Here is a 55,085-nt window from a genome sequence, read left to right on the forward strand (position 1 = left end):
CCGCGGCCTCGTCGTTCCGGTGGTCCAGGACGCGCACCAGCACACCCTGGAGGACCTGTCCGCCGCACTCGCCGACCGCACCGAACAAGCCCGCTCGGGACGGCTCGCCCCGGCCGACCTCACCGGCGGCACGTTCACCGTGAACAACTACGGCGTGTTCGGAGTGGACGGTTCGGCCGCCATCATCAACTACCCGGAGGTCGCGATCCTGGGCGTCGGCCGGATCATCGACCGGCCGTGGATTGTGGACGGTCAGGTCACCGCCAGGAAGATCACCGAGCTGACGCTGGCGTTCGACCACCGAGTCTGCGACGGCGGCACCGCGGGCGGATTCCTGCGCTTCGTCGCCGACTGCGTGGAAAACCCCGTGCGGCTGCTGCGCACTCTGTGACGACGGTCAGGCTGGCAACTCTGCCAGCCTTTCCGTTTTCGCCCACACATTCCGCTTCAAGACGATCCGGAACACGGCTCGCCACGTCGCCAGCACACCCAGCAACAGGAACGCCGGATAACACAGCCCGGCCAGCAACGCGCGGTGCGGCGGTTCGTCGCGCAACCGGACAAAGTAGACGATCGCCCACATGATCCCGGGCAGCAGCAGCGCGGCCAGCCACAACGCCACCGCCTGTGCCAGATTCCCGGTCTCCGCGACCAAACCGCCGAACGAGTTCCCGGTCAGCAATGCCACCGGCACGATCACCAGCAACGCCGCCGCGAGCAACGACAGCGGAACTGTCAGCCAAGGCACCACGAGATAGACCAGGAAGTCGAACAACCCAGTCCCGGCAATGAACCGCGAGGTCGCGAGACTGCGCAAATGCCGTGAGCACTGAAGGTTTCCCTGTGCCCACCGAGTCCGCTGACGCAGCAGCCGACGCGTGTCCTCCAGCCCTTGCTGAGTCACCCAAGCCCGCTGCGTGTACCGGATCCGCACTCCGGCCAGATGCAGCCGCAGGCCCAGTTCAAGATCCTCGACCAGGCAGTCGCTCCACGGCGACGGTCCGAACTTCCGCAGCACCGACAGTCGCGTGAACTGTCCGTTGCCGCCCATCCCGACACTGCCGAGAACATCCCGCAACGACTGCGAAGCATCCGCGATAGCGCCGAACTCCACATCCTGCAGCAACGCCAGCAGCCGGTGTCTATTGTGGATTCGCACCCGGCACTGCACCGCGCCGACACCGCGGCTCCGCAACATCGCCGCTACTTCCGTGAGCAGCCCGGCACTGCCGCGCCCGTCACCGTCAATGATGCCCACGACTGTCTGCGAGACGGTGCCTTCCCGCTCGGCAATGGCGTCGATGTACTGGTAACCCGCGTTGAGCGCCTCGCCTTTGCCCCGCCGCGCCTGCGGCAAGTCGCGGCGCAGAACATGCAGCCGTTCGTCGGCAATGCCCGCGACGATTTCCGGCGTGCCGTCGTCGGATCCGTCATCGATGACCAGCACTCGCACCGGCGTTTCGGGAGTGCCCAGCCGCAACGCATTCCGCACCGTGTTGGCGATGACGCGTTCTTCGTTCAGTGCCGGAATGACAATCCAGAACAGCAACGGCCTGGACGAGCGTTCCGAAGCAGGCCGAGGCGCCCGCCAGGAGAAGGCCGCCAGCACCAGGTTGTGCACCGGCCACCAGCACAGCAGCAGCACGAACCACCACGGCTGCGTCATGCCGCGTGCCGACCCCGAGAACCGTTGGTACGCAGCCGAACCGAGCGGACCGTGAACGCCATCGCGATCAAACCGACCGCGGTCAAGACGAACCACAGCACCCCGTGGAACGGCGCGACACCGATCGCGGCAGCGGACACGACCGCGGGAGCGACCCGGGTGACAGACATTTCTTTTCCTTCCAGAAGAAACTCAGGCGGCAACGGCAGCAGGAGACACGAAGCGATAGCCGAGCCCCTCGATGCCCTCGACCACCTTCCGAAGGTCGTCGATGCCGAGAAACGGGTGATAGTAGAAACTGACGACGCTGTCGGTCACCACGCGATGGGTTTTCGCGTCGGCCAGGATGTCGTCGGCAGTGCGCGCGGCGTGCTGGTTGAACTTGGCCGGAGCGACGTTGCCGACGTTCTCCGGCACCACGACGGTCCCGTAGACGTCGCGGACCGGATACGGGAAGAACTGGCCGTATACCTCGCGATAGGACACATCCGTCAGTCCGCATTGGCCGCCGTCGCACTGCCCGGCGTAGTAACTGCCCCGGTCGTACCGCATCGGGAAGATCCGGCCCGCCTCCTGATAGTCCACTGCGGACCCGCCGTAATGCGGAAACTCGAACGCGTCCGGCCGCAGCAGTCCGACCCGGTCGAACTCGGCGAGCCCGGTCGCGATGCGACTGCGGAACCACTCCGGCGAGTCTTCCGGAACCGGGCCGCTGAGCCGCACATTGTCCTTGTGGTCAACGGTCGCGCGATAGAACTCGTAGTCGGCAGCGCTGGTTCCCGAGTACGGATTGTCCGTCTCGCCGTACTGATGGCTGTAGCCGTGCATCACCAAGGTCCCGCCCCGTGCGACGGCGTCTCGCAGTGCCGCGACGAGTTCCGGGCTGTCCACCAGCCTCGCGAACGTCGGCTTGCCGCCATTCGCTTCCCCGCGCGGATCCGCGTAGTACGGATACACCGCCAACGAGAACGGCACGCCGCGCCCGCTGAGATAGTCGGTGATCGCCCGGACTTCGGCAGGAGGCGTCCGCGGACCGATGTCCTCGATCCGCACGAGCGCACGCCGACGTTCCGGAGCGTCCGGCGCGAGCACGCCGAGCAGGATGTCCGCGGCCGCCAAATAGCGGTCACCCGCGCCGACGTACGAATACGGCACTTCGGCGAGGTAAGTGAATGATCCACTGTGGACCGCCCACGGCGACGTCACGCCGTCAGCGGACTTCGCCCGCGCCAGCACCTTCGCCTTCGCCTTCGCAGAGGTCACCCGTACTCCCACGACGTCGATACCCGCGTTGGGATCACGCCGCAGCTCAGTATCCCGATAGGACACCGTCGTGACCTTGTCCTCCCGGAACGGAGCCCACGTCCAGCCCCACTTTCCAGCGAGCGTCGGCGAGTGGTCGAACAGCTGCCAAATGTTGCTGCCGATCCACACCACCGGCAACCGAGTCCGGCTCACGTCGTCCAGGAACGCGGGCGGCAGCTGCGCGTCGTAGACCGTCCCGACGTAGACGACCGTCTGGTATTCGTTCAGCTCGCCGCTTCGATAGTCGGCGGCGGGCAGCATTCGCCAAGCGGTGGAACGGGAAACCAGGTTCGCCGTCTGGATCGCGTTGGCCTGTGCCTCCTCGGCGACCTGAGTCGCAGGAGGACTCGGCCGCAACCGTCGCCCGTCATCGAACAGCACCAACGTACGCCGATCATCACGACCGCCAGGACCGGCCAGGCCGATTTTCGGTTGCCGCAGAATCGGTTCAATCGGCGAAGCCGCTTCCGAACCGGAGCCGTCGTCCGAGACCACCACGACGATCCCGCCGACCAAGCTGACCACCGCGACGACAATGATCCCGAGCCGCAACCACGCCGGGAACCGTTGCTTCACTGCACAACCCCGACCAGCTCCGGAACGAACGGCTCCGGCGCTTCAGCGGCCAGACCGAGCAACCAGGCCACGGCTTGCTCGGTGCGCTCAGCCGCTCGGCCGTCACCGAACGGATTGGTGCGCGCGTTCATCGCGGCCCGCTGCACCGGATCGGTCAACAGCTTCGACGCAGTGTCCACAATGAGCTCAGCATCCGTGCCGACGAGCATCGCACAACCAGCGTGGACGGCTTCCATCCGTTCCGTCGTGTCCCGCAGGACCAGCACCGGCACCTTGAACGTCGGCGCTTCCTCTTGAATCCCACCGGAATCGGACAGCACGAGCGAACTCGCCGCGATCGCCGCCGCAGTCTGCTCATACGGCAGCGCCGGGGTAAGCACCACGCGCGGGTTCTCGGCGAGCGCCGAAGCGACCGCCTCCTGCACCGCCGGATTCGGGTGCATCGGCAGCAACACGCGAACGTCCGGATGGCGCGCGAGCAGAGTGTCCACAGCGGACAGAATGCGAGTCAGCGGCTCGCCCCAAGACTCCCGGCGATGCGCAGTCACCAGAACCAATCGGCACTCGCCGCGCGTCGCTGATTCGACCACGTCGGCGACCGCGCTGTCGGCAAAGGACACTCCTCGATCGGTCACCCGGGAAATCGCGTCCACCACAGTGTTTCCGGTGACCAAAACGACGCTGTCGTCGACACTCTCGGCACGCAGGTTCTGCGCGGCCGTCGGCGTCGGAGCCAGGTGCAAGGTCGCGGACTGCGTGACCAGCCGCCGATTCAGCTCTTCGGGGAACGGCGACCGCAAGTCGAACGAGCGCAGCCCGGCTTCCAGGTGCACCACGGGAATCTTGCGCCAGAACGCGACCAGCGCACCGGCCACAGTGGACGTCGTGTCGCCCTGCACGAGCACCGCGGCGGGCGGACGCTGCGCGGCGAGCGCGTCGAGACCGGTGACGAGCTGCGAGAACAACTCCGGCTGACCACCGTCGACCCGGTGCAGGGTGAGCCGCAGGTCCGGGGTCAGCGAGAACGCCGCGAGCACCTGGTCGACCAGTTCCGGATGCTGCCCGGTCGCGACGAGCACCGGCGCAAGCCGTCCGGATCGGCGCATCTCCTGCACGACCGGCGCCATTTTGATCGCCTCCGGCCGGGTTCCGGCAATCAGCCAGACCACCGGTGCGTCACCCCGGGTCATCACGGAACTCCATTTCAGCGAGAGCGGAAGCGACCCGGGAAAAAGTCCCTGGACCGCGCTGACCACGCTAACTACGACATCCGGAATCAACCTCACCCTCGCGGGTCAAACTCACCGTCAGTAGTCGTCGTCACAAGCCGTCAGGAAGACACCAAGCCGATGTCAACCTTGGTTTTAAGCGGCTGCTTACTTACCTGAACCCGGATACACCAGGCACGCCAAGCACACTCAGTAATCGTGCTGGATCGGTTAAGTCACCGGTCGCGGAAAAGAGCACCCGAAACCTCGGATGCCCTTTTCCCTTCCCCGGTCAAACCGACGGTATGGCCGCCCGCGATCCTGCTCACATAGTGGTCCAGACCACCAGGTCAGTGTTTCCCGGGAACGTATTCGCCGGGCACCATCCGCGTCGTGACGGCGAACCGGTTCCACGCGTTGATCACCGTGATCGTCGCGATCAGCTGAGCCAGCTCGGCCTCCTCGAAGTGCTCGGCCGCGCGAGCGAAGACGTCGTCGGGCACGAAGCCGTCAGTGAGCACGGTGACCGCTTCGGTCAGCTCGAACGCGGCGACCTCCTTCGCCGTGTAGAAGTGCTTCGACTCCTGCCACGCCGGGAGCTGGATGATGCGCTCGGTCGATTCGCCGGCGGCCAACGCGTCCTTCGAGTGCATGTCGATGCAGAAGGCGCAGTGGTTGAGCTGCGACGCGCGGAGCAGCACCAGCTGCCGCAGCGTGGGGTCGAGGCCGTGGCGGGTCGCGGCGTCGAGACGGATCATCGCCTTGTATGCCTCGGGTGCGAGTTCCGCCATCTTGAGGCGGGGCGGTTCCACCGGAAGTCGTTCTGCTGTGGTCATGGTTTCGACTCTACGAGCGATTGGCACTCTGTTATGGTCCATTTCCGTGCGCGCGGAGTGGGCCAGTTCGCTGAGTGAAGACCTCCACCTCGACCTGCGCGGGCCTCGCCTGCGCGACGGCCTGATGGAGGCCCTGCGCGACGCCATCCGCACCGGACGCCTCGCTCCAGGCGCGAAACTGCCGTCCAGCCGCACGCTCGGCGCGGATCTCGGCATCGCCCGGAACACCGTGGCGCAAGCGTATGCGGAACTCGTCGCCGAAGGCTGGCTCACCGCGCGCCAAGGCGCCGCAACCCGGGTTGCCCCGCGCGCCGAGACCGCGCCCGCACCGTCCGTGCCGAAGCCCGCGTCGCGACACCGGATCGTGCACGATCTACGCCCCGGCCAGCCGGACCTGTCCGCCTTCCCCCGCGCAGACTGGCTTAAGGCCGCGCGCCGCGCCCTGGCTGTCGCGCCCGACGACGCGTTCGGCTACGGCGGTCCGTACGGCCGCCCGGAGCTGCGCGAAGCCCTGGCCGAGTACCTCGCCCGTACACGCGGCGTACGCGCGCACCCGGACCAAATCATGATCTGCACGGGTACGTCGCACAGTCTCATCGTTCTCGCCGAAGCACTGAAGCAGCGCGAAACGCCAGCGGTCGCCGTAGAGGCGTACGGCCTGCAGGTGCACCGCGCGCATCTCGCCAAGGTCGGCCTGGACACCCCGCAGCTTCCGGTGGACGGCGACGGCGCGATGGTCGAACGCCTCAACGACCTGCCCGACGTCGGCGCGGTACTGCTGACGCCGTCGCACCAGTTCCCCACCGGCGTCGCGCTGCATCCGGACCGCCGCGCCGCGGTCGTGGACTGGGCTCGCCGGACCGGCGGCCTGGTGCTGGAGGACGACTACGACGGCGAGTTCCGCTACGACCGCAGCCCGGTCGGCGCGATGCAGGGACTCGACCCGGAGCACGTGATTTACCTTGGCACCAGCAGCAAAGCGCTCGCCCCTGGCCTGCGGCTGGGCTGGATGGTGCTGCCGCCGCGGATCGCCAGGCTCGCCGCCGAGATCAAGGGCGAGCGCGACCCGCACTCCGGCGTGCTCGACCAGCTCACCATGGCCGAATTCATCACTTCGGGCAGCTACGACCGGCACATCCGCGCGATGCGGCTGCATTACCGCCGCCGGCGCGACCAGCTCGTCGCGGCGCTGGCCGAGCACGCGCCGAACACGCGGGTGACCGGGCTGTCCGCTGGCTTGCAGGTGCTCGTGGACGTCCCCTCCGGCGAGGAAGACGCGGTGGTGCAGGGGTCCGCGTGGCAGGGGCTGGCCATGCACGGAATCGCCGCGTTCCGGCATCCCGACGCGCCCGCGGACCGCGACGCGCTGGTGATCGGCTTCAGCACTCCGTCGGCGAGCGCGTGGTCAGGCGCGCTCGCCGCGTTGTGCCGGGTGTTGCCCTAGCCGCCTCACTCGACGCCGAGCATCACCTCGGTCGACTTCACCAGCGCGGTCACCGGCTTGCCGACCTCGAGTTCGAGCTCCTCGGCGGCGTCCTTGGTGATCGAGGCGACGACGGACTGCCCGCCGTCGAGCTGAACCGTGACCACGGTCATGACCGCACCGGGCTGGACCGCGGAAACGGTGCCGGTGAGCTGGTTGCGAGTGGACAGACGCATGGCTTGGACTCCTTCGAACCGAACAGAACACGGCCACCGTAAAGGGAAATCCCCGCGTTCGCCGCCGGGTGCCGCGGCGGGCGGGAGCACATGCGGACGCAGTCACTCCGCTGTGTCCGCACCTGCTGCCCGCGAACCAAGCGCGGTGCCGATTCCGCGTTTTTCGCAGGTTTGCCGCGCGGGAGAGCGGGTAGCCGAACCGCGAGGGACGAGAAAGGGAGGACCCACAGTGAACGACAAAGCCGAGAACAAGGCCGAAGAACTTAAGGGTCGCGCCAAGGAAGCCGTCGGCAACGCCACGGACAACGAGCAGTGGCAGGCCGAAGGCAAGGCCGAGCAGGGCAAGAGCAACCTCAAGCAGGCCGCCGAGAAGGTAAAGGACGCGTTCAAGAGCACCAAGGACTGACCGGACGCGCGTCGCCGAGAAGCCCGGGGCACCTCGCCCTGGGCTTCTTCTTCGCCATTAAACTTGCGTGACGCGCAAACATTGCGCGGCACGCAAGTACCGCGCTATGGTGGTCTCATGACCGAGCGCCCGAACCTGCGAGACCGCCGCCGCCAAGAGACCCGGGTCGACATCTCCTGGGCGGCAGTCCGGCTCACAGTCGAGCACGGCCTGTCGAACGTGACCATCGAGGAAATCGCCCGCGCGGCGGGAGTTTCCCCGCGCACCGTCAACAATTACTTCTCCAGCAAAGCCGAAGCGATCGTCGCGCGGCACCAGGACCGGGCTCGCGGGATCGCCGATCACCTCCGGGCGCGCCCGGCGGCGGAACCGCTGTGGACCGCCCTGCGGGAAGCCTCGCTGGCACAGCTCGACGACGATCGCGGCACCGCTCCCGGCGGCACCGGAGGTCCACAGTGGACAGCCGGAGTCCGGGTCATGATCGCGGAACCCGCGTTGGCGGGCGAATTCCTCAAAGCCAACGTCGCGGCCGAAGAATCACTGGCCGAGGCGATCGCGGAACGCCTCGGCGCGGACGTCCACGACCTCCGCGTCCAGCTCATCGCCACCACCGCGGGCGGCGTGCTGCGCGCAGTCATCCAGGAGTGGCTGCGCACCGACCCGCCCGCGGAGCTGTCCACCATCGTGCACCAGGCGTTCGACACCCTCGCCGAGGTGCTTCCCTGATCCCGCAAGGAGATCCCCATGTCCGCCGTCGTCATCGCGGGCGCCGGGCCGAACGGCCTGATGCTCGCCGCCGAACTCTGCCTTGCCGGAGTCCGCCCCATCGTCCTGGAGCGGCTCGCCGAACCCGACGGGGTGCGCCGTGCCAACGGTCTCGTCGGCCAGGTCGTGCCGTTGCTGCACCGGCGCGGGCTGTTCGAGAAACTCACTGGCACGCCGGAACCCATTCCGGCTCCGCGGTTCGTCTTCGGCGCTTTCCCGATCGAATTCGCCGACCTGCCGCGAAACCCGATGTATCTCCTGCCGAAGCCGCAGCACGAACTTGAGCAGACCCTGATCGAGCACGTCCGAGGGCTTGGCACCGAACTCCGCCGCGGCCACGAAATCACCGGCTTCGCCCAAGACGAGAACTCGGTCGCCGTGCGGGTGCAAGGACCGGACGGGCCGTACGAAATCGCCGCCGACTACCTCGTCGGCGCGGACGGCGGACGCAGCACCGTGCGCAAGCTCGCCGGGATCGATTTCCCCGGCGTCACCTGGGACGAATCGGTGTCCCGCAGCGCGAATGTCCGGCTCCCGCGGTCATTAGTCGACCCCGCGACCGGCGGGCTGAAGCTGGAGACCGGCGTCCTCCCGCCGTTCCTGCACCACCGGACGGAAACCGGGGTGTTCGTGTTCGCGCCGTTCGACCCGGCCAACCCGGCCGTGTCGACCAGCGAACAAGGCGGCGCGGCGGATTTCGCCGAGGACGATCCGCTGACCATGGAGGAACTGCGCGCGAGCGTGCGGCGGATACTCGGCGTCGACCTGCCGCTCGAACCCCCGTCCGGCCCCGGCCCGTTCCTGCTGCGCAGGCTGACCGGCGGCAACACCAGGATCGCCGAGACCTACCGGCGAGGCCGGGTGCTGCTGGTCGGCGACGCGGCCCACGTGCACTCCTCGATCGGCGGGCCGGGGCTGAACCTCGGCCTGCAGGACGCGGCGAACCTCGGGTGGAAGCTCGCCGCGGAGGTTCAGGGCTGGGCTCCGCCGGGGCTGCTCGACAGCTACGAGGCCGAACGCCGTCCGGTGAGCGAGCGCGTCGTGATGCACACCCAGGCGCAGAGCGCGCTCGTCGCGCCCGGGCCGGAAGTCACCGCGCTGCGCGACTTCTTCACCGAACTGCTGTCCTATCCGGACGCCCGGCAGCACGTCGCCGACCTGATGTCCGGGGCCGACATCCACTACGGCGCCGACCCGAGCACCGGCCGCTGGGCACCCGACCTGCCGCTCACCGACCCAGGTCCGCTCACCGCCGCTTACCAAGCCGCGCGCCCAGTACTGCTCGACCTGACCCTCGACGCCGCACTCGCGGACGTGGCCGCGCCCTGGCACGACCGCGTAACCACCGTGTCCACCACCGCAACAGGCGACGCACCCACCGCGCTGCTCATCCGCCCGGACGGTTACGTCGCCTGGTCCGCCACCGACGCCGAACCAGACGTCGAGGCGCTCCAAGCCGCTCTTACGCAGTGGTTCGGCGCACCGGTCAGGTCAGCCGTGTCGTCGCCACGTTGATGAGCGCCCCGGCCGGCAGCGTGCCGTCCGGGGCCACCAGCGACCGGGACGCCACCTTGAACGCGGTCCGCAACCCCATCAGCTGCGTCTCGTCGAGGGCGTCGACCTGGTAGTAGGTGTCGTGGCAGGTCTGCCAGACCGAGTCCGGCGGGCCGGACAGGTCCACCAGCAGCTGGTGCCATTCGACCGACGCGAACCCGGCCGGGCCGAGCAGCGCGTCGAGGCCTTCGCGGGTGCGGCTGCGCGGGTCGCCGGAGGTCGGGATCTGGCGATCCTCGGCGACCACCGCGAAGAGCGGCCGGGCGACCTTGAGGAACACCTCCAGTGCGTCGGTCCCGCCGCCGCCGACGCCGATCACGAAGGCGCCGCCGGGCCGCAGCACGCGGGCAGTCTCGGCGATCACCTTCTCGACGTCGGACATGAGCATCAACGCCATGTGCGACACGACCGCGTCGTAGCTGTCGTCCTCGAACGGCAGCTCCTGCGCGCGGCCTGGCCGCAGGTCCGCGTCGGCGAGCCCGGCCCGGCCGCGCGCGACGTCCAGCTGCTTGGCGGAAAGGTCGATGCCAGCGAGCTTTCCGGTGCCGCGCCCGGCGAGCACGGCCAGCAGCGCGCCGTCCCCGCAGCCGAGGTCGAGCACGCTGCCCGGCTGGCCCACGTGGTCGGCGAACGCCTCGTACACCGAGCGGCCGCCGACGCGGCCCCGATCGGCCAGTTCGGACGCGGCTGCCGGGTTCCGGTCGTGATAGTCGCGCAGGAACTCTTCGGCGGGCGTCATCATGCCCGTGACGGTAGCGCGAACGGTCACTTCAGCAGCTCGGTTTTGGCCAGGTTGACGCAAAGCCCCGCCGGAAGCCGTCCGTCCGCGGTGCGCAGCGGCTCGGTTTCGGCGAGGAACGCCGAGCGCAGCCGGGACAGCTGAGCGTCGTCGAGGGTGTCGGTCGAGTAATACGATTCACAGCACAACGTCCACACCTCGTCCGGTGCGGCGGTCAGGTCGATCTCGTACGGCTCCCAGGAAACCGGCGCGAATCCGGCCGGAGCGAGCACCTCGTCGATCCCCTCGCGACGCGACGTGCGCCGCTCGGCGGTGTACGTCGCCCGTCGTTCCTCCGGCACCTCCCGGAACAACGGCCGAGCCAATTCCAGGAACACGGGAGTCGCGCCGGTCGACTCGGGACCGCCGACGACCACCGCGAACTTCCCGCGCGGAGCCAGCACCCTCGCGACCTCGGCGGCGACCTCCTCGGGGTTGTCCATGAGCATGAAAGCCATGTGCGACACGACCGCGTCGAAGCTGTCGTCCTCGAACGGCAGCTCCTGCGCCCGCCCGTGCCGCAGCTCCGCCCCGGCCAGCTCGGGCCGCCGCCGGGCAAGCGCGAGCTGACCCGGAGAAAGATCAACGCCAGCAAGACTTTCCGCGCCGCCGCGGGCGAAAACGGCCAGCAGCGCACCGTCGCCGCAGCCGAGGTCGAGCACCCGGCGCGCGGGCGCGACCCGATCGGCCAGCACCTCGTAGCTCGTCCGGCCGTCCCCGGTCACCCGGCCGGACTCGATCAGCACGGACATCGCGTCCGGTTTGCGATCGTGGTACTCACGCAGGTAATTCTCCGCGGCGGAGGTCATGCCCCGACGGTAGCGAATTCCTGGTACCCCTGTGGCATGGACGAAGCAGCTCTGCTCGGCATCGACGTCGGCACGACCGCGGTGAAAGTCGCGGCGTTCGCGCCGGACGGCCGGGGACTCGCGGCGCATTCGGTGCCCTACCCGATCGTGCGGCCGCGTCCCGGCTGGGCCGAACAGGACCCGGAAGACTGGTGGCGCGCAACGGAAACCGCGCTGCACACCGTCCTTTCCGGACTTCCCGCCGGTTCGGTGCGCGCGGCCGGAGTCGTCAGCCAGGTCAACACCCATCTTCTCGTCGATCACGACCTGCGGCCGCTCGCCCCGGCAGTGATCTGGCAGGACCAGCGCTGCGCGGAGATCGCCGCGGAACTCGACGCACGCTTCACCGACGACGACAAAAAACGCATCTGGGGCGGGCCGATCGTGCTAGATGCGTCGTTCGCGGGTGCGCGGGCCGCGTGGTTCGCGCGCGAACAACCGGAGCTGTGGTCCCGCGCGCGATGGATGATGAGCCCCAAGGACTTCATCGGCGCCCGCCTCACCGGCCGGGTCGCGACCGACCTGCTGTCGGGCGTGCGCATCGCGGGCGCGTCCGGCTACCTGCCCGAAGCGGTGGCCCTGGTGGACGGACTCGGCGACCGCCTGCCGGAACTGCTCGCTCCCGAGGAACCCCTTGGGCACGCTGCCGTACTGGGCGACGCACCGGTTGTCGTCGGAACCATGGACGCGTTCGGCGCGGTTTTCGGCACCCGCACCACAGAACCGGGCCGGGCGATGGTGACCTGCGGGACGTCGTTGGTAGTCGCGGCCGCCTCGCATCGGAACGAATCGGTCCGCGGCCTGGTCACCTTCCCGCCACGCGGCGACGTCGTCGTGCACGCCGGACCGACACAAGCCGCGGGCGACGCAGTGCGCTGGTGGAGCCGAGTGTCCGGACTGGCTGTGCCGGACGTGTTCGCGTCCGCCGCGGAAGGCCAGCCCGGCGTGGTTTTCTTGCCGCACCTGCAAGGCGAACGCGCACCGCTGTGGGATCCGGACCTGCGCGGCAGTTTCCTCGGACTGACCTCGTCCACAAGCACCGCGGACCTGTCCCGAGCCGTACTGACCGGGGTCGCGTTCTCCGCGCGGCACGTGCTGGAAACCGTCGAGGAAGCCTGCGGCGAACCCCTCCCGTCGGTGACGTTCTCCGGCGGCGGCGCACGCAGCGACCTGTGGACCCAACTCCACGCCGACGTCCTGTCCCGCCCCATCGAACGCCTCCGCGTGCACGACAGCGCCGCACTCGGAGCCGCCCTGCTCGGCGCAGTCGGCGCGAACCGGTACCCGGACGTCGAAACCGCCGCGGCCGCGACCGTCGCCGTTGAGCGAACCTTCACCCCGGAGACGGACCTGACCGGCCTGTACGAGGCGTATCGCGCGGCGCACGAAGGGCTCGCGAGAGTGCACGAACGGCTAGCGCGATGGTGATCTAATGGCCAGCATGGAAACCCTCCGCTACGGCAGCGAGCCCAGCCAGTTCGTCGAACTCCACGGGACTCCGGGCGGGCGGGGCACCGCCGTCCTGCTGCACGGCGGATGGTGGCGCGCCCGGCACGACCTGCACCAGCTCGACCCGATGGCGGCCGACCTCGTGGCTGCGGGCTGGTACGTGGCGAACGTCGAGTACCGGCGCATCGACGGCGACACCGGCGGCTGGCCGCAAACCCTGGACGACGTGCTCGCCGCGATCGCCGCCGTCGAACGCCCCGCCGCGCTGCCGACTGTCGCGATCGGACACTCCGCGGGCGGACACCTGGCCCTGCTGGCCGGCGGCGCGCTCTCCGGCGTCGTCGCGCTGGCCCCCATCACCGACGTCCCCCGCGCGCGAGCCGAGGAGTTGGGCGAAGGCGCCGCCGGACTGTTCCTGACCGGCAACGACCCCGCGGCCTCGCCTATCCGGCAGGTCCCGATCGGCTGCCCGCAACTGGTCGTCCAAGGCGACGCCGACGTCCGGGTCCCGGTCGCGCACAGCCGCGACTACGTGGCCGCGGCGAAGGTGGCTGGCGACGACGTGGACTACGTCGAACTCCCCGGCGTCGACCACTTCCGCCTGATCGACCCGGCCGACGAGCCGTGGCAGCCCGTCCGCGAATGGCTCGACCGGCGGTTCAGCTGACGTCCGCCTCCACAAACCGGTGCCCGGCCGTGTTCTCGATGACCACTGCCGCCACCTGAGCCGGGTCGACGACCGCCGTGCCGTAGAGATAGGCACCATCCCGCGCCGCCCGCTCCGACACCATCCAGCCGCCCGCGACCTGGCGCTGGCCGTCCTTGCTGAGGACTACGAGCAGGCATTTCTGCCCAGCCGGAATGCCGGTCACCGAGCCGTCCACGCGCACCCACCCGGTCTCCGGGACGATGCTCGCGGTGAGCCGGGTCTGCCCGCTCGCGTCCGCACCGGAAATGACCTTCGTGCCAGGAACCACGCTGGTCGACGAAGGCGGCGGCTGCGTAGTCGGCAGCGCCACCGCAGGCCCAGACCAGTTGCGTCCCACCAGCACCCCGACGCTCACCGCGACCGCGGCCACCACGACCGCCGCGACGACCGCCATCGAGCGCCCCCGCCCAGCCTGCGCGCGCGACTCCGCGCGAACCCGGTCGACGGTCCGCCGCATCACCAGGTCCGCACCCACCGGCGGCCCCTCCAGCAACGCCTCCGGCGGCAATTCGCCGAGGAAACTCTGCACCTCGCGCAGAGACGCGGCCTCGGCCCGGCAGCGCTCGCAGCCGTCGAGATGCGCCTCGACGTCGCGCTGCTCGCCCGAGGCGAGCTGACCGGACAGGTATCCCGCCAGGTCGACGTGTTCGTCGGCAGTGTTCATCCGGCCACTCCTTCCGCTCGCCGGAACTCGTCCCGCAACGCCCGCAACCCGTAATACGAGCGGGACTTCACCGTGCCCGGAGGAATCCCGAGCCGCTCAGCCGCTTCGGCGACGCTCCGCCCCTGCAGATACATCTGCTCGAGCACCTCGCGATGCTCCGGAGACAGCCCGTCCAGCGCGGCGAGCACCACCATCGAGTCGACGACCTGATCCGCGTGATCCCGCTCGACCGGCCCGCTAGCCGGAGACTCGGCCACCTCCTGCGGCCGCGCCTCCTTGGCCCGGAACCGGTCGATCACGAGGTTCCGCACCACAGTCAGCAACCAGCCGCGCACCGACCCGCGCCCGTTGACCAGACTGTCCGGACTGCGCCACGCACGGACGAGCGCCTCCTGCACCACATCCTCCGCCGCCGCGCGATCGCCGAGCAGCCGGGTGGCGTAGGCGAGCATCGCGCGGCCGTGCTCCTCGAAAAGCGCGCGGACCAGCGCCTCGTCCGCAACCGCCCGCCGATGACGAGCCCTGAACCCGGCCATGCCCCGATCATCCTCCCGACCGAGGCCGATTGTCGCGCGCTGGCGCTGTGTTGCTTCCTACCCGGTGGCGGTCCTTTTCTGGTGGTGTTCGCTTCTTTTTGTTTCTTCGGTGCTGGGCGCTGCTTCGCTCGCAGCATGGCTTCGCGGCCGCCTGATCAACACGGCTTCCCATCTCCGCGCCTACCGCTCTGGGCACCGCGTCGCACCGAGCGCCCTCGGTGCCGCTTCCCCGATCAGTGCAGCTCCCCGGCCTGGCCCCGCTCCCGCCCCGACGTCTTCCCGCGCTGAGCGCCGCTTCCCCGATCGATACCCGCCCACCCGCGTGGTTCCGCCGACACGATCGGGGAACGCACCGCCTGCGGGCCCCGGACCTGGGCTAAGTTCGAAATTGATCCAGCCGGAAGGCTTGCTCACCAGGTCGGCGCACGCCGGTGCCGTGCACTGGGATCACCGTCCCGGCCGCCCGACCGCCCTGGAGCCGCCGGGAGCGCTGCGCACACCGCCCTCCCGGCGGCTCCGGGGCACCCTGGGCCGTTTCGCTCCCGGCCATCCGGTGTCGACGGGACGCCGGTGGCGAGTGGCGACGACTCTCACCGACGCCACGCTGTCGCACCTTCGCGGCCGAAGCGGTGCTGCAACGTCCAAGGATGTTCGGCACTCGCAGCCATCACCCTGGTCAACGCCTCGCGGCGGTCGCGGCGGTCGCGGCGGTCGCGGCGGTCAACGCCTCGCGGCGGAGCATACTTCCGCAGAAGCAGGCCTGTCATCGCACAGAATCTCCGGCGGCGGGAGGCCGCGACCAGCCATCACGTCAGCAGACATCCGCCGAACTGGCACCCCGCCTCGCACAATGCGTTGGCCGGGAGCGAACGGACGGTCCCTCCGGCACGACGGCTCGACACGAATCGCGGGCCACCGAGTCCGTTGCTTCCGACCTCGCCGCGCAAGCACCCCACTATCCACAAAGGACTCAAGCGGCAGCCGCACCGAGGTCGGTCAGCACCACCGGGCTCGCCGGAGCTCCCCTGCGGCGGGCGATTCTCACCAGGCCCCTGCGGCGCAGGCGGTCCATCGCCTGCGTTTCCCACAGCGGCACCCGCCCGCCGACCGACCACAGGTAGCATTCCGCGGCCCCGGCGAATCCGTTGTGGACCACCACCAGCCCGCGCCGGACGTCGTCCAGTGCGTGTACGTCCTCCTCGACGAGCACCATGACCGGCTCCCTCCGTCCCCATCATGGTGAATCGTCCGGGACCGTCAGCACATCCGGGAATCCACCTCAGGGGTCCCCTGGGGAAATGGGGTCGCCCTCGCCTCGACGACCTGGCAGGATCTGACCTCGTGCGGCCGCAGACGATCGCGTGCGACGAATCCGGTTCGGAGGGCGTGAATCTGATCGGCGCGAACACCGCGGTATTCGCGCACGCCGCCGTCCGGCTGGAACCCGCGGACGCCGCTGAATGCGTTGCGCGGCTGCGGGAACTCATCGGTTCCCCCGCCCTCGAGTACAAAGCCAACCACCTCCTGCGCGCCAAAAACCGCGCCGCTCTGGAGTGGCTGCTCACCGAACCCCTCGCCGACGTCGCCAGCGTGCTGCTCGTCGACAAGGCGTTGTTCCTCGCGGGCAAAATCGTCGACCTGCTCGTTGACCAGACCCCTTACCCGGAATGCCTGCGACACCGTCCGGACGTCCGCGCCCGTGCCCTGCACCGAGACGGTCCGCGGCTCCACGGCCCTCGCCGCTGGACCGAATTCCTGCGCTCGTTCACCGGACTGTTGCGCACCTCGAACCGCCGCCTCCCCGCGACCAGTCCCGACGAATTCTTCGCCCAGACGGACGTCCTCGGCGATCTGGTCGCGGCCCGCCCGCATGTGACCGCCCTACGCGACGAACTCCTCGCCACCCCGGGCCTCGTCCCGCCGCTCGATCCGTTGATGCCCGCCCTCGCCGACACGATCGCGTTCTGGCGGCCGGAAAACGTCATCCATGACGAGCAGCCGTCCCTCACCCAGGCGCGGCTTGCCCAACTGCTCGATCCGGCGCCGCGATGGCAGTTCGTCGACTCGAAGTCCGAACCGCGGGTCCAGATCGCCGATTTCCTGGCCGGAGTCGCCCGGCGGCTGACCGAGGAAACCCTGCACGGCGACGGGGACGCGGAGCTGGTCAAGCTGCTGCGGCCGTATGTGCTTCCGGCGTCGGTCTGGATCGGGGATCCGGCGGACTAGTCACACGCCGCACTCCCGGCCGCTGATTCAGCGAATCCCGGCTGGCTTACAAAATGCACCCCCGCGAAGGGGTCACAGATCCCGCGGGTTGACGACGTGCACGGCGGCCTCCTCGGCCGATGCCGCGCCGCCGTCGATCCCGATGTCCGAGGCATACAGCTCAGCCTCGGTGTCGGGGCCGAAGCCTGCGTTGGAGGCGACCAGACGGCCCGCGCGGAAGTCGCCGACCTCGTCGTCGACCAGTTCGCCATCGGTGTCGTCAGTATCGCCGAGGCCGTCGCCTTCGGTGGCCCGGATCTCCGGGAGTTCGCGGGCCAGCCGGCCTGCCCAGCTTTCCCCGGTGGCTTCTTCGGCGGCGGTGGTGCCCCAGTCGCGGGTCGCGAGCGGACGTTCCGGAGGCGAATACCCCTCGTCGTACGGGTCGCTGTCCTCCAAGGTGTCTTCGGGATCCAGCACGCCGGTGTCGGCGTTGTCTTCGATGTCGTCGTCCACTGCTCCTCCTTCCGCGTGCCCAGGTTACTGCCGCCCGCTAGCCTGTGCGCTCACGCCGGGTGGAGGAACGATGACTCAGTGGAGCGGTCCCACGCTGATCGCCGTGTTCGCCGGATTCGGGCTGGCGTTCGTTTTGGTGGTGCCGTACGTGGCGGTCAGCTATCGCAAACGCGGCGAGCTCGGGCTGCTGCGCGCGATCGCCGCGCCGGCCTTCCTCGTGTACTGCTTCGCGCTGGTCACCTACACGCTGCTGCCGCTGCCTGACGTCAACGCGGCGTACTGCGCGGCGCACGAATCGCTGCGGCATCCGGTGTGGAATCCGCTTCAGTTCCTCGAAGACATGAAGCAGTTCAACACCGGACTGCTGGATAATCCAGCGCTGCGGCAGGTGTTGTTCAACGTCGCGTTCTTCGTGCCGTGGGGCGTGTTCCTGCGGCGGTTGTTCGGGCGGAGCATCGGGTTCGCGATCGTCAGCGGGTTCTTCGTGTCGCTCGCCATCGAGACGACCCAGCTGACCGGCGTGTGGTTCCTGATGGAGTGCCCCTACCGGCTGTTCGACACCGGCGACCTGCTGTCGAACACCGTCGGCGCGGGGATCGGCGCGCTTCTCGCTCCTGTGCTGCGCCGTTCCGGACGGCTGCGTCCGGCCGACGAACCGCGTCCGGTCCTCGCCCGGCGGCGGCTGCTGGGCATGGTGCTCGATCTGATCTCGGTCACGCTGGTGGGCGTCGTGCTGAGCATGATCGCGCTCGCGGTGCAGTACGTCACGAAGGGGACGCTGCAGAACAACACGCTGATCGACGACGTCCTTGGCCGGTGGGTGCCCACTGGGGTTCTGCTGCTGATCGTGCCGCTGATGGGCAACGGCGCGACGCCTGGTCAGCGCGCGGTCATGCTGACTGTGGTGCGCGCGGACGGACGGCCGCCGTCGGTGCTGCAGTCGATCCTCCGGTTCCTGATCGGTTCGGGCGGTTATTTCATTCTGGTCGGCTTGGACTCCGGGTGGACGTCGCTGTGGCTGCTGGCGCATCTGGTGTTCATGGTCTTCACTCGGGGACATCGGGGCCTGACCGGGCTGGTGTGCCGGTTGTCCGTCGTCGACACGCGAGCCGCGGTCCGGGAGCCGGTTGCCCCGCCAGGGTGATGTCGTTTTTTCGCGAGGTTTCGTGCGTGCGGCGGGGCAGACTGGTCGGCGTGTACGAGGACACTGAACGCTGTATCCGCGCGGTGCAGTCGAAGGACGACCGGTTCGACGGGTGGTTTTTCACCGCGGTGCTGACCACGCGGATCTACTGCCGGCCGAGCTGTCCGGTGGTGCCGCCCAAGGTCGAGAACATGCGCTTCTACCCGAGCGCGGCCGCCGCGCAGGCCGCCGGATTCCGCGCCTGCAAACGCTGCCGGCCCGACGCTTCGCCCGGTTCTCCGCTGTGGAACGAACGCGCCGACGTCGTCGCTCGCGCGATGCGCCTGATCGGCGACGGGGTCGTCGACCGGGAAGGCGTGCAGGGGCTCGCCGCGCGGCTCGGATACAGCGTGCGGCAGATCGAACGCCAGGTGCGGGCCGAACTCGGCGCGGGACCGCTCGCGCTCGCCCGGGCCCAGCGCGCCGAGACCGCCCGGCTGCTGATCGAAACCACCACGATGCCGATGAGCGATATCGCGCACGCCGCGGGGTTCTCCAGCATCCGGACGTTCAACGAAACCGTGCGGGCCGTCTTCGCGCTGACACCGAGCGAACTGCGCTCCCGCGTACGCGGCGGCAAGCGGACCAAGTCGCCGGGCGTGCTGTCGCTGCGGCTCCCGTTCCGCCGTCCGCTGTGCCCGGACAACCTGTTCGGGCACCTGATCGCCACCGCGGTCCCGGGCGTCGAGGAATGGCACGACGGCGCTTACCGCCGCACGCTCCGACTCCCGCACGGCCACGGCGTCGTGTCGCTCCGCCCGGAGCCGGACCACGTCGCGTGCCGCCTGAGCCTCACCGACCTGCGCGACCTGGCCGCCGCGATCAGCCGCTGCCGCTGGCTGCTGGACCTGGACGCCGACCCCGTCGCGGTCGACGAGCAACTCGCCGCAGACCCGACCCTCGCTCCCCTGGTCGCCGCCGCTCCAGGCAGGCGCGTCCCGCGCACGACCGACTCGGCCGAGTTCGCCGTGCGGGCTGTCCTCGGTCAGCAGGTCTCGACCGCAGCCGCCCGTACCCACGCAGCGCGCCTGGTCCTGGCGCACGGCACCCCGATCGAGGACCGGGAAGGCGGCCTGACGCACCTGTTCCCGTCGCCCGAGTCGCTGGCCGACCTGGACCCGGAAACGCTGGCGATGCCGAAGTCGCGCCGCGCGACCCTGCTGGGTCTGGTGTCGGCTCTGGTCTCCGGCGACGTCGACCTGACCGCAGGCGGTGATTGGGTCCACGCCCGCGCACAGTTGGCCGCGCTGCCGGGTTTCGGCCCGTGGACGGTGGAGAGCATCGCCATGCGCGCCCTCGGCGATCCGGACGCCTTCGTCGCGACCGACTTGGGCGTGAAGATCGCCGCCGAAACCCTAGGCCTGCCAACGAGTCCAGGCGCGTTGATCGCACACGCCAGCCGGTGGCAGCCGTGGCGCGCGTACGCGGTCCAGCACCTCTGGGCGACCGGTGACCACCCGATCAACCGGATTCCCGCGGTGTCGGCATGACTGTGGTGCACACCGTCATCGACAGTCCCGAAGGCCCGCTGACCCTCATGGCCCGCGACGGCGGCCTCGCCGGCTTGTACATCGGCGACGAGCAGTACCGCCCGCCACGCGCCGCCTTCGGCGACCGGGACGACCGCCCGTTCGGCGCGGCGACGCGTCAGCTGCACGAGTACTTCGCCGGTGACCGGGTCGAGTTCGAACTTCCGTTAGCTTTCAGTGGCACTCCTTTCCAAGAGACGGTGTGGCGGGCGCTTCTGCGGATCCCGTACGGCGAGACGACGACCTACCGAGAGCTGGCAGAATCGATCGGCCGCCCGACGGCGTCCCGTGCGGTCGGCCTGGCGAACGGCCGGAACCCCATCGGCATCGTGGTGCCGTGCCACCGGGTGCTGGGCAGCGACGGATCGCTGACCGGCTACGCGGCTGGGGTGGAATGCAAGCGGAGGTTGCTGGAATTGGAGCGGGGCGGGCGGTTGGTTGCGGGGTGAGTCGAGGTCGGATCGGGCGGCAGGGTTGCGGGTCGGGCGGCAGGGTTGCGGCGCGGGCTTTGTTTCGGGCTCGGCTGGCTGGCTCAGGTCGGGCCGGGTGGATTGGAGCGACTTGGCTTGGGCTGGACGGATTAGCGCACGCCGGGGCAGGCTCCCTGGGCTGACTCGCCGGGCTGGTTGCGCCGACTCCGGCCGGGCCAGGTGACCTGATTCCGCTCGGAGCTGGGCTGGGTGGATGAGCTGCTCGGCTCCGAACGGGGTTTGGCGAGCAGACCGACTCGGCTCAGCCTGAACTGCGCCAACTCAGACCACGCCGGGCATCGCCCAACTCCGATCGGGGCCAGGCCCGAGCGGCTCGGCTCGGCTCAGCCATCCCGGGACCAGCCGTGACCGGGACTCGGCCCACCCAGCAAGGGTCGAGCCGATGTGGGCCGCCGCAGCAAGACTCGCAACAAGAGTCAGCGCCAAGCGGTTCCGACCAAACCGTGGCCGGGTTCAGTTGAACCAGCCGTTCACCGTTCCGAAGTCCAGTGCACCAGTCACCTCCCCGTAAGTCCCCTGCTTCAGCACCTCGGCCGCTGCGTGGTGGGCAAGCGAGTAAGCCGCCTGGGCGATCGACGTTCCCACGCTCACCCGGCGCACTCCGGCCGCAGCGAGGTCGGACACCGGGGGTGCGCCCGGTCCGGCCATGGCGCTCACGGGAATCGGCGAGGACTTCGCCAGTTCTGCCAAGACTTCGACGTCCACCAGGCCGGGGACGAAGATGCTGTCCGCTCCGGCGTCGGCGTAGACGCGGGCTCGGGTCAGGACATCGTCGAAGCGGCCGGCGGGTTCGCCGATTCCGAACAGGTACACATCCGTCCGCGCGTTGATCCACAGCTCCGAGAGGCCGGCCGTCGCCGCGGCGGCTCGGGCTGCGGTGAAGCGTTCTGCCTGTTCGTCTGGGGTGAAGAGGGTCAGGGTTCCAGCGCGGGAGTCTTCCAGGTTCACGCCTACCGCTCCGGCCTCGACTACACCGGTCACGGTTTCCGCGACGGCGGAGGGGGCTAGGCCATAGCCGCCTTCTACGTCGGCAGTCACCGGGACTTCTACGGCTGCGGCGATTTGCGCGATGACCGACAGCATCTCGGCGCGGGAGAGGTGTTGGCCGTCGCCTCTTGCCAGGGCCCAGGAGACGCCTCCGCTGGTGGTGGCGATCGCTGGGGCGCCGGCGCGTTCGATGGCGACCGCGCTGCCCGCGTCCCAGGCGTTCGGCAGCACGAGGACGTCCGCGGCGTGCAGTTCGCGGAAGAGATTTGCCTTGTCTTGCAACGAGTTCACGAGGTTCCTCCCCAGTAGCGAGCCCCGGCCGGGGCAACTGCGGAGGAACGTATCAGCGGGCACCGACAAAAACGGTGCCGAAGAAATCAGGGAAGGTCGAAGCCCAGTTCGCGGGCGGCATCGGCGGGGGTCGGCTGGGTCCAGCGACGGGCGACGGCTTCGTGAGTGGACAGCGAGCGCAACTCGGCTCGGTCCAGATACAGGATTCCGTGCAGGTGATCGGTCTCGTGTTGGACGATTCGTGCTGGCCAGCCGGACAATTCCTCGTCCAGGGCCGCACCGGTTTCGTCGCTGCCGCGAAGGCGGATCCGCAGGGCTCGGGCGACGACGGCCTGCCAGCCGCGCACGCTGAGGCAGCCTTCGAAGAACGCGGCGGTTTCGTCGCCCACTCGGGTGTACGTGGGGTTCACCAGCACGCGGAACGGCAGCGGGGCGATCCCGCGGGTGGCGAGGGTGGATTCGGCGACACCTGGACGTTCGCGGGCACCGTCTTCGACAACAGCGATCCGCACCGACAGGCCGATCTGCGGCGCAGCGAGGCCGACGCCGGGTGCGGCGTGCATGGTCTCCTTCATGCCCTCGATCAACGCGGAGAATATCCCGTCGCTCAGCTCGCCGTCGTACGGACGGGCCGCTGCGCGCAGCACTGGGTCTCCTGCCTGCACGATCGGCCACGGCAACGGCTGGGCGAGCAGTTTTTCGACCTCTTCGGCGAGCACCGGCGGACCCCTCTCCAAGGGCAACGGGACAGCGGCATGATCGCACCCGCGCGGAGCACGACACTCGCCCGGGGATCAGGCAAGCTGGCAGCCGTGGCCTACGACGTGAACGCGATCCGCAAGCACTTCCCCGCGCTCGAGAGCGGCGCTGCCCACTTCGACGGACCTGGCGGCTCCCAGGTACCGGACGTGGTCGGCGAAGCAGTGTCCTCGACCCTCTGCGCCGCTATCGCGAACCGCGGCACCGTCACAGCGGCGGAGCGCCGTGCGGACGGCGTCGTGCGCGAAGCCCGCCAGGCCGTCGCTGACCTGCTCGGCGCACGGCCGGAAGGCGTCGTGTTCGGGCGCAGCATGACCCAGGTGACCTACGACTTCTCCCGCACGCTCGCGAAGAACTGGGGCCCTGGCGACGAGATCGTGGTCACCCGGCTGGACCACGACGCCAACGTCCGGCCGTGGGTGCAGGCCGCCGAAGCGCGCGGCGCGACTGTTCGCTGGGCCGACTTCGATCCGGAGACCGGCGAGCTGCCGACGTCAGCGATTACCGAGCTGCTCACTGACCGGACGCGACTGGTCGCGGTCACGGCGGCGTCGAACCTGCTCGGCACACGTCCGGACATCTCGGCGATTACCGACGCGGTGCGCGAAGCAGGCGCGCTGAGCTATGTGGACGGCGTGCATCTGACGCCGCACTCGCCGGTCGACATCGCCGCACTGGGCGCTGACTTCTACGCCTGCTCGCCGTACAAGTTCCTCGGCCCGCACCTCGGTCTTCTCGCCGCCGCGCCCGATCTTCTGGAGACACTGCAGCCGGACAAGCTGCTGCCGTCGAGCAACGCTGTTCCGGAGCGTTTCGAGCTGGGTACGTTGCCGTACGAACTCCTCGCAGGCACTACCGCGGCCATCGACTTCCTCGCTGGGCTCGTGCCGAGCGAAGGCAGCCGTCGCGAGCGTTTGCGTACGTCGCTTACAGCGCTCGAAGCCCACGAAGACGCACTGCTGCAGCGGTTGGAAGACGGTCTGGCTGCGCTGCCGCGCGTCGTCCGTTACGGCTCACCGACGCGCCGCCGTACGCCGACAGTGTTGTTCTCAGTCACCGGCCTGCCGCCGCAGGCTGTGTACGAGTGTCTCGGAGCGCGCGGGATCAACGCGCCTGCTTCGACGTTCTACGCCATCGAGTGCGCACGGCATCTCGGTCTCGGCGACGCTGGTGCCGTACGCGCTGGCATCGCGCCGTACACGACTGCAGCGGAAGTCGATCTGCTGCTCGCTGCTGTTGCGGAGCTGTGAATGAGCATCGAGACGACTGTCGACGGACAGGTCACCACCGTCACCATCAATCGGCCGGAGAAGCGGAACGCGCTCACGAAGGCGATGTACGTCGCCCTCGCCGACGCCTTCGACGCTGTCCGCACGCCTATCGCCGTACTGAGCGGAGCTGGCGGTGCGTTCACGGCGGGTAACGACCTCGGCGACTTCCTTGCCCACGAAGCAGGAGACAGCACGAAGACGCCCGCGCGGGTCTTTCAGGAGGCATTGCTCGCGACGCAGGCGGTAGTGGTCGCATCGGTTGACGGTCCGGCTGTCGGCATCGGCGCGACCCTGCTGCTGCACTGCGACCTCGTCTACGCCACCGAACGCAGCTACCTGCAGTTCCCGTTCGTGCCGTTGGGACTGGTGCCGGAGTTCGGCAGCAGTTACGCGCTGCCGCGCCGAGTCGGTCCACAGCGCGCGACGGAGCTACTGCTGTTCGGAGAACGGCTGCCTGCGGTCGAGGCGGCGCAACTCGGGTTGGTCAACGAAGTGCTCCCTGATGTGACAGCGCTCAGCAAGCGCGTCGAGGAACGCGTCGCAACGCTCGCCACCCGATCGGTGCGCGCGGTGACGGCGACACGCGCACTGTTGCATGACCGCACTGACCTGAGCGTCGAGGAGCGAATGGAGTCGGAGTCCAAGCACTTCGCCGAACTGCTGCACGACCCGGCTACTGTCGCCACGTTGCGCGCGAAGCTCGACCGGCGCTAGCGACGGCGGCGCTTGTCCACCGCGGCATCGAGAACTGGACCTAGTTCCTCGACGACGGTGTCGAGCGCCGCCACCGCGTGCTCCACGCGCGCCAACACCAAGGCCCCTTCAAGCGCACTGATCATCAACACTGCCAACGAAGCAGCGCGGGCAGCCGGTACGCCCATCTGCTCCAGCGCGGACACGATGGGCTTCCGCCACTGCACGAAGGCGTCGTTCGCACGCTCGCGCAACGGTTCGCTCGATGCTGCCGTGTCGGTGACTGTGGCGACTAACGGACAGCCGTAGTCGTAGCCGATCTCGACGAACTCCGCGCGCCAGTACTCGACAACCGCGGCGAAGAGCGCCGACGGCGTCGGGTCCGTCAGGGAGTCCATCGCGCGCGTCACGCGACGCGCGGCGTAGCGGCCAGCCCAGTCGATCGCTTCGCCGAACAGCTGTTCCTTACCGCCCGGGAAGTAGTGCTGCAGTGACCCCCGTGGTGCCTCGGCATGCGCTACCACCTCGCGCATACCGGTGCCGCTCAGACCTTGCGTACGCAGCAACTGCGCAGCGCTGAAGACCATCCGGTCGCGCGCCGGCCGTTCCGTCATCGAGCGTCTCCTCCGTGACCGTCAGCTCGTACTCGTTCTCGCCGCCGTACCCCGGGGCGAAGCGGAACCCGCACGCCCGGAGCAGTCCTTCCGCGGCGACGTTGCCCTCCTGCACAGTGGCGTGCAGCGTCCAGTCCCGCCACTGCTCGGCGGCCAGCCTGACCAGGCCGCGGCCGATGCCCCGCCGCTGCCACCCGTCGGCGACGAGAAGGCCCAGCTCGACGCGGCGGCCGTCCTCCGGAACCGCGTTCAGCAGCCCGGCGGGCGCGCCGGAAACCTCGGCGATGAGCGGGGTGCCGGCGAGGAGGAAACGCCGGTACCGGGACAGGACCGTCTCCGGGTCGATCGGGCCGCCGAGGGTGAACCGGCGGCTCAGCGATTCCGGCGAGCAGGCGCGGACGAGATCGGCCGCGGAACCGGCGGTGGCCGGTCGCACGGCGGTCATGACAGTCGTCATAACCCGAGGGTGGCACACGGCTTCGGCTATGACAAGCGTCATGGGAGATGTCACGCTGCCGACACGGCCCGCGCGGTCCGCGGGCCCCGGGACCGCCGGACGGCCACCGGTTTCGGGCAAGACGAATTCACTTATCGTATCCGCTATACCCCATCGGCGGTAATTCCACCGATTAATCGGGCGTTGACCACGATGCGTGTTCGCTGGGCCTCTTTGGGTGAAAACGGTTCCCGATACCTGCCGGACACCCGTTTCTTCCTTATATTTTCCTGGACGCTCCGACATGCGAGCAAAGGAGACACGGCCATGACCCAGTCACTCGAAGTTCCGACGAAGGAATTCTGTCTCGACTGGACGATGGACGGGGCCAATGGCGGCAGGGTGCACTTCACCCTGTCCGGCCAGGTGAGCCTGTTGGACGGCAAGAGGTTCTACAAGGTCGACGGCGTGCTGTACATCGCGGACGGCAGCGCGTACTGCCGGGAGATCGGGAACCCGCGGCTGCACGTGCGGCGCAACGGCGTCGAGGAGACCGGACGGCAATGGGGCTGGGAGACGATCAGTTCCCGCAAGAGCGCGAACCGGCTCTGCACAATGGACGGTTATTTCGTGCGCACGGGCTACTGGGCGCCCGCCGATCGCAGCATCCAACTCGGAATCGTCGCCGAACACGGGATCACCCGGCGGCGTTCACACAGCCCGACCGCCACGATTCGACTGGTCGACTGAATGGTTCCCGGATATCGGGATTGCTCCTCGGTTTGTGACCGGCAATGCCTGATTCCGGGATGAACAGCGGCAAGGTATTTCGCGACGGCTCGGGCGAGCAAGCCTGCCCGAGCCGTCCGCGAGGGAAACCCGAGGTTGCCTCCTCGCGAACATCCGGCACACAGCCGCCCGTCGGCGATGGCACAGGATCGCTTGCCCGTCAACGTGAACCGTGCGAATCGGACGATCCACCGTACGTTGACGGCAAGGAACCGCCTGCGCGGCAACCCATTCGCGGGCGAGCGCGGCGAAAGATCAATCCAGGCAACATGCTCTGGGCCACCCGGCCGCGGCCGGACATTGGCCTGGACCACTCGTCGCCGCCCCACCCTCCGCTCGTCGTCACCCACACGGGTAAACCCCTGCCCTGGAGGTAAGCAGGAACACACCGGATCCCCAGGAAAAACGTGAAAAACGTTGTGCGGGACACAGCGCTCGCGCGCGCGAAAGAGGACCATGGGAGCCATGCGGAACAGGACTCGGGCAGGCAGACCACCACACCCTGGCAAACGATTGCTCCGACGGCTCGGCGCCGTGCGCAACCCGCTCGTGCGACGGTCGGACCGGATCGAAGGCGTGTTCGCCGGGATCGTCACGTTGCTGGCGCTCATCGCGATTCCGTTCGCGATGACGATCGGCAGCGCGGACATCACCGCCGAGACCGCCGCGTCGGACGCGCAGCTGCAGTCGCGGCACCAGGTCACCGCCACGGTGCTCACGACCGCCGCGCAGCCGGCCGCTTCCGTCGGCGACAGCGCGCCGATCGCGAACACCGCGCGCGTGAACGCGGTCTGGAAGCCGCCGAACAGCGTGCAGCGGACCGGGATCATCACGGTGCCCAGTGCTTCCGCGACCGAGGGTTCGACCACCGACATCTGGCTCGACGACACCGGCAAGCAGACGACCGCCCCGCTGACGCACGCGGACGCGGTCACCAATGGCGTGCTCGTGGCGGCCTTCTGCTGGCTGTGCGCGGTCGCGGCGCTGGGCGGAGCGTTCTGGGTGGCGCGGCGAGTGCTGGACCATCGGCGCGCGGCGCGGTGGGCTGCCGAGTGGGCGCAGTTCGCTGGGCCGGAAGCGGTTCGCTGAGGTTTTCGCGGGCTGGGTGGTCGCGGGGCTTGCCGGAGCGTTCCGCGCGGCTTGGCAAGTGCCCCGGCGGATGGATGCGGTTAGCGGTTCGCTGACACGTTCGCGGACTGCGCTTGCCTGAGCAGAACGACCTGGCAAGACCTCCGATGGATGGATGCGGTTCGCGAATCCGCGACCGGCTCGCTCGCGTCTTCGCGGGCAGGGTGGCCGCGGGGCTTGCCGGAGCGCTCCGCGCAACCTGGCAAGACCTCCGGCGGACGGGTGCGGTTCACGAAGCCGGAAGCGGTGCTCGACGGAACGTTCTGGGCAGCTCGACCATCGGCACGCCGGGCCATCGCTCCAGCGTGAATCGCGCGGACCGGAAGCAGCCCTGCGCGGTCGCTGCTGGCTAGCGCGTCGGCAAGTCATCCGCTACCGAACGGACCAAGTTCGCCAGGTCCGCGAGCAGGAAGCGGCCCGGCGATTGCTCGGCCAGCACCGCGCTCGGCAGTCGGGCGGGCCACATTCGCAACCCCGATGGATGCACGGTCGGGCGTAGTTCGCTGGGCCCGGAGGCAGTCCGCTGTCGCGTTCCACTGCCTCCGGGCCCGGCTCGGCGGACCGAGCGGGGCGACACCCCCAGCGTCGCCCCGGGCCGGTACTACGCCTGCCGCTCTTGCCCGGATGTGGCGAGTTAGCCACCAGCTATCTCGTCGAGGCACAGTCTTGTGGAGCCCTCCGGCGATTGTCAACTGTGAGCTAATCTGAGATAGTCGCCTTAGCTGAGAGCAATCAGCTGCAACTGGAGGGGCGTAGCAGCATGTCCGAAGACATTCAGCCGGCGGATGCCCGGCCCACCCTGGCCTCCAGACTCGACGACCTGTTCCGCACGGTGCGCCCGCAGGGAAGGCACTGGACGAACGCCGAGGTGGCAGCCGAACTGAAGCGGGCCTCGCCGGAGCTGAAGGTCGGCGCGGTGTACTTGTCTCAGCTGCGCACCGGCAAACGGACCAACCCTTCTCAGGAGCTGCTGGCCGCACTGGCGAAATTCTTCGGGGTGTCCGTCGCGTACTTCTTCGACGACGAGGTCGCCGGGTCGGTCTTGTCCGAGCTGGCCGCGGTGGAGGCGATGCGCCAGGCGGGCGTCCGGGCGGTCGCGATGCGCGCGGCGGGCATGCGCGAGGAAAACCTCCAGGCGATCACCACGATCATGGACCAGTACCGCAAGATGCAGGGGCTGCCCCCGGTCACGGACGAAGCGGCACGGTGACCGGCACCCCGTCCGAAGCCCCGCAGCGGCGCGAGCAGCTGCGGCGGATGCGCGACGAAGGCGCCCGGCGGATCGCCGAACTCGGCCTTCCGCCGAAATACGACCTGGCCGCTCTCTGCGCGCGCCTCGGCGAGATCCGCGAACGGCCGATCACCCTCGTGCCGCTCCCGATGCCGGCTTCGCACCCGTGCGGCATGTGGGTAGCCGCACGGGGCGAGGACCTGATCTTCTTCGACGCCAACACCACCGGGGCGCACCAGGAGCACATCATCTTGCACGAGCTGGGTCACATCATCTGCTGTCATCGCGGTTCTGGTCTGTTGGACGACGAGAGTGCCCGATCGCTTTTTCCCAATCTTGATCCGGACATTGTTCGGGATATGTTGATGCGCGCTACTTACGATGACGCGCAGGAGCAGGAGGCGGAGATCATCGCGTTTCTGCTTTCCGAGCGGATGGGTGCTCCGGTCAAGCCGGTTGCGGGGGTTCCCGAGGTTGGGGAGAAGCCTCTGGATCGGATTGAGCGGTCGCTTCTTTGAGGGGACGGCTCGTCGCCTGGCGACGACGAGCCGTCCTTGGCTGCGCGGGCACCCCGATCGTTAGGTCCGGTTTAGGGATTGGTTTGCGCGGCTCGCAATTCGGCCAGCTCTGCGCCTGCGACTCCGACCGCGTACCTCAACTGGTCTTCTCGGTGTTCGCTGGTGATGAAGAATCGCAATCTGGTTTGCTCCTCTTCCACTGCTGGATGCAGGATTGGGTCCACTACCACGCCGCGTTCGTACAATGCCGTCGCTAGCCTCAATGTGGCATCCGAACCGCCTACCACGCAGGGCACGATCGGTGTGTCCCCGGCTGATCCGGTCGGCAGTCCGACTGCTGTGGCCAACTCCAGGAACAACCTCGAATTAGCCCGCAGTCGCGCCAATCTCTCTGGTTCCTCCTGCAGGATCCTCAGTGCGGCAAGGGACGCCGCCGCGTTGGCCGGAGTGATTCCTACGCTGTAGACAAAACCTGGCAACGAGTACCGCAGCCAGCGGACCGTCCTTGCTGATCCGGCTAGATAGCCTCCGCAACCGGCCAGTGACTTCGACAGGGTTCCCATCCAAAGGTCGACGCCAGCGCGATCAACCGCGAAATGGTCGCCGACTCCTGCTCCGCGCGGGCCCATGGTGCCGATGCTGTGCGCTTCATCGACCATCAGCAAGGCTCCATAGCGTCGCTTAAGGTCAATCAGCGCAGGCAAATCGGCGACATCGCCGTCCATGCTGTAGACACCTTCCACGACGATCAACACCCTCCGGAACCGCGATCGCGATCGACGCAGCACGTCCTCCAGTCGTGCTGTGTCGTTGTGCGGGAACGGTTGCCGCGTAGCGCCGGACAGGGCGCAGCCTTGCAGGATGCTGTCGTGTGCCAGCGAATCGTGCACGATCAGGTCGCCCGGGCCGACCAGGTGGCCGATCGCGCCGACATTCGTCGCGTGTCCGCTTACCAGGACCAGACTGTCCTCTACGCCCAGGAACGCGGCTAGCTCCGTCTCCAGGTCACGCGACAGGTCGCGGTCCCCAGCAAGCAAGCGGCTGCCGGACACCGAAGTCCCGTATCGGTCGACGGCCTCGTGCACCGCCGCGGTCACCGCTGGGTGACCGGCCAGTCCTAGATAGTTGTAGCTGGAGAAGGACAAATACTCACGGCCGGCCACCGACGTTGTGGCGTCCATCCGTCCCTGATGCTTGCGGAAGTAGGGATTCGGCACTCCTAGATCGTCGAATTCCTTCAGCCGCGCTTCGATCGCCGCTGCCTCTGGGAACTCTTCGATCGCCGCGCTCGTTCGATCCCACACCGGCGCGGGGGTGGTCGGTGAAGGAGCAGCGGGCACCAAAGCCGTTGCGGGAGCCAACATTCCGGCTACCGCACCTACCGTCAGCACGCCCGACTGTTCGATCTCCAGCGGCAAGCTGGGAAAACGCTTGCGCAGTCGGCCTTCCAGTTCGGTCAGCATCAGTGAATCGAAACCGAGGTCGTCGACCAGCAACTGCCCGGCGTACAACTCGTTGACCGGGAACGCTGTCGTCCGTGCGACTTCCTCGAGGACGACCGCCAGCACGTCCCGCGCGGACGTTGTCTCCGCCGCCTCCTCGACCGGCGTGGCGGTGCTGCCCAGCGGCTCCAACGTCTGCGCCTTGGCTAGCTTCGCGTCGTCGACGACCCAGTGGCGGCGCGGGCTAAGCGGGCTTGGCGGCAGCGTGCAGTGCGGCAGGCCGTTCGCGATCGGTCTTAGTCCGGTGCCGGTCACCGCGCGTTGAGCCAGCTCGTGCGGCAGACCGTCCTCGATTGGCTCCTCCCCTGCCGACACCACGCCAGCGAACACACCGGGGGCCAGCTCGCCGTTCTGCCCGGATTCCAGGGCAACTGACGCGTCGACGAGCTTGGCGATCGCATCGGCGACATCGTCGGCGGCTACGGCGAGCCGCTCGGGGAAGAGCGTTCGACGGGCGAGAGTGCCTGCTACCGCGGCCAGCGGCGGAGTCTCGCTGCTGAGCGTGTCAGCGACCTCGCGGGCGTGCCGAGCGAGCCCGGCGCGGTCCCTGGCGGTGAGCAGCAGCAGGCGCGGCGTTTCGGCGGACGGGGATTCCTGAGCCGCCTCCTCGATCACCACGTGCACGTTCGAGCCGCCGAAGCCGAACGCGCTCACTCCGGCTCGGCGCGGGCCGTCGCTGTCCCACGGGGTGATCTGGCCGGCCACCTGGAGCCCGGCGTCCCGCAGCGGCAGATGGTCCGCCTGCTCGAAATCCGGCTGCGGCAGAATTTGTCCCTTGTGGACGGACAAAATGGACTTGATCAGACCCGCGATTCCGGCGGTGCCGAGGGAATGCCCGACCACTGACTTCGCCGCGCCGAGATACGCCGGTTCTTCCGCGCCCTGGCGCAGCTCGGTCAGCGCGCTGATTTCCACGTCGTCGCCGACCGCGGTCGCGGTGCCGTGCGCCTCCAGGAAACCGACCGACGCGGGGTCGACTCCCGCGTCCCGGTAGGCCCGCCGCAATGCTCGCAGCTGGCCGGATTCCTGCGGCATCATGCCGCCCTTGACGGTGCCGTCATTGGACAATCCGACGCCGCGGATCACCGCGTACACCCGGTCACCCGCCGCTCGCGCGTCCGCGAGCGGGCGCAGCACCAGGACGCCCGCCCCCTCGCCGAGCACGAAACCGTCGGCCCGGCGGTCGAACGGGCGGCATTCGCCGGTGCGCGAGATGGCGCCGATCCGGCACAGGCCTACGAACAGGTCCGGGGCCAAGACCAGCTGTGCGCCGCCGGCGACGGCGATCCGGCACCTGCCCGCCCGCAGCGCGAACACCGCGTTCGCCACCGCGGTCAGCCCGCCGGAGCAGGCCGAGTCGAGCGCGTAGCTCTCGCCGTGCAGGTCGAAGACGTTGCTGATCGAACTCGGCCCCATGTTGAGCAGCAGCCCGGCCATCGCGGTGGCGTGCAGGCCGCTGACCGCGGACGCCGCCTCGGCCATCGCCGGATCGCCCGCCCGGCCGAACTCGCCGCCGATCAATTGCTTCAGCCGCAGGTGCAGCGTGCTCAGGTCGCGGTAACCGCTGTCGCTGAGCGACATGATCACTGACGTGTCGTCGCGGTCGAAGCCCCCCGCTTCCCATCCCGCGTCCTGCAGCGCTTCGCGGGTCAGGTCGACCAGCAGCCGGTGCTGCGGGTCGAGCGATTTGGCCCGTCGCGGCGGGATCTTGTAGTGCCCCGCGTCGAAGTCGCCGACGTCCTCCAGCAGCGCCATGCGGTCGGAGTAGACCGCGGTGCTGTCCCGGAAATCGTCGTTGTAGAACGCTTCGCGCCGCCACCGCGAATCCGGCACTCGCCGAAACTGCGGTTTGGGCTCGCTCAGCAGATCCCAGTACTCGTTGACGTTGCGCGCTCCCGGAAAACGGCATCCCATTCCGACAACGGCGATGTCCTGGCTATTTTCGGATTCTTTCCACCCAGCTGCTACAGACCCCATGGCATGACTTCCTCGTGCCGATTCCCACCCAGTCGACACCGAGATTGCCCGTTCTTACCCGGTTTTTCAAGGGCATTGGGCAATGTGCGGAGGAATGCACAGACAACTCAACTCACGGTAGCCAAGCGATCACGCCACCAGGCCACAGTCGCGGCGGCCTGATCTTTCTCGCGAGTCGGAGTAATATCGAAAAAGTCCTGTGCCGCACGGGAATCGAGGACGAACGGGAGGTCGAACTGGTAGCGCACCTCCCGCAGCTCACGCAACAACGGCGAAACGAGAGCGCCCGCGTTCAGTAACATCGGGGAAAGGCGTTGCACAGCCACCGGAGCCACTCCGGCCGCCTCGCACAACAGCGCGACCATCACCCGAGCGGACCGCGGCGGACCAGTCGGCACATGCCACGTCTGGCCCCACGCCTTTTCTTCGCGCGCGGCCGCGACCAGCGTGCGCGCGACATCGGGAATGTACGTCCAACTGTGCGGTGCGTCCGGATCGCCGAGGACCTGCACCTTATGCCCTCGCAGCACGTTCGGCACTACGCGGGCGGCGAGATGGCCGCCGTCGGTCACTCCTGGACCGAAGAAATCGGAGGCGCGCACCTCGACCACGCGGATGCGGCCCTCGTCGTGCAATGCGTGCGCCTGCCCGGACAGCAGAGCCCGGATCCGGCCCTTGGTTCCGGTGGCCGCGAGCGGCAGATTCTCAGTGAGCGGACCGTCGACCGGGCCGTAGCCGTACAAATTCCCCAGCGACACCAGCAGCGCGCCGTGCGTTTCGGCCGCGGCGCAGATCGAGTCCTGCAGCGGCGGCCAATCGGTCGCCCACCGATGATAAGGCGGGCTCGCACAGCTGTAGATCGCTGTCGCGCCCTTGGTCGCTTCGACGAGCCCGGCCTGGTCGGCGGCGTCGAGCGCGACGTGTTCCAGCCCCGGTTCGTTCTCTCGGGGCGAACGGGCGATCACCCGTACCCGCTTGCCTTGCTCAGCCAGCAAAGCCGCGGTGGCCGCGCCCGCCGGTCCGTACCCGATCACCGCCTGAAGACCCATGGCGACACCCTAACCACCAGCGCATCCCGTTGCGGCCGTTCACGAACCGGCCGCCCGCCGTTCATCGGACCGCCACGGCGGACCGGTCCCGCCCACGCCGCCGTCACCCGGGATCCACTCGGAATTCGCCCAGGCCAGAACCCGTTTTCCGGCCCTAGTTCAGCACGGTGCGGTGGTGTATGGTCGCCGATCGTGAACAATTCCGCCAAGGTCGCCGCGCACACCGTTCCGCCCACCGGGCACTGACCGCATTCCGGGGGCGCGAGTGAACACCCTGAAGATCATTCTGTTCTCTTTGTCGGCGGTCTCCTCGTACGCGGCCTTGCTGTACAAGCTTTTCTCGATGCGCCGCTCGTGGCGCGACCCGGCCTACATCGTGCTGATGACGACGCTGATCCTGCAGTGCGTCACGTTCACCCTCGGCGCGATCTCGCTCAGCATCGGCTCGCTGTTCGGGATACCGAATCTGGCGATCTTGATCTTGCACCTGGCCGCGGTCGCGTACTGCATCAGCGCGCAGCTCCTCCTGATGCTGTGGGCCAATCCGCCCTCGGAGATCCGCTCCCAGATCCGCGCGTGGATCGTTTCCGGCGCGGTGCTGTTCGTGGTGCTGACCGTGCTGTTCTCCATCGGCAACAAGCCGGGCACGCCGGGAACCGCGTTCGCCGTGGGCAGCAAGGACCCGGTGATCCTCACCTATCTGCTGCTGTTCATCATCTCGCAGGCGGTGCCGTGCGTGACGATCTACCTGCAGTGCCTGCCGTACGCGCGAAGCACGTCGAGGGTGTGGCTGCGCCGGACGTTGCGGACGCTAGCGGTCGGCGCGGTGATCCTGTTCCTCTACTGCGCCACGCGCGCGGTGAACATCGTGAGCCCGGCGCTCGGCTGGCACCTCGGCACGTGGGCGATCGCGCCGTCGGTGTTCAGCGCGCTGGGCATCGTGATCGTGTCGTTCGGGCTGACCATGCCGTCGTGGGGCGAGCACGTGTCGTCGGTCGCGCGGTGGCAGCGCAATTACCGTTCTTATCGCGCGCTCTACCCGCTGTGGCATTCGCTCTACGAATCCTCGCCGGGCATCGCGCTCGAACCGCCGACCGAGGGGGACACCGATCGGCGCTGGTCCGACTTGCACTACCGGCTGCATCGCCGCGTGATCGAGATCCGCGACGGCTGGCGCGCGCTGCGGCCGTACATGGACCGCGCCGACACCCCGAACGGAGACCAGGCGGTGGCCGAGGCACGCAAGATCCGCCAGGCGCTGGAGGCGAAGACGTCCGGCGTGAGCCCGGCGGAAAACCAGGACAACGGCGCGTTCGACGACCACGACGCGAAGACGTTCGCTGCCGAAGTCGCCTGGCTCACCCAGGTTTCGGAGGCTTACGCCAAGCTCGCCTGAGCCGGAGCCTGCGGTTGCGGCTGGTCGCCCAGCAGCGTCTCGCCCTTCGTCAGCCACGCGAAACCGAACGCGAACACCGCGAGCGATTCCAGCCAGAGCGTCGGATGCAGGGCTGCGGTGGCGCCGCTGAAGAACAGGCCGTTGAGGACGATCAGCACCAGGCACGCGAGCATCACGATGCCGCACGTCCAGTAGACGGCGTTGCGCGAACGTTTGCGCTTCGTCGGCGCGCCGTCGTCCTTGGTGAACAGGACGAGGCAGAAGAACGCGAGGGTGAGGAAGAAGATCGCGGCGAACACGAGGTGCGCGACGCCGATCGCGTGCTGGGTGGGGGTCGGCGAGACCGGCTGGGTCGGGAACAGCGCGACACCGATGCCGGCGATCGCCGCGACGTTCGCCGCGATGTCGTCGAGGCGGCCGTAACCGCGGTAAGCGATCAGGAAGACGCCGATCGCGCACAACGTGCCGACGAAGACGTTCCGGAGATCGCTGTAGTAATAGCCGCTCAGCGAGCCGAGCAGGCCACCGCCTTCCAGCAGCTCCTTCCCGACGATCACGACGATCGGCAGCAGGATCCCGAGCCATCCGATGGCGCGGCGAAGGAACAGGTAAGAGCGCACGAAAGCAGTCATGGCACGGCTCCCCGAAGTCGTGCACTCTTTGTACCTGTTCCGTCACCAGACCACCGCACAAACCGGGAAATCCACCGGTTCAGCCCAGAAGATCGTCCAATTCCGCGAGAAGTTTCGCCTTCGGGCGGGCGCCGACGAACGACGCCACCGGGGCGCCGTCGCGGAACAGCATCAGCGTCGGCAGCGCCATCACCTGGTAGGCGCGCATGGTTTCGGGGTTTTCGTCGGTATTGAGCTCGCGCACGGTGAGGCCGGGCCGTTCCGCGGAGATCTCGGCGAGCACCGGCGCGATCATCCGGCACGGCGGGCACCAGTCGGCGGTGAAGTCGACCAGTACGGGCTGGCCGTGTTCCAGGACGTCGGCGGCGAAGGTGGCGTCGGTGGTCATCAGGACTCCTCGGATTCAGCAGTGCAGGGGTCGGCCGGGCGCGCGGCGGCAGCGGCGAGCTTGTCGAGCAGGGCGGAGCGGACCGCGGCGAGGTCGCGCATGCAGGCCTCGACCTCGTCGAGCTTCCGCCGGTACACCTCGACGGACGCCGGGCACGCGTCGCCCGCGTCGTGGCCGGTGCGGAGGCAGTCGACGAACGGGCGGGTGTCGTCGAGGCTGAACCCGACCGTGCGCAGGGTCTGGATTTCGGTGACCAGCCGCAGGTCGTCCTCGTCGTACTCGCGATAGCCGTTCGCCGCGCGCGCCGCTGGGAGCAGGCCCTGTGCCTCGTAGAAGCGCAGGGCCCGCGTGGTGGTCCCGGCCCGTTGTGCCAGTTCGCCGATCCGCATGTCTTCGACGCTAAACCTTGTCGCTGACGTCAAGGCAAGGCGTGCGCGCGAGGCTGGGGGTATTCGCGGAATTTGACCGCGTTCGCCGCGCGGGTGCCCATGTACGCGAAGACGCGGCGGCCGATCGGACCGGCCAGCTGGCGGTACATCTTGTTGCGCTTGCGCAGCTTCTCCTCGGTGGCCGGCACCAGGAAGTCGGCCGAACCGGCACCGTTGCGCTGTCCGACACGGGCGGCCTTGCGCAGCCGCTGCTCGTAGCGGGCGAACGCGGTTACGTGGTCGCTGCCGGCCGCAGCGAGTTCCCCGGCAAGGATTTGCGCGCCCATCATCGCGAGGCCGGTGCCGGACCCGCCCGGCCCGGCGCACCAGGCCGCGTCGCCGAGCAGCACTACCCGGCCGCGCGACCAGCTGTCGAGCTTGATCTGGCCGACGGTGTCGAAGTACAGGTCGGGCGCGTCGGCGACGGCGGTCAGCAGCTGCGGAAGCTCCCATCCGGCGCCGGCGAAGACCTCGGTGACGATGTCCTTCTGCCGGGCCAGGTCGGGGCGGCCGTAGCCGTCCGGGTCGCCGCGGAAGGAGAGGCCGACAGTGACGGTCGCCGGGTCGAGGTGGCTGGTGACGATCGCGCCGAGGCCGGGCTCGTTGTAGAGCAGGCCCTCGTGGTCGAGGCGGAGGTGGTTGGGCGCGGTGAAGCCGGCGACGTGGTAGCCGAGATCGGTCCGGAACTTCGCCTCCGGGCCGAACGCCGCCGTCCGCACGCCGGAGTGGATGCCGTCCGCGCCGACGACCAGGTCGAACCGGCGCGGGGCACCGTGGCGGAAGGTGACGTCGACGCCGTCGGCGGTCTCGGTGAGCGAGGTGACGCGGTCGCCGAAAACGTACTCGGTGTAGCCCTTGGTGTGGTCGTGGAGGATGCGGGCGAGGTCGCCGCGGAGGACTTCCAGCTCGCCGTTGGTGAACCCGCTCGGCAGGGTGAAGGCGGGCCGTCCGGACGGGTCGAGCTGCACCTGCTCGCGCAGCGCGGTGTCGTGTTCCCGCAGGTCGTCGAGCAGGCCCATCGCTTCGATGAGCTTCATCTGCTCGCCGCGGAAGTCGACGGCCTGCCCGCCCGGCCGCAGCTGCGGCGCGGCCTCGACGACGGTCACCGAATAGCCGTAACGGTGCAGCCAGTAGGCGGCGGACGGACCCGCGACGCTGGCGCCGGACACGAGAACGGTCTTGCTGGTCATCTCTGCTCCCCTGGATCGGTAGGCGATGCGGCAAGACTGCGGCGCACCGCTTACCGCGCCCGCACGGAGCGCTGACGGCCTCGGTCAGTCCTCGGCGAGGCGGGTCAGCATCCGGGAGAAGACGCGGCCGAGCAGCTCCAGTTCGGGGCCGCTGACCTGGTCGAAGAAATACCGGCGCACGAGTTCGCCGTGCTGGCGCTGCGCCGCCTTGACCGCCGCCCGCCCGGCTTCGGTGAGCCGGACGTTGGCCCCGCGCGCGTCCTCGGTGCAGTTCTCCCGCACGACCAGCCCGCGCTTGCACATGCGGCTCACGTGGTGCGACAGCCGGCTGCGGTCCCATTCGACGGTCGAGCCGAGCTCCCGCATGCGCAGCACGCCGTCCGGTTCGTTCACGAGCGGGACGAGGAGGGCGTAGTCGGCTCCGGAGATCCCGGCGTCGCGCTCCAGCTGCCGGTCGAGCGCGCTGCCGAGCGCCCGCTGCACGCGCTGGTAGGAACACCAGACCTCGGCCTCGCGCCGATCGGGCACCACGTCCGCCATCCGGCGATTCTACAAAGAGCGGACGGGATTTCGCGCCGGTGCGTAAGTTGGGAGAGTGACCAGGTCCGTGCGAGAAACCTTCTTTCGTGCCTTCCACGCAAGCCATCCGGCGGTTACCTCGCGCGCGTTCGGCGGCGGACGGAGCGCCGACGGACGGTCGAGCTACGAGCTTCTTCGCGACGAGATCGCTGGTCCGGGTCGCGTGCTCGATCTGGCTTGCGGCGACGGATTCCTGCTTGACCTGCTTGCCGCGGCGGGACATCAGGCGATCGGGGTCGACGTGTCCAGCGTCGATCTGGCGCTGTCCAGGGAACGTTCGGCAACGGTGGCAGAGGGACGGGCGCAGCAACTGCCGTTCGCGGACCACGCGTTCGATTCCTGCGTGTCGCACATGGCGTTCATGCTGATGACTGACATCGACCAGGTCGCCGCGGAGCTGGCGCGCGTGCTCCGGCCGGGCGGGCAACTCTCGCTCGTCCTCGGCGCCGGGATCAGCGGCGGCGGGGCGTACGCGTTGTTCGGCGAGCTGTTGCGGGAAATCCTCGCCGATGTCCCGGCGGAACAGCGGATCCCCCGGCTCGGCGACCCGCGCACGCGGGATCAGGCCGGGCTGGACGAAATCCTCGCCCCGGCCGGGTTCGCTCCCGTTCAGTGGCGCACCGAGGAGATCGATTTCAGCGGGTCGCTCGATCAGGTCTGGAATTTCGTCTCGACCGGCTACAACCTCTTCCCGCTGAGCGATTCGGCTTCCAGCGCGCTGAAGACCGCCTTTTTCGCCGCAGCACCAGCACTAACGAGGTCCGATGGGCTGATTCCGCTTGCCTTCCCAGCTCACCTCGCCAGCACCCGAACTGTCCACAAAGGACGCTAAGCCCGCCCTAGTGGCACCCGTCGCCTTCTGGCAAGATCGAGGGCTCTGACGTCTCCAGTTCACGCCGAAGGGGCAGGGCATTGGGTCTGGGCAGGAAACTGGCCGTCGCCGCCACCGCGGTCACCGCGGCGACGGCGTTGTTCACCGCGACACCAGCGAGCGCCGCGTCCGCGGCGATCGACTGGAAGCCTTGTCCCACCGGGCAGGGCGCCGAATGCGGCAAGCTCACCGTGCCGCTCGATTGGGACCATCCCGGCGACGGCACGATTCAGCTCGCGCTCGCGCGGCGCAAGGCCACCGATCCCGCGCACCGGATCGGTTCGGTGCTCATGGATCCCGGCGGGCCGGGCGGTGCGGGCGCGGGCGAGGTGCAGAGCGGCTGGACGCTGTCGCCGAAGGTCGCCGCGCGGTTCGACACGGTCGGGTTCGATCCGCGCGGGGTCGGGGAAAGCACCGCGATCAAGTGCGGGCTCGACGAGATCACCGCGAAAAACCCGGTGCAGCCGAAGGATTCCGCCGAATTCCAGCAGCTGCTCTCGTACAACCGCGCGCTCGGCCGCAGCTGCGAGAAGATCACCGGGCCGCTCGCCACGCACTCCGACACGCGCAGCGTCGTGCGCGACATGGACGCCATCCGCGCCGCGCTCGGCGACAAGAAGCTCACCTATTACGGCGTTTCCTACGGCACGCTGATGGGCCAGCAGTACGCCGAGGCGTACCCGGACCGGGTGCGCGCGCTCGTGCTCGACAGCAACATGGACCACTCCATCCGCAGCACCTGGGAGTTCCTGAAGACGGAAACCCAGGCCACGCAAGAGTTATTCGAGCAGTTCAGCGACTGGTGCGACCGCACGACCTCGTGCGCACTGCACGGCCAGGACGTCAGCGCGGTGACCGCGGACCTGTACGCCCGCGCCGAACGCGGCGAACTCGGCACCCCGGACGACAAACTCGACCCGATGGCGCTGGTCGGCATCTACGCGCAGAACTTCTACGGCCCCACCTGGGGCAAGCTCGCGCAGAACCTGGTCAGCCTGCGCGACGGGAAGCCGCTCGGCGCGGACTTCGCCAAGGACGACATCCCCATTCCGAACCCGTTCAACAGCATCTTCTGCTCGGACTGGCGGCTGCCGATCACGTCGTACCCGCAGCTCGACAGCTACCGCCGGGCGCTCACCGACGTGTCGCCTGACCTGCACTTCTCGCCGCTGGGCTGGAGCGCCGCGGCCGGGTGTGCCAGCTGGCCCGCTCCGGTGCGCAACCCCCAGCACCCGCTGTCGGTCCAGCGGGGCGTGCCGATGTTGATGCTGAACAGTCGTTATGACCCGGCCACGCCGTACAGCTGGGCGGTGCGCGCGTCGCAGCAGTCCGGCGCGCCGCTGCTCACCTACGAGGGCTGGGGCCACGGCGCGTACTTCAAGAAGAGCCAGTGCGTCACCGACGCCGCGGACGCCTTCCTGATCGACGGCACGAATCCGGGCCGGGGCAAGCATTGCCCGGCGGTCGAGCCGAGCGTTCAGTCCAGGATGGACGGTCCGAGGGCACCGGCCGCGCAGCCGTACTGAGACAGCGAAAAGCGGGGCCCTGATCGGATCAGGGCCCCGCTTTTTCGTGGCCGCGGCGGCTCAGTAGTCGTCACGCCCGGTGAACTGCTGCTCCAGCAGTTCGGCCGAACCGGCGACGAGTTCGAGCGGATCGGTGAACTCGTTGAGGTCGAGGTTCAGCAGCGGCAGCGAATGCCGGAGCACGAGGTGCTCGCCCATCACCACGAGCCCGCCGACCACCAGCGTCTGGCCCACCTCGCTCAGCACGGTCAGCAGATCCACCTCGTCCACCCGGGCGAACGGCGTCGCGATCTGCACCCAGTCCTCGCGCTGGTCGAAAATCTCGCGGGCGATCACCACGACCTGCGCTCGCCCCGTCGTCTCCGCGTCGTCGCCGAACAGGACCCGGATCCGGATTTCGCCCGGGTCGTCCCGGATCACCCGGTAGGTCTGCCTGATGTAGGCGACCAGGTCATTCCACTCCGCCACGCGCTTTCCTCCCGTTGGTAGGCAACGAAGATCAGCGTAGCGGGACAACCCGTGCGGAGAAGAGCGTCAGAGCAACTTCCACGCTCCAGTGAGCGCCTCGCGCAGAATCTGCTCCATCTCGTCGAACTGCGGCTGGTCGCAGATCAACGGCGGCGACAGCTGGACCACCGGCTCGGCGCGGTCGTCGGCGCGGCAGTAGAGGCCGCCCTCGAACAGTGCGTTCGAGAGATAACCGCGCAGAATCCGTTCCGATTCCTCGGCGGTGAAGGTCTCTTTGGTCGCTTTGTCCTTCACGAGTTCAATCCCGTAGAAGAAACCGGTGCCGCGCACGTCGCCGACGATCGGCAGATCGGTCAACCGGTCGAGAGTCGCCCGGAAGGCGGTTTCCTTTTCCAGCACATGGCCGTAAAGGTTCTCGCGCTCGATGAGGTCGAGGTTGGCCAGCGCGACCGCGCACGAAACCGGGTGGCCGCCATAGGTCGAGCCGTGCATGAACGTCGCCTCGCCGCCGGCGAACGGTTCCATCAGCGCCTCGCTCGCGAGCACCGCGCCGAGCGGCGCGTAACCCGAGGTCAGGCCCTTCGCGGTGGTGATGATGTCCGGCCGGTAGCCGTAGCGCTTGGCCGCGAAGTCGTAGCCGACCCGGCCGAACGCGCAGATCACCTCGTCGGACACCAGCAGCACGTCGTGTTTGTCGCAAATCTCGCGGACCCGCTGGAAATAGCCCGGCGGCGGAACAAAACAACCGCCGGTGTTTTGCACGGGTTCGAGGAATACCGCGGCGACCGTGTCCGCGCCCTCGAATTCGATGGCCTGCTCGATTTGATCGGCCGCCCATCGGCCATACGCTTCGTAGTCGTCGGCGTGCTCGGGTGCACGGTAGAAGTTCGTGTTCGGCACACGCAGAGTGCTCGGCACGAGCGGCTCGAAATCGGCCTTCGCACCCGGAATTCCGGTGATGGACAGCGCGCCCTGCGACGTGCCGTGGTACGCCAGCGCGCGGCTGATCACCTTGTGCTTAGTGGGTTTTCCGGTCAGCTTGAAGTACTGCTTCGCGAGCTTCCACGCCGTTTCCACGGATTCGCCGCCGCTGACGGTGAAGAACACGCGGTTGAGGTCGCCCGGGGACGCGACGGCCAGGCGTTCGGCCAGTTCGAGCGCGGGCGGGTGCGCGTGGCCCCAGAGCGGGAAGTACGCGAGCTGTTTCGTTTGCCGCGCGGCGGCTTCGGCCAGTTCCTCGCGGCCGTGGCCGACCTGCACCGCGAACAGCCCGGCGAGACCGTCGAGGTAGCGCTTGCCGGTCTCGTCCCAGATGTAGGCGCCCTCGCCGCGCACGATCACCGGGATGTCGGCGATGTCGGCGCGGCTGTGGCGCGTGAAGTGCAGCCAGAGGTTGTCGCGTGCGGCAGTGCCCGAGCCGGTGGTGATCCCGGCGGGTTCGGCGGTCGTGGTCATGGCTCCTCGAAACGGGCCTCGAAGCTGCCGGCACGCACCCTGGCGTACCGGCCGGACTTCTCGGTTATCGCACGAGCCGACACCGGTTGGCAAGCGGATCAGTCGTCGATGCCACCCACAACGACTAATTTCGTTAGTCCCAGAGGGACGGATCTTCGGATTTCGTCGTCACCGACGGTGCGAGCCCCACTGGTAGGACTGTTTCCGCAGCTTGAGGTACACGAGCGTCTCCGCGGTGCGCACTCCGGGCAGCGTGCGGATGCGGTTGGAGATCACGTCGAGCAGCGCCTCGTCGTCGGCACAGAGCACCTCGCAGAGCACGTCGAAGCGGCCGGCGCAGAGCACGACGTACTCGATCTCGTCCATTTCGGCCAGTGCGTCGGCGACCGGATCGAGCGGGCCGTCGACCGTGATCGCGACCATCGCCTGGCGGAAAAGCCCGATCTGCAAGGGATCCGACACCGCGACGATCTGGATGACGCCCGAATCGGACAGCCGCTGCACCCGCTGGCGGACCGCCGCCTCGGACAGTCCGACCGCCTTGCCGATCGTGGCGTACGGCCGCCGTCCGTCCTCTTGCAACTGGGCGATGATCTGCTTCGAGATGTCGTCGACCACCGGCGGCGCCGGCCGGTTCGGGTCCTGGCTCTGCATCCGGGGATCATCTCGGGTCGACCCCGCCGCGGGCAACCTCCGGCGTGGCGGATGGTCGCCCAGAGTGTCCGGATCGTCCGTCAGCTGGGGTGGCCGACAACGGATTTCGTCGTCTTTCCGGCGTTGACAACGGCAAACCCGTCCTGTTCCATCCGTCGAATTCCAGCGCCGCCGACGGAGGGATCCCCATGCCGCCTCATCCGGTCCCCGTCCAGACCGACACCGCCGCCGGTTCGCCCGCGCCCCGCTCGCTGACCAGATCGATCGGGGTCGGCGGCGGAACCCTGCTGACGCTGAGCTGCGTGACCCCGGCGTCGTCGCTGTTCGTTCTCGTCCCGCCGCTGTTCGGCTCGCTCGGCACCGGCACCGCGCTGGCCATCGGGCTCGCCGTGCTGCTGTGCGTCGGGATCGCGTTCTGCTACTCCGAACTCGGCACGCTGGTCCCGAGTTCGGGTGGCGAGTACGCCATGGTGTCGACAGTGGTCAGCCGGTTCGCCGGGTGGATCACCTTTATGTTGTCGTTCATCGTGATCCTCGTGGTGCCGCCGATCATCGCGATCGGAGTGGCTGATTATCTGGCGGTGGCCGTCCACATCGACCCGTCCGTGGCGGGTGCGCTCGTGATGCTGGCGTCGACCGGGATGGGCCTGGTGAACCTGCGCTCGAACGCGTGGCTGACCGGGATCTTCCTGGTGATCGAGATCGTCGCGATCGTCGTGGTGTCCGTGCTCGGCTTCGCGCACAGCGACCGCCCGGCCGCGGTGCTCGTGCGGCCCAGCCTCGACGGCGTCCATCCGATCGCGCTGGTTTCGGTCATCGCCGGGCTCGCGGTGGCGTTGTTCGTGGTGCAGGGGTTCTCGACCGCGGTGTATCTGGCGGAGGAGATGCGGGAGCCGCACAAAACGGTGTCGCGGACGGTGTTCTGGACGCTCGGCATCAGCGCGGTGGTGATCCTGGTGCCGGTCGTGGCGATCACGCTGGGCGTGCCGGACCTCGCGACGCTCGGGAACCTCGACCTGACCGCGCTCGTGGTGAGCTGGAGCAGTTCGACGTTCGGCACGATCGTGAGCCTCTGCATCGCGGCGGCGATCGTGAACGCGGTGATCGTGATGGTGATCCAGAACTCGCGCGTGCTGTACGCGTCGGGACGGGATCACGCTTGGCCTGAGCCGGTGAACCGTGCGTTGAGCGTGGTGAGTCCGCGGTTCGGCGCGCCTTGGGTGGCGACGCTCGTGGTCGGCGTTTCGGAAGCGGTGCTGTGTTTTGTGCCGGTGGAAACGCTGAGTGGCGTGACCGGGGTCGCCGTCGTCGCGCTGTACCTGGCGATTTCGGCGAGCGTCCTGTGGGCGCGACGGCCGGCGCACCGGCGGCCGCAGGTGTGGCGGATGCCGGGGTGGCCGGTGGTGCCGATGGTGGCGGTGCTGGCGCTCGGGTACGTGCTGGTGTCGCAGAGCTTGCTGGACCTGGCGATCACGGCTGGGGTGCTGGTGGTTTCCGCCGGGTATTGGTGGGGCTATCTGCGCCGGCGGTCGGATCGGTGGCTGGTGACGATTCCCTGACCCGTGCTCTGGTGAGGATGGACAGCTCGGTGGGGCGCAGTGCGTCGCCGCGTTTCCATTCGACTGGGATGTCCTTTTGCCGGACGTGTTCTCTCGGCTCGAGCAGGTGGTCCCGCAGGAGCGCGGCCATCTGCTCGGCGCTGAGGAACGTTTGCCACGGTTCGCCGTGGGCGGCTGCTGCGGCCATGACCAGCTCGGCATAGGCCTGGCCCGCCTCGTCGCGGAGTTCGGCGGGGAGGAGGTACTCGACGATGAGTTCTGTTCCGGGGGCTAGGCCGCTGATCGCGTGGAGGGTTTGGCTGATCGCTTCCTCGGTGAGGTACATCGTGACGCCGAGCCAGCTGACCAGCGCTGGACGGTTCGGGTCGAATCCCGCTTGGACAAGGTGACTGGTCAGCGCCGGGTCCTTCTCGAAGTCGACGGCGACGAACTCGACTGTCTCGGGCGTGGTGATCCCGGCTTCGGCCAGCAGTTTCTTTTTCCAGCGCTGGGTGGCGGGTTTGTCCACTTCGAACACTCGCAGGTCGTCGGGTCGGGCTTCGCGGTAGGCGAAGGAATCCAGGCCCGCACCGAGAATTACGTATTGGTCGACGGCCATTTCGGCCAGCCGGTTCTCGGTGTAGCGACTGCGGGTGACGACCGAGGTGCGGGCGCCGGACAGGGCTGGGTGGCTGCCGTAGACCTGGTGGTAGCTGAGGAGTTCTTCGGCGCGTTCCCCCAGAAGGCGGTGTGCGAGCGGATCGGTGAAGATTGCCGGGTGGTCGTCGACCAGCAGATGCGCGGCTCGCGCTGCGGCGGAGAGAAGAGCTGTGCGGCTGGGTTGCGCGTCGGGGGTCATAGCTTCGGACTTTAACCCAGTAATGTTGGAGTATAGCAGAAAAATGATTTTTTCGAAAGAGCGAAGCGGTTCCGTTTCGGCAACGGCGGTGAATTCGGCTCAGGTGTCGAGCGAGATTGCGTAGCGGGCGAACGGTTCGCCTCGATGCGGGAAATCGTGGCGATAGGCGAAGCCGAGCCGTTCCATCACCGCACGGGAGCGGGCGTTGTGTACCTCGGTGAAGGCGACCACTTCCGTCGCACCGAGTTCGAGACCGATCTCGGTGGCGTAGCCGTTTCCCAGCGCGCCTCGCGTATTGCCCAGCCAATCTCCGCGGTGTGGGCTTCCGCGTCGGCGCGGGTCCAGCGGGAGGTGCCCAGGTCCAGATGCACGCGGTACAACTCATCAGCGAGATGCGGACCAATCGAGCCGAGGCGTTCGGTCTCCAGCTCAGGCGGCCACTGTGGACGGAACAGTCAGCGAAGCGTTGACCCGTGCGATGAATTCCGCATTGGACTTTGTCGTGCGGACCTGGTCCAGGAACTGTTCCGCGGCCCGCTTCGGGTCCTGGGTGGGCAAGGCGCGGCGGACCTCGTTCATCACGGCCAGTTCCTGCGGCGGGACGATCAACTCGTCGCGGCGGGTGCCGGAGCCGAAGAAGTCCACGGCCGGGAAGACGCGGTGGTCGGCGAGCATGCGGTCCAGGCGGAGTTCCGAGTTGCCGGTGCTTTTCAGCTCTTCGAAGAACACGGTATCGGCCAGCGAACCCGTGCCGACCAAGGCGGTCGCGATGATGGTCAGCGAGCCGCCGTCCTCGATGTTCCGTGCTGCGCCTAGGATTTTCTTCATCGGGTGCAGCGCGCTGGCATCGACGCCGCCGGACAGGATTCGGCCGGAGGTGCGGGCTGCCAGGTTGTACGCGCGGCCCAGGCGGGTCAGCGAATCCAGCAGCAGCACGACATCCCGGCCGGTTTCGACCAGGCGTTTCGCGCGTTCCAAAGCCAGTTCGGCGACGGCGGTGTGTTCGGCGGGTTTGCGGTCGAAAGTGGACGCGACGACCTCGCCGTGGACCGAGCGGGTCATGTCCGTCACTTCTTCGGGGCGTTCGTCGGCGAGCAGCACCATGAGGTGTGCTTCCGGGTGGTTGACCGCCACCGCTTGCGCGATCGCTTGCAGCACAGTGGTTTTACCGGTGCGCGGCGGGGCGACGATCAGGGCGCGCTGGCCTTTGCCCAGCGGTGCCACGAGATCGAGGACGCGGGTGGTGAGCTGGTGCCGAGTGGTTTCGAGGACCAGTCGCTGGTTCGGGTGAATGGGGGTGAGTGTGTCGAAATCGGGGCGCTTTTCGCCGGGCGGACGGCCGTTGACGGAGACCAGTTCGCCGTCGTCGAGGACGAGTTCGTCGCCGCGGCGCAGGCCGTGGGTGCGGATCAGGGACAGCGGCACGGACGGGCCGCCGGGGGTGTAGCCCAGTGCGGCGGTCTTGCCGTGGATGTCGAGAATTCCTTGCTGTGTCATGGTTTGTGGCTCCTTGAGCAGTGACAGTCGACGCGAAAGCGGACCGCCGGAGTGAGACGAAGCGGGTCAGGCGACGGGCTTCGGGAAAGACGCCGATCCTCGTCGCGTGGACTCACGCTGGCGGGAAAGGGCGGAACCCCTGGGCGGCGGGGCCGACTTCCTGGGGTATGCGGTGAGAGTAGCGCATCGGATCCGGCCGCACAACTGGCACTGCACGCGAAAGGGGCCTCGTGAGCGACTGCCCGGCGGAAAACCGGCGCTCACAAGGCCCCAACAAACCTGGCCGCGGGTCTATTCCCGGGGCCGCGCGGCGGTCACGGCATCTCCCACGGAGCCTGCGGCAGCACGTGCCCGGTCTCCAGCAGCGACTTGAGGTTCGACAGCACCGCAGCCCAGCCGCCGGACACGTCCTGGTGCGCCTTTTCGTCCGGCAGGTCCTCGTGGGTCACGGTCAGCCGGACGATGCCCTCGTGCTGTTCGATGTCGAACGTCGCGCGGGAGGGCTCCTGGTCCTTCGGGCCGTTCGGGTCGAACCACGTGGTGACCAGGCGCTTCGGCGGGACCGCCTCGATGACCTCGCCCTCGACGTCGGCGATCCCGGACCCGTCGGTCCGCACGTGCGCCCACCGCGAACCCTTGTTCCAGTCGGATTCGTTGCGGTGGCCCCAGTACTGCCCGGTCAGCTCGGGGTCGGTGAGCGCGTGCCACACCTTCTCCGGTGTGCTCTGGATGTAGGTCACATACACAAAACTCGGCTTCATGGCTTCCTCTGCTCGACGTTTGACGGCACTGAGCATCCGCAGCCGCGGCTGCTCGAACCGGTCCACCCACCGCTCCTGCATCTCGTGCAGCGGCACCGGATTCAGGTAGTGCAGCTTTTCCCGGCCGCGGCGCACGCTGCTCACCAGATTCGCCGCCTCCAGCAGGGCGAGGTGCTGGGTCGCGGACTGCCGCGTCATCTCCAGCCGGCGGCACAGCTCGCCCAGCGTCTGCCCGTTGTCCTCGCGCAGCTGGTCGAGCAGGTACCGGCGGGTCGGATCCGCCAGCGCCTTGAACACTTTGTCCAGGTCGGGTTGCACACTTACAGTAAGGCAGGCAAATGCCTGCCTGTCAAGTCGTCCGAGGTAGAGACAGGTCAGCGCCGAGGCGAGTTACTGATCGCCTCGGCGCTGACTACTCAAAGTGTTCAGAAGACCTCAGGAGCGAGCGAGGGGGCCGCCATGTCGGCGTCGAAGGGGAACATCGGCCGAACGATGCCGGAGTGGCCGAGCCGGAGCAGGTCCTGGTCGACGCCGCCGGGGGTGAGGGCCAGCAGCCAGTCCGAGGCCATGTCGTACAGCTCCGGTTCGAGGTAGCCGATCTTCACGATCACGACGTCCGCCTCGCGCGGGCGCAGGCCGAGCGCGTGGAAGTCGGATTCGAGGTGGTACGGCTTGCGGCGCGCGGTCACGATCACCCGCAGGCCGCCGACCGCCAACGCCACCGCGGTTCCGGCGACCGGGTCGTCGGTGTCGATCGCGGCCACCTGCGCGGTGAGCGCGACCGGACCGTGCGGACCGGAGTCGACTTTTCCGCCCAGCTCCACCGAGATCGTCGCTCCGACACCGGCTGCCACCGCCGTCGCGACGGCTTCGGGGTCCACAATGGCCGCGTACAAGGTGGTCAGTGAAGAGTCCACAATGGCCGGAGTGTTCAGCAGGACGTCCAGGCTCCACGACGTGTCCCCGGCACCGCCGGCGGTCGGGTTGTCACCGGAATCGCTGATGAAGAACGGCCGCGAGGTCGAAGCGACCGCCTGCGCGAGGCATTCCTGAAGGGTGCCGGTCGGGGCGACGAAAGCGAAGTCGTGCCGAGCGTCCCAATAGGATTGGGCCAGGTACTCCGCTTCCTTGGTGATCACGGAAACGTCGTCGCCCATTACCACCACCGCGGCCTGGCAGCGTGGTTCGTCGGCCCACGCGTAGCCGACCCAGATCGCTGCGTCCAGGACCCCGTCGAGCGCTTCGACGTCGTCCACCGCCGCGTAAATGCTCTTCGCCGGTTCGAGCCGGGTGCTCGTCTTCTCCCCCGGCAGCAGAACCGGAACCTGTACCCAAGCCTTCTTCGGCCGACCGCCGGACCGCAGCCGCGACACCAGGTTCCGCGCCGCCCGCTCGCGCGTCTCCCACGCATCCTCGTGCGGGGCCATCCGATAGCAGGTGATCAGGTCCAGCGCGGTGACCAATTCGCGGGAAACGTTGCCGTGCAAGTCCATCGACGCAGACACCAGGACGTCCGGGCCGAGAATGGAGCGGATCTCCTGCGCGAGCGAAGCCTCCACATCGGACCGTCCGACCACGCTCATCGCGCCGTGGATGTCGAAGAACAGCCCGTCCAGTTCACCCGCCGAACGCAGCCGGTCCAGGATTTCCCCGGACAGCTCGGCGTAAGCCTCCTCGGTGACCGCGCCGCCGGGGAGCGACCGGGCGTCGACCAGCGGCACCCATTCGACGTCGCGAGCCCAGTCCGCGCCGAGAAAGTCGTAGCGGGCCAGCAAATCGTCGCCGCGCGAGATCCGGAAGTCGTCCACAGTGGATCGATGCGGCGAGAAGGTACTCGATTCGATGGCGATTCCGGTGATCCCGACCCGCAGCTTCTTCATCGTCCACTCCGTTTGATCGCTTGCTCGAACACCGCGTCCAGCGCGAGCGCGCCCGCGCCGTAAAGCCCCGCGTCCGCACCGAAACGCACCCGGTCGATCCGCAGTTCCCTGGTAGCCAAAGGAAGACACCGTTCGTACAGCGCACCGCGCACGGCCGCGACGAACGCTTCCGAACCGGACAGCGCGCCGCCGAGCAGCACCTCGTCCGGGTTGCTGAAGTTGACCACCGTGGCCAGCACCTCGCCGAGCCGCAGCCCGGCGCGCCGCACGGCTGTGGTCGCTTCGGGATGTCCGTCCTCGGCGGTGGCCATCACCTGCGCGGTGGTCTCCAGCTTCAAGCCCTGCGCCTGCAACTGCCCGACGAGCGCGGCGCCGCTGGCCACCACTTCCAGGCAGCCGCGATTGCCGCAGGTGCACGGCTGGTCCTCGGCGGCGGGCACGCGCACGTGGCTGATGTCGCCCGCGACCCCGGCCCGGCCGCGATAAAGCTCGCCGCTCAGCACGATTCCCGACCCGATGCCGGTACCGGCCTTCACGACCAGCAGGGTGCGCCCGGGCGCGCCGGACACGGATTCGCCCAGCGCCAGCATGTTCGCGTCGTTGTCCACGACCACCGGCAGCTCGAAGTGCTCCGCCAGCGCGTCCCGCACCGCGAAACCGCGCCAGCCGGGCATCCGCGACGGCAGCGTGATGGTGCCCGCGTTGACGTCGACCGGACCGGGGAACGCGACGCCGACACCGAGCGCGCGGCCCGGACACTCCGCGCCCGCCATGACATCGCGCACCGCGGCCGCGAGCCCGGCGACCAGTTCGCGCGGCTCCTGGCTGATGTCCAACGGCCGTTCGTGCACTTCCAGCAGGTTGCCCGCGATGTCGAGCGCGCCGATCCGCACGTGCCGCGAGCCGACGTCGGCGGCCCAGACGTGACCGAACCCCGCGTTGACCGACAGCAGCTTCGGCCGCCGACCGCCCGCGGACCGGCCCTCGCCGGATTCGCTCAGCACCCCGGCGGACATCAGCGCCTGCGTGCGCACCGACACCGTCGATTGCGGCAGCCCGAGCGCTCGCGCCAGGTCCATGCGCGACCTCGCGTGGCCGTGCGCGACCAGCCACAACAGCCGCAGCGGTCCGGCCGGATCCACCGCGTCACCTCTTTCATCAAAGCTGATGTAACTAAACCGTTCGACAGGACTCTTGGCAATTCCCGTCTCTCGTGCAAGATTACCCGACAGCCAGGACACCGCATAGCACCTGGCACTGGTCTTTCATCAGAGTTGTTGGAAGTGATGCGAATGGCTCGACGCCCGTGGCGCACCGCGCTCGGGGTCACGCTCGCCGCCGCGCTGGCGTTGTCCGGCTGCGCGGCGGGCCGGGAACCGCACGGCGGCGGTTCCGGCACCCCGAAAACCGGCGGCACCGTGCGGTTCGCGATGCCGCCGTCGGCTACGCCGAACTGGATCATGCCGTTCTCGATCCCCGGCTACGGCGGGTCGTACAACGCCATGATCCGCTCGGCCATGTACGTGCCGCTCTACAACTACGACGGAAGTTCCGGCTCGGTCACGCTCGACGACGCCGCGAGCGCCGCCAACCCGCCGCGCTACTCCCCCGACGGCAAGACCGTGACGATCACGCTCAAGCCGCTGACCTGGGCCACCGGCGAGCAGCTGACCAGCCGCGACGTCGAGTTTTGGCTCAACCTCGCCCACGCGGGCAAGGACAACTGGGGCAAGTACTCCAAGGGCCTGATCCCGGACAGCATCACCGGATTCCACGCCGTGGACGACCGCACGTTCACGTTCACCCTGGACAAGGCGTACAACCCGGACTGGTTCACCGCCAACCAGCTCAGCCTGATCGTCCCGATGCCGCACGCCTGGGACCGCACCAGCGCCGCGGGCCCGGTCGGCGACCACGACCGCACCCCGGACGGCGCGAAGCAGGTCTTCGACTTCCTGGTGAGCCAAGCGAAACAGCTCGGCACCTACGGGACGAATCCACTGTGGAAGGTCGTGAACGGACCGTTCGCGTTGGCCGGTTTCACCACGTCCGGCGAGGTGACGCTGCGGAAGAACCCGAAGTACACCGGACCGGACCCGGCGAAGCTCGACACCGTCCGGTTCCTGACCTTCACCAGTTCCTCGGCGGAGTACAACGTGCTGCGTGCCGGCGGCGTCGACTACGGCTACCTGGCGACGTCGAACCTCGGCCAGCGCTCGAAGCTCGAGGAACAGGGCTACCGGGTCGAACCGTGGAACGGCTGGTCCATCACGTACTCGCCGTACAACTTCAACAATCCCCAGCTGGGCAAGGTGTTCTCCCAGCTGTACGTGCGGCAGGCGATCCAGCACGCGGTCGACCAGGACGCCATCACCTCGGTGATCTGGCGCGGCGCCGCCCGGGTCGGCTACGGCCCGGTCCCGCAGGACAACGACACGAAGTACCTTTCGCCCAAGCAAAAGACCAATCCGTATCCGTTCGATCTGAACAAGTCGAAGCAGCTGCTCGCCGACCACGGCTGGAAGCCCGGCTCCGACGGCGTCCTCCTGTGCGCGGACCCGGCGAAATGCGGCGAGGGCATCGCCGAAGGCACCCGCCTGTCGCTGACCATGCTGACCGAATCAGGTTCCGACGAGACCGACGGCACCATGCAGGAACTGCGCTCGGAGCTGTCGAAGGCCGGCATCGAGATGAAGATCAACGCGCAGCCGCTGAACACCGTGCTGGCCAACGGAACCACGTGCAAGCCGACGGACCCGTCGTGCAGCTGGCAACTGTCGTACTTCGGCACGCAGGGCAGCTGGTACTTCTCGGCGAACCCCAGCGGCGAGGAGCTGTTCGCGACCGGCGCGGGCACGAACTTCGGCGGCTACACCGATCCGAAGGCGGACAAGCTGATCGCGGCCACCAACCTGGCCTCGGACAACGGAGCGATGCTCGAGTACAGCGCCTACCTAGCCGAGCAGCTTCCGGTGCTGTGGCTGCCCAATCCGCCGTATCAGGTGTCGGCGATCGACACCGCGCTGCACGGCGTGACCCAGGACCCGATGGCCGGGCTGCTTCCGCAACGCTGGTTCTGGACGAGGTGAGGACATGACGCGCTATATCCTCCGCCGGCTCGTGCTGGCCGTGGTGGTCGTGCTGCTGGTCACCGTGGTGACGTTCGTGCTGCTGCATTTGCTGCCCGGCGGCCCGGCTCGCGGCGTGCTCGGGGTGAAGGCCACCGAGGCGCAGATCGCCGCGTTCAACCACGCACAGGGCTTCGACCAGCCGCTTCCGGTGCAGTACTGGGATTACCTGGTGCGGTTGCTGCAAGGCGACCTCGGCGAGTCGTACACGCAGAACTCGCCGGTGAGCACGCTGCTGACCGAGCGGATGCCGAAAACCTTGCTGCTCACCGTGTTGTCCACCGCGCTCGCGATCCTGGTCGCGCTGCCGCTCGGCGTCTGGCAGGCAGTCCGTCGCGGCCGTACCGCGGATCTGCTCACCACGGCCATCACGTTCGTGCTTTACGCGACGCCGGTGTTCTTCCTGTCGCTGGTGCTGATCATCCTGTTCGCGCAGGTACTGCCGTGGTTCCCGGCGCAGGCCGCACAGGGCGAAACGATCGGCGAACTGCTGTCCCAGCCAGGCGCGTTGGTACTGCCGGTGCTCGCCGGGACCGGAGCGGCGCTCGCCGCGTTCAGCCGGTACATGCGAGCGTCCACTCTGGACAGCCTGTCCGAGGATTTCGTGCGCACCGCGCGGGCCAAGGGAACGCCGGAGCGCACGATCATCTGGCGGCACGTCTGGCCGAACTCGCTGACCTCGGTGGTCTCGATGCTCGGCTACTACGTGCCAGTGGTGTTCGGCGGCTCGCTGGTCGTCGAATCGATGTTCAACTACCCCGGCATCGGCCTGCTGTTCTGGACCGCGACCCGCACGGCCGATTTCCCGGTGCTGCTGGGCGTCGTGCTCGTGATCGCCGTGGCGACCGTGCTCGGTTCGCTGCTCGCGGACCTGATCCAGCTGGCGATCGACCCGCGGGTGCGGGTGAAGGGAGCGCGGTCGTGACTGTCCTTTCGCGGCTGTTTGCCCGCAAGTCCGCCGTCGCGGGCGCGGTCCTGCTGCTGCTCGTCGTGGCGTTCTGTTTCCTCGGGCCGTTGCTCTACGGCACCGACCAGTCCCACACCGACCTCGCCTCGGCGCGGCTCGGCCCCGGCGGAGGGCATCTGCTCGGCACCGACGACCTCGGCTACGACGTGCTCGGCAGGCTCATGGTCGCCGGCCGGACGTCGCTGGTCATCGGTGTCCTCGCCGGGCTGATCGCGACCGCGATCGGCGCGGTGTGGGGCGCGGTCGCCGGGTACACCGGCGGCTGGCTGGACACCGTGCTGATGCGGATCGTCGACACCGGCGTCGCGATCCCGGCGCTGTTCCTGCTGCTGGTGGCCGCGACGCTGGTGACGCCGAGCGTCGGCGTGCTGGCGCTGCTGATCGGCGCGGTGTCGTGGCTGGTGCCCGCGCGGCTGATGCGCGCGGAAACGGTGAGCCTGCGCGAACGCGACTACATCCGCGCGATCACCGTGCTCGGCGCGAGCCGCACGCGCGTGGTGTTCCGGCACATCATTCCCAACGCGATCGGCACCGTGGTGGTGAACGCGACGTTCCAGATCGCCGACGCGATCCTGCTCGTGGCGTACGTCAGCTTCCTCGGGCTCGGCGTGCCCGCGCCCGATACCGACTGGGGCGCGATGCTCTCTAAAGGAATTACCTACACCTTCGACGGCGCGTGGTGGCTGATCCTGCCGCCGGGCATCGCGATCGTGCTGGTGGTGTGCGCGATCAACTTCCTCGGC

At 68.4% G+C, this 55,085-nt stretch carries 56 protein-coding genes (2 of these 56 running past the window's edge); 24 read left to right on the forward strand and 32 right to left on the reverse strand.

Translation table 11 applies throughout. From position 1 onward, the window contains the following. Nucleotides 1-391, forward strand: the 3' end of a protein-coding gene (locus ACFORO_RS46285; protein WP_377875649.1) for a dihydrolipoamide acetyltransferase family protein. Its footprint begins 851 nt before the window's first position; only the last 391 of its 1,242 coding nucleotides appear in the window; its start codon lies off the left edge, out of view; its stop codon occupies nt 389-391. Between the two features lie 6 nt (nt 392-397). Here ACFORO_RS46285 and ACFORO_RS46290 read toward each other — a convergent pair whose 3' ends face one another. The 5 genes from ACFORO_RS46290 to ACFORO_RS46310 form a co-directional block, all read right to left on the reverse strand. Continuing rightward, nucleotides 398-1,666, reverse strand: a complete 1,269-nt coding sequence (locus ACFORO_RS46290) for a glycosyltransferase family 2 protein (RefSeq protein WP_377875651.1) — start codon at nt 1,664-1,666, stop codon at nt 398-400. Next, complete coding sequence (locus tag ACFORO_RS46295) at nt 1,663-1,836, reverse strand: hypothetical protein (RefSeq protein WP_377875653.1); 174 nt, start codon at nt 1,834-1,836, stop codon at nt 1,663-1,665. Before ACFORO_RS46295 ends, ACFORO_RS46290 begins: the two co-directional genes overlap by 4 nt. A 22-nt stretch (nt 1,837-1,858) precedes the next feature. Continuing rightward, nucleotides 1,859-3,547, reverse strand: coding sequence for a DUF2334 domain-containing protein (locus ACFORO_RS46300; RefSeq protein ID WP_377875655.1), 1,689 nt, complete (start codon nt 3,545-3,547; stop codon nt 1,859-1,861). Continuing rightward, nucleotides 3,544-4,737, reverse strand: a complete 1,194-nt coding sequence (wecB, locus tag ACFORO_RS46305) for a non-hydrolyzing UDP-N-acetylglucosamine 2-epimerase (protein ID WP_377875657.1) — start codon at nt 4,735-4,737, stop codon at nt 3,544-3,546. Before wecB ends, ACFORO_RS46300 begins: the two co-directional genes overlap by 4 nt. Nucleotides 4,738-5,105: 368 nt before the next feature. Next, nucleotides 5,106-5,591, reverse strand: a complete 486-nt coding sequence (locus ACFORO_RS46310; protein ID WP_377875659.1) for a carboxymuconolactone decarboxylase family protein — start codon at nt 5,589-5,591, stop codon at nt 5,106-5,108. Between the two features lie 46 nt (nt 5,592-5,637). Between ACFORO_RS46310 and pdxR the strand changes: the two genes are divergently transcribed. Further along, nucleotides 5,638-7,035, forward strand: a complete 1,398-nt coding sequence (gene pdxR / locus ACFORO_RS46315) for a MocR-like pyridoxine biosynthesis transcription factor PdxR (protein ID WP_377875661.1) — start codon at nt 5,638-5,640, stop codon at nt 7,033-7,035. Nucleotides 7,036-7,040: 5 nt separating this feature from the next. On the opposite strand, the gene ACFORO_RS46320 is transcribed toward pdxR, so the two are convergent. Then, nucleotides 7,041-7,250 carry a TOBE domain-containing protein gene (locus ACFORO_RS46320; protein ID WP_067580482.1) on the reverse strand — a complete coding sequence of 70 codons (210 nt, stop codon included), beginning with the start codon at nt 7,248-7,250 and terminating at the stop codon, nt 7,041-7,043. 229 nt (nt 7,251-7,479) lie between these two features. On the opposite strand from ACFORO_RS46320, the gene ACFORO_RS46325 reads away from it, so the two are divergent. From ACFORO_RS46325 to ACFORO_RS46335, 3 genes are all read left to right on the forward strand, one after another. After that, nucleotides 7,480-7,656, forward strand: coding sequence for a CsbD family protein (locus tag ACFORO_RS46325; protein ID WP_354735180.1), 177 nt, complete (start codon nt 7,480-7,482; stop codon nt 7,654-7,656). A 117-nt stretch (nt 7,657-7,773) separates the two neighbouring features. Then, a complete protein-coding gene (locus tag ACFORO_RS46330) occupies nt 7,774-8,382 on the forward strand; it encodes an acyl-CoA-like ligand-binding transcription factor (protein ID WP_354735181.1) in 609 nt (202 codons plus the stop codon). 18 nt (nt 8,383-8,400) lie between these two features. Beyond that, complete coding sequence (locus tag ACFORO_RS46335; protein WP_377875666.1) at nt 8,401-9,936, forward strand: FAD-dependent monooxygenase; 1,536 nt, start codon at nt 8,401-8,403, stop codon at nt 9,934-9,936. Here ACFORO_RS46335 and ACFORO_RS46340 read toward each other — a convergent pair. Next, complete coding sequence (locus ACFORO_RS46340) at nt 9,908-10,717, reverse strand: class I SAM-dependent methyltransferase (protein ID WP_377875668.1); 810 nt, start codon at nt 10,715-10,717, stop codon at nt 9,908-9,910. The genes ACFORO_RS46335 and ACFORO_RS46340 overlap by 29 nt on opposite strands. Before the next feature lie 23 nt (nt 10,718-10,740). Beyond that, a complete protein-coding gene (locus tag ACFORO_RS46345; protein WP_377875670.1) occupies nt 10,741-11,562 on the reverse strand; it encodes a class I SAM-dependent methyltransferase in 822 nt (273 codons plus the stop codon). A 36-nt stretch (nt 11,563-11,598) separates the two neighbouring features. Between ACFORO_RS46345 and ACFORO_RS46350 the strand changes: the two genes are divergently transcribed. Then, nucleotides 11,599-13,029: a xylulokinase gene (locus ACFORO_RS46350; protein ID WP_377875672.1), complete on the forward strand. Its 1,431-nt coding sequence runs from the start codon at nt 11,599-11,601 to the stop codon at nt 13,027-13,029. A gap of 4 nt (nt 13,030-13,033) precedes the next feature. Next, the gene (locus ACFORO_RS46355; RefSeq protein WP_377896782.1) at nt 13,034-13,717 is read left to right on the forward strand and encodes an alpha/beta hydrolase family protein; all 684 of its coding nucleotides are present in this window, start codon (nt 13,034-13,036) and stop codon (nt 13,715-13,717) included. Here the strand turns inward: ACFORO_RS46355 and ACFORO_RS46360 are convergent. From ACFORO_RS46360 to ACFORO_RS46370, 3 genes are all read right to left on the reverse strand, one after another. After that, complete coding sequence (locus tag ACFORO_RS46360) at nt 13,710-14,423, reverse strand: anti-sigma factor family protein (protein ID WP_377875676.1); 714 nt, start codon at nt 14,421-14,423, stop codon at nt 13,710-13,712. The two genes, ACFORO_RS46355 and ACFORO_RS46360, sit on opposite strands and share 8 nt — an antisense overlap. After that, on the reverse strand, nt 14,420-14,959 hold the full coding sequence (locus tag ACFORO_RS46365) for a sigma-70 family RNA polymerase sigma factor (RefSeq protein WP_377875678.1): 540 nt from the start codon (nt 14,957-14,959) through the stop codon (nt 14,420-14,422). The genes ACFORO_RS46360 and ACFORO_RS46365 overlap by 4 nt, the downstream gene beginning before the upstream one ends. A gap of 970 nt (nt 14,960-15,929) precedes the next feature. Continuing rightward, nucleotides 15,930-16,172, reverse strand: a complete 243-nt coding sequence (locus ACFORO_RS46370; protein WP_354735189.1) for a hypothetical protein — start codon at nt 16,170-16,172, stop codon at nt 15,930-15,932. A 128-nt stretch (nt 16,173-16,300) separates the two neighbouring features. Here ACFORO_RS46370 and ACFORO_RS46375 point away from each other — a divergent pair, with 128 nt between their 5' ends. Further along, nucleotides 16,301-17,185, forward strand: coding sequence for a DUF3800 domain-containing protein (locus tag ACFORO_RS46375; RefSeq protein ID WP_377875681.1), 885 nt, complete (start codon nt 16,301-16,303; stop codon nt 17,183-17,185). 72 nt (nt 17,186-17,257) lie between these two features. Here the strand turns inward: ACFORO_RS46375 and ACFORO_RS46380 are convergent, their stop codons facing one another. Next, nucleotides 17,258-17,677 carry a DUF5709 domain-containing protein gene (locus ACFORO_RS46380; RefSeq protein WP_377875683.1) on the reverse strand — a complete coding sequence of 140 codons (420 nt, stop codon included), beginning with the start codon at nt 17,675-17,677 and terminating at the stop codon, nt 17,258-17,260. Nucleotides 17,678-17,747: 70 nt separating this feature from the next. Between ACFORO_RS46380 and ACFORO_RS46385 the strand changes: the two genes are divergently transcribed. Genes ACFORO_RS46385 through ACFORO_RS46395 form a run of 3 tightly spaced genes read left to right on the forward strand, consistent with a single transcriptional unit; the run spans nt 17,748 to nt 20,838 of the window. After that, on the forward strand, nt 17,748-18,821 hold the full coding sequence (locus ACFORO_RS46385; RefSeq protein ID WP_377875685.1) for a VanZ family protein: 1,074 nt from the start codon (nt 17,748-17,750) through the stop codon (nt 18,819-18,821). A 50-nt stretch (nt 18,822-18,871) separates the two neighbouring features. Beyond that, on the forward strand, nt 18,872-20,350 hold the full coding sequence (locus ACFORO_RS46390; protein WP_377875687.1) for an AlkA N-terminal domain-containing protein: 1,479 nt from the start codon (nt 18,872-18,874) through the stop codon (nt 20,348-20,350). Next, nucleotides 20,347-20,838, forward strand: coding sequence for a methylated-DNA--[protein]-cysteine S-methyltransferase (locus ACFORO_RS46395; RefSeq protein WP_377875689.1), 492 nt, complete (start codon nt 20,347-20,349; stop codon nt 20,836-20,838). The genes ACFORO_RS46390 and ACFORO_RS46395 overlap by 4 nt, the downstream gene beginning before the upstream one ends. A gap of 495 nt (nt 20,839-21,333) precedes the next feature. On the opposite strand, the gene ACFORO_RS46400 is transcribed toward ACFORO_RS46395, so the two are convergent. Next, entirely contained in the window at nt 21,334-22,158 is an 825-nt protein-coding gene (locus tag ACFORO_RS46400) for an isocitrate lyase/PEP mutase family protein (protein WP_377875691.1), read from the reverse strand. An 86-nt stretch (nt 22,159-22,244) separates the two neighbouring features. Next, a complete protein-coding gene (locus ACFORO_RS46405; RefSeq protein ID WP_377875694.1) occupies nt 22,245-22,877 on the reverse strand; it encodes a peptide deformylase in 633 nt (210 codons plus the stop codon). Between the two features lie 93 nt (nt 22,878-22,970). Here ACFORO_RS46405 and ACFORO_RS46410 point away from each other — a divergent pair, with 93 nt between their 5' ends. Both ACFORO_RS46410 and ACFORO_RS46415 read left to right on the forward strand, forming a co-directional pair. After that, nucleotides 22,971-24,167 (forward strand): cysteine desulfurase-like protein, encoded by a 1,197-nt coding sequence (locus tag ACFORO_RS46410; protein WP_377875758.1) that lies wholly within the window; start codon nt 22,971-22,973, stop codon nt 24,165-24,167. Then, nucleotides 24,168-24,902, forward strand: a complete 735-nt coding sequence (locus tag ACFORO_RS46415) for an enoyl-CoA hydratase-related protein (RefSeq protein ID WP_377875696.1) — start codon at nt 24,168-24,170, stop codon at nt 24,900-24,902. Here ACFORO_RS46415 and ACFORO_RS46420 read toward each other — a convergent pair. After that, nucleotides 24,899-25,414 carry a TetR/AcrR family transcriptional regulator gene (locus tag ACFORO_RS46420; RefSeq protein WP_377875698.1) on the reverse strand — a complete coding sequence of 172 codons (516 nt, stop codon included), beginning with the start codon at nt 25,412-25,414 and terminating at the stop codon, nt 24,899-24,901. The genes ACFORO_RS46415 and ACFORO_RS46420 overlap by 4 nt on opposite strands. Beyond that, nucleotides 25,347-25,940: a GNAT family N-acetyltransferase gene (locus ACFORO_RS46425; RefSeq protein WP_377875700.1), complete on the reverse strand. Its 594-nt coding sequence runs from the start codon at nt 25,938-25,940 to the stop codon at nt 25,347-25,349. Before ACFORO_RS46425 ends, ACFORO_RS46420 begins: the two co-directional genes overlap by 68 nt. Before the next feature lie 318 nt (nt 25,941-26,258). On the opposite strand from ACFORO_RS46425, the gene ACFORO_RS46430 reads away from it, so the two are divergent. The 4 genes from ACFORO_RS46430 to ACFORO_RS46445 all read left to right on the forward strand — a co-directional run bounded on the left by ACFORO_RS46430 (nt 26,259) and on the right by ACFORO_RS46445 (nt 29,597). Then, the gene (locus ACFORO_RS46430; RefSeq protein WP_344271917.1) at nt 26,259-26,681 is read left to right on the forward strand and encodes a hypothetical protein; all 423 of its coding nucleotides are present in this window, start codon (nt 26,259-26,261) and stop codon (nt 26,679-26,681) included. A 573-nt stretch (nt 26,682-27,254) separates the two neighbouring features. Continuing rightward, on the forward strand, nt 27,255-27,809 hold the full coding sequence (locus tag ACFORO_RS46435; protein WP_377875702.1) for an Rv1733c family protein: 555 nt from the start codon (nt 27,255-27,257) through the stop codon (nt 27,807-27,809). Between the two features lie 799 nt (nt 27,810-28,608). Next, a complete protein-coding gene (locus ACFORO_RS46440; protein WP_354735204.1) occupies nt 28,609-29,058 on the forward strand; it encodes a helix-turn-helix domain-containing protein in 450 nt (149 codons plus the stop codon). Next, nucleotides 29,055-29,597: a toxin gene (locus ACFORO_RS46445; protein WP_354735206.1), complete on the forward strand. Its 543-nt coding sequence runs from the start codon at nt 29,055-29,057 to the stop codon at nt 29,595-29,597. Before ACFORO_RS46440 ends, ACFORO_RS46445 begins: the two co-directional genes overlap by 4 nt. Before the next feature lie 71 nt (nt 29,598-29,668). Here ACFORO_RS46445 and ACFORO_RS46450 read toward each other — a convergent pair whose 3' ends face one another. Both ACFORO_RS46450 and ACFORO_RS46455 read right to left on the reverse strand, forming a co-directional pair. Next, nucleotides 29,669-33,076: an aminotransferase class I/II-fold pyridoxal phosphate-dependent enzyme gene (locus ACFORO_RS46450; protein ID WP_377875705.1), complete on the reverse strand. Its 3,408-nt coding sequence runs from the start codon at nt 33,074-33,076 to the stop codon at nt 29,669-29,671. A gap of 107 nt (nt 33,077-33,183) precedes the next feature. Continuing rightward, nucleotides 33,184-34,125 carry an NAD-dependent epimerase/dehydratase family protein gene (locus ACFORO_RS46455; protein WP_377875707.1) on the reverse strand — a complete coding sequence of 314 codons (942 nt, stop codon included), beginning with the start codon at nt 34,123-34,125 and terminating at the stop codon, nt 33,184-33,186. Between the two features lie 265 nt (nt 34,126-34,390). Between ACFORO_RS46455 and ACFORO_RS46460 the strand changes: the two genes are divergently transcribed. Next, nucleotides 34,391-35,521: an MAB_1171c family putative transporter gene (locus tag ACFORO_RS46460; protein ID WP_354735212.1), complete on the forward strand. Its 1,131-nt coding sequence runs from the start codon at nt 34,391-34,393 to the stop codon at nt 35,519-35,521. Here the strand turns inward: ACFORO_RS46460 and ACFORO_RS46465 are convergent. The 5 genes from ACFORO_RS46465 to ACFORO_RS46485 form a co-directional block, all read right to left on the reverse strand. Further along, nucleotides 35,503-36,153 (reverse strand): DUF998 domain-containing protein, encoded by a 651-nt coding sequence (locus ACFORO_RS46465; protein WP_377875710.1) that lies wholly within the window; start codon nt 36,151-36,153, stop codon nt 35,503-35,505. The two genes, ACFORO_RS46460 and ACFORO_RS46465, sit on opposite strands and share 19 nt — an antisense overlap. Before the next feature lie 79 nt (nt 36,154-36,232). Continuing rightward, on the reverse strand, nt 36,233-36,541 hold the full coding sequence (gene trxA / locus ACFORO_RS46470) for a thioredoxin (RefSeq protein ID WP_377875712.1): 309 nt from the start codon (nt 36,539-36,541) through the stop codon (nt 36,233-36,235). Further along, a complete protein-coding gene (locus ACFORO_RS46475; RefSeq protein ID WP_377875714.1) occupies nt 36,541-36,930 on the reverse strand; it encodes a MerR family transcriptional regulator in 390 nt (129 codons plus the stop codon). The genes trxA and ACFORO_RS46475 overlap by 1 nt, the downstream gene beginning before the upstream one ends. 29 nt (nt 36,931-36,959) lie before the next feature. Next, nucleotides 36,960-38,159: an FAD-dependent monooxygenase gene (locus ACFORO_RS46480; protein ID WP_377896784.1), complete on the reverse strand. Its 1,200-nt coding sequence runs from the start codon at nt 38,157-38,159 to the stop codon at nt 36,960-36,962. An 84-nt stretch (nt 38,160-38,243) separates the two neighbouring features. Beyond that, the gene (locus ACFORO_RS46485) at nt 38,244-38,699 is read right to left on the reverse strand and encodes a MarR family winged helix-turn-helix transcriptional regulator (protein WP_354735222.1); all 456 of its coding nucleotides are present in this window, start codon (nt 38,697-38,699) and stop codon (nt 38,244-38,246) included. Nucleotides 38,700-38,754: 55 nt separating this feature from the next. On the opposite strand from ACFORO_RS46485, the gene ACFORO_RS46490 reads away from it, so the two are divergent. Then, nucleotides 38,755-39,570 carry a class I SAM-dependent methyltransferase gene (locus tag ACFORO_RS46490; RefSeq protein ID WP_377875721.1) on the forward strand — a complete coding sequence of 272 codons (816 nt, stop codon included), beginning with the start codon at nt 38,755-38,757 and terminating at the stop codon, nt 39,568-39,570. An 80-nt stretch (nt 39,571-39,650) separates the two neighbouring features. Beyond that, nucleotides 39,651-41,135, forward strand: coding sequence for an alpha/beta hydrolase (locus ACFORO_RS46495; protein WP_377875723.1), 1,485 nt, complete (start codon nt 39,651-39,653; stop codon nt 41,133-41,135). A 60-nt stretch (nt 41,136-41,195) separates the two neighbouring features. Here the strand turns inward: ACFORO_RS46495 and ACFORO_RS46500 are convergent, their stop codons facing one another. The 3 genes from ACFORO_RS46500 to ACFORO_RS46510 form a co-directional block, all read right to left on the reverse strand. Further along, nucleotides 41,196-41,603 carry a hypothetical protein gene (locus ACFORO_RS46500; protein ID WP_354735230.1) on the reverse strand — a complete coding sequence of 136 codons (408 nt, stop codon included), beginning with the start codon at nt 41,601-41,603 and terminating at the stop codon, nt 41,196-41,198. Between the two features lie 66 nt (nt 41,604-41,669). Beyond that, on the reverse strand, nt 41,670-43,058 hold the full coding sequence (locus tag ACFORO_RS46505; RefSeq protein WP_377875726.1) for an aspartate aminotransferase family protein: 1,389 nt from the start codon (nt 43,056-43,058) through the stop codon (nt 41,670-41,672). A 168-nt stretch (nt 43,059-43,226) separates the two neighbouring features. Further along, entirely contained in the window at nt 43,227-43,712 is a 486-nt protein-coding gene (locus ACFORO_RS46510; protein ID WP_377875728.1) for an Lrp/AsnC family transcriptional regulator, read from the reverse strand. A gap of 188 nt (nt 43,713-43,900) precedes the next feature. On the opposite strand from ACFORO_RS46510, the gene ACFORO_RS46515 reads away from it, so the two are divergent. Further along, a complete protein-coding gene (locus tag ACFORO_RS46515) occupies nt 43,901-45,271 on the forward strand; it encodes an APC family permease (protein WP_377875730.1) in 1,371 nt (456 codons plus the stop codon). Here ACFORO_RS46515 and ACFORO_RS46520 read toward each other — a convergent pair. The 6 genes from ACFORO_RS46520 to ACFORO_RS46545 all read right to left on the reverse strand — a co-directional run bounded on the left by ACFORO_RS46520 (nt 45,183) and on the right by ACFORO_RS46545 (nt 51,389). Next, the gene (locus tag ACFORO_RS46520) at nt 45,183-46,109 is read right to left on the reverse strand and encodes a class I SAM-dependent methyltransferase (RefSeq protein WP_377875732.1); all 927 of its coding nucleotides are present in this window, start codon (nt 46,107-46,109) and stop codon (nt 45,183-45,185) included. The genes ACFORO_RS46515 and ACFORO_RS46520 overlap by 89 nt on opposite strands. A gap of 99 nt (nt 46,110-46,208) precedes the next feature. Further along, on the reverse strand, nt 46,209-46,340 hold the full coding sequence (locus ACFORO_RS46525; protein ID WP_377875734.1) for a hypothetical protein: 132 nt from the start codon (nt 46,338-46,340) through the stop codon (nt 46,209-46,211). A gap of 198 nt (nt 46,341-46,538) precedes the next feature. Continuing rightward, the gene (gene rho, locus ACFORO_RS46530) at nt 46,539-47,606 is read right to left on the reverse strand and encodes a transcription termination factor Rho (RefSeq protein WP_377875736.1); all 1,068 of its coding nucleotides are present in this window, start codon (nt 47,604-47,606) and stop codon (nt 46,539-46,541) included. 314 nt (nt 47,607-47,920) lie between these two features. Next, nucleotides 47,921-48,685, reverse strand: coding sequence for an ArsR/SmtB family transcription factor (locus ACFORO_RS46535; protein ID WP_377875738.1), 765 nt, complete (start codon nt 48,683-48,685; stop codon nt 47,921-47,923). 107 nt (nt 48,686-48,792) lie between these two features. Continuing rightward, nucleotides 48,793-50,247: a M81 family metallopeptidase gene (locus ACFORO_RS46540; RefSeq protein WP_377875740.1), complete on the reverse strand. Its 1,455-nt coding sequence runs from the start codon at nt 50,245-50,247 to the stop codon at nt 48,793-48,795. Next, nucleotides 50,244-51,389, reverse strand: coding sequence for an ROK family transcriptional regulator (locus ACFORO_RS46545; protein WP_377875742.1), 1,146 nt, complete (start codon nt 51,387-51,389; stop codon nt 50,244-50,246). The genes ACFORO_RS46540 and ACFORO_RS46545 overlap by 4 nt, the downstream gene beginning before the upstream one ends. A 150-nt stretch (nt 51,390-51,539) precedes the next feature. Between ACFORO_RS46545 and ACFORO_RS46550 the strand changes: the two genes are divergently transcribed. The 3 genes in view from ACFORO_RS46550 to ACFORO_RS46560 are tightly spaced (at most 4 nt apart) and all read left to right on the forward strand, a layout consistent with a single transcriptional unit that may run on beyond the window. Next, entirely contained in the window at nt 51,540-53,336 is a 1,797-nt protein-coding gene (locus ACFORO_RS46550) for a peptide ABC transporter substrate-binding protein (RefSeq protein ID WP_377875744.1), read from the forward strand. A 4-nt stretch (nt 53,337-53,340) separates the two neighbouring features. Then, complete coding sequence (locus ACFORO_RS46555) at nt 53,341-54,300, forward strand: ABC transporter permease (RefSeq protein WP_377875746.1); 960 nt, start codon at nt 53,341-53,343, stop codon at nt 54,298-54,300. Next, nucleotides 54,297-55,085, forward strand: partial view of an ABC transporter permease gene (locus tag ACFORO_RS46560; RefSeq protein ID WP_377875748.1) — the 5' portion only. 42 nt of this gene lie beyond the right edge of the window; 789 of the gene's 831 nt are visible here — the first part of the coding sequence; its start codon is at nt 54,297-54,299; its stop codon lies beyond the right edge, outside the window. The genes ACFORO_RS46555 and ACFORO_RS46560 overlap by 4 nt, the downstream gene beginning before the upstream one ends.

The sequence above is a fragment of the Amycolatopsis halotolerans genome, assembly GCF_042647905.1.
Classification (GTDB): domain Bacteria; phylum Actinomycetota; class Actinomycetes; order Mycobacteriales; family Pseudonocardiaceae; genus Amycolatopsis; species Amycolatopsis halotolerans.

Excerpts from the sequence above, each read along its gene's own strand:
- ACFORO_RS46480 (WP_377896784.1), bottom strand. The coding sequence starts at position 38,159 with ATGACCAGCAAGACCGTTCTCGTGTCCGGCGCCAGCGTCGCGGGTCCG.
- ACFORO_RS46330 (WP_354735181.1), top strand. The coding sequence starts at position 7,774 with ATGACCGAGCGCCCGAACCTGCGAGACCGCCGCCGCCAAGAGACCCGG.
- ACFORO_RS46370 (WP_354735189.1), bottom strand. The coding sequence starts at position 16,172 with ATGGTGCTCGTCGAGGAGGACGTACACGCACTGGACGACGTCCGGCGC.
- wecB (WP_377875657.1), bottom strand. The coding sequence starts at position 4,737 with ATGACCCGGGGTGACGCACCGGTGGTCTGGCTGATTGCCGGAACCCGG.
- ACFORO_RS46355 (WP_377896782.1), top strand. The coding sequence starts at position 13,034 with ATGGCCAGCATGGAAACCCTCCGCTACGGCAGCGAGCCCAGCCAGTTC.
- ACFORO_RS46450 (WP_377875705.1), bottom strand. The coding sequence starts at position 33,076 with ATGGGGTCTGTAGCAGCTGGGTGGAAAGAATCCGAAAATAGCCAGGAC.
- ACFORO_RS46550 (WP_377875744.1), top strand. The coding sequence starts at position 51,540 with ATGGCTCGACGCCCGTGGCGCACCGCGCTCGGGGTCACGCTCGCCGCC.
- ACFORO_RS46520 (WP_377875732.1), bottom strand. The coding sequence starts at position 46,109 with ATGACCCCCGACGCGCAACCCAGCCGCACAGCTCTTCTCTCCGCCGCA.
- ACFORO_RS46425 (WP_377875700.1), bottom strand. The coding sequence starts at position 25,940 with ATGACCGCCGTGCGACCGGCCACCGCCGGTTCCGCGGCCGATCTCGTC.
- ACFORO_RS46360 (WP_377875676.1), bottom strand. The coding sequence starts at position 14,423 with ATGAACACTGCCGACGAACACGTCGACCTGGCGGGATACCTGTCCGGT.
- ACFORO_RS46475 (WP_377875714.1), bottom strand. The coding sequence starts at position 36,930 with ATGCGGATCGGCGAACTGGCACAACGGGCCGGGACCACCACGCGGGCC.
- rho (WP_377875736.1), bottom strand. The coding sequence starts at position 47,606 with ATGACACAGCAAGGAATTCTCGACATCCACGGCAAGACCGCCGCACTG.
- ACFORO_RS46395 (WP_377875689.1), top strand. The coding sequence starts at position 20,347 with ATGACTGTGGTGCACACCGTCATCGACAGTCCCGAAGGCCCGCTGACC.
- ACFORO_RS46320 (WP_067580482.1), bottom strand. The coding sequence starts at position 7,250 with ATGCGTCTGTCCACTCGCAACCAGCTCACCGGCACCGTTTCCGCGGTC.
- ACFORO_RS46420 (WP_377875698.1), bottom strand. The coding sequence starts at position 25,414 with ATGCGCGAGGTGGTAGCGCATGCCGAGGCACCACGGGGGTCACTGCAG.
- ACFORO_RS46345 (WP_377875670.1), bottom strand. The coding sequence starts at position 11,562 with ATGACCTCCGCCGCGGAGAATTACCTGCGTGAGTACCACGATCGCAAA.
- ACFORO_RS46415 (WP_377875696.1), top strand. The coding sequence starts at position 24,168 with ATGAGCATCGAGACGACTGTCGACGGACAGGTCACCACCGTCACCATC.
- trxA (WP_377875712.1), bottom strand. The coding sequence starts at position 36,541 with ATGACCACCGACGCCACCTTCGCCGCCGACGTCCTGGAACACGGCCAG.
- ACFORO_RS46350 (WP_377875672.1), top strand. The coding sequence starts at position 11,599 with ATGGACGAAGCAGCTCTGCTCGGCATCGACGTCGGCACGACCGCGGTG.
- ACFORO_RS46385 (WP_377875685.1), top strand. The coding sequence starts at position 17,748 with ATGACTCAGTGGAGCGGTCCCACGCTGATCGCCGTGTTCGCCGGATTC.
- ACFORO_RS46555 (WP_377875746.1), top strand. The coding sequence starts at position 53,341 with ATGACGCGCTATATCCTCCGCCGGCTCGTGCTGGCCGTGGTGGTCGTG.
- ACFORO_RS46310 (WP_377875659.1), bottom strand. The coding sequence starts at position 5,591 with ATGACCACAGCAGAACGACTTCCGGTGGAACCGCCCCGCCTCAAGATG.
- ACFORO_RS46465 (WP_377875710.1), bottom strand. The coding sequence starts at position 36,153 with ATGACTGCTTTCGTGCGCTCTTACCTGTTCCTTCGCCGCGCCATCGGA.
- ACFORO_RS46515 (WP_377875730.1), top strand. The coding sequence starts at position 43,901 with ATGCCGCCTCATCCGGTCCCCGTCCAGACCGACACCGCCGCCGGTTCG.
- ACFORO_RS46485 (WP_354735222.1), bottom strand. The coding sequence starts at position 38,699 with ATGGCGGACGTGGTGCCCGATCGGCGCGAGGCCGAGGTCTGGTGTTCC.
- ACFORO_RS46365 (WP_377875678.1), bottom strand. The coding sequence starts at position 14,959 with ATGGCCGGGTTCAGGGCTCGTCATCGGCGGGCGGTTGCGGACGAGGCG.
- ACFORO_RS46295 (WP_377875653.1), bottom strand. The coding sequence starts at position 1,836 with ATGTCTGTCACCCGGGTCGCTCCCGCGGTCGTGTCCGCTGCCGCGATC.
- ACFORO_RS46430 (WP_344271917.1), top strand. The coding sequence starts at position 26,259 with ATGACCCAGTCACTCGAAGTTCCGACGAAGGAATTCTGTCTCGACTGG.
- ACFORO_RS46505 (WP_377875726.1), bottom strand. The coding sequence starts at position 43,058 with ATGACCACGACCGCCGAACCCGCCGGGATCACCACCGGCTCGGGCACT.
- ACFORO_RS46540 (WP_377875740.1), bottom strand. The coding sequence starts at position 50,247 with ATGAAGAAGCTGCGGGTCGGGATCACCGGAATCGCCATCGAATCGAGT.
- ACFORO_RS46510 (WP_377875728.1), bottom strand. The coding sequence starts at position 43,712 with ATGCAGAGCCAGGACCCGAACCGGCCGGCGCCGCCGGTGGTCGACGAC.
- ACFORO_RS46335 (WP_377875666.1), top strand. The coding sequence starts at position 8,401 with ATGTCCGCCGTCGTCATCGCGGGCGCCGGGCCGAACGGCCTGATGCTC.
- ACFORO_RS46290 (WP_377875651.1), bottom strand. The coding sequence starts at position 1,666 with ATGACGCAGCCGTGGTGGTTCGTGCTGCTGCTGTGCTGGTGGCCGGTG.
- ACFORO_RS46440 (WP_354735204.1), top strand. The coding sequence starts at position 28,609 with ATGTCCGAAGACATTCAGCCGGCGGATGCCCGGCCCACCCTGGCCTCC.
- ACFORO_RS46340 (WP_377875668.1), bottom strand. The coding sequence starts at position 10,717 with ATGATGACGCCCGCCGAAGAGTTCCTGCGCGACTATCACGACCGGAAC.
- ACFORO_RS46455 (WP_377875707.1), bottom strand. The coding sequence starts at position 34,125 with ATGGGTCTTCAGGCGGTGATCGGGTACGGACCGGCGGGCGCGGCCACC.